The organism is Achromobacter aegrifaciens, from assembly GCF_902859965.1.
Taxonomy (GTDB): domain Bacteria; phylum Pseudomonadota; class Gammaproteobacteria; order Burkholderiales; family Burkholderiaceae_B; genus Achromobacter; species Achromobacter aegrifaciens.
In genome coordinates this window covers 1-56,786 of record NZ_CADIKO010000009.1, presented here as the reverse complement: position 1 = coordinate 56,786, position 56,786 = coordinate 1, and the positions used below count along the sequence as shown (strand labels likewise).

The window sequence follows — 56,786 nt, the reverse complement described above, 5'->3', positions numbered from 1 at the left end:
ATCGCCCAGATGCCGCCGATGCAAAAGCCCACCAGCACCCGCGCCGCCAGGAACCACGCCATGCTGGGCGCCCAGGCGCTGGCCGCGTTGGCGCAGGCCAGCAGCGCCAGCAAACCGCAAAGGATCACGCGGCGGTCCGCCCCCTTCGCGCCGATGACGACCAGCGGCGCGAACAGCGCCGCCAGGATGGCCGGCACGAACAGCATGAAGCCGCCCATGCCCACCGAAACGTCGAGCGCAGCGGTAATGGGCACGAACAGCCCCACCGGCAGCATTTCGGTGGTGACCACGCAGAAGGTCGCCAGGCCGACGGCGATCACGCCCAGCCACGCACGCCAGCCAGCGCGCTCAGGCATGGGTTCGGTATACGAAGCGCCAGCGATGGCGTGGTCTTCAGGGGAAATGCCGCGAGTCATGGTCAAAGGTTCCAAGCAAGGCCCAGGCCGGGCCGACTCCTGGGCAGTCTACTGTTTCCATTTCGCTGATAAAGTAGGAAAACCAATAAACACAAGGGACGAATCGTGCGCAATTCATCCTACCCAGCCGCCCGTCTGGACCACATCGGCGATCTGCTCGCGTTCGTGCGCGTGGCCGACACCCAGAGCTTTACCGCCGCGGCCGAAAAGCTGGGCCTGTCGCGTTCGGCCGTCGGCAAGTGCATCGCGCGCCTGGAACTGGGCCTGGGCGCGCGGCTGCTCCACCGCAGCACGCGCAGCGTCAGCCTCAGCGACGAAGGCCGCGTCTTCTACGAACATGCGCAGCGCATCCTGTCCGAAGTGGACAACGCCACCGACGCCATGGCCAGCCGCAAGCAGGCGCCGCGCGGCCGGCTGCGCATCGACCTGCCGGTATCGCTGGGACGGCTGCACATCATGCCGCTGCTGCGCGACTACCTGCGCGATTGGCCCGAAGTCGAGGCGGACATCAGCTTTTCCGACGACTACATCGACCTGGTGCGTGACGGCGTGGACGTCGCCATCCGCATCGGCGGCGAAACCGACAGCCGGCTGGTGCGCCGGGTGCTGGCGCCGCATCGCCTGATCACCTGCGCCGCGCCCGGCTACCTGGCCCGCCACGGCGCGCCAGCCAGCCCGGATGACCTTGCTGGCCACCGCACCCTGGCCTACACCCATGCCGGCGCACTGGTGCCCTGGCGCTTTGCCGTCAACGCACAGGAACGCAGTGTTCATGTCGCTGGACGGCTGAGGCTGGGCAACACGGAAGCGCTGCGCGACGCCGCGCTGGCGGGCGAAGGCATCGTCCAATTAGGCGCCTTCCTGGTGGGGGATGATCTGCGCGCCGGCCGGCTGGCGCCGGTACTGGAATCGGTAGCGCCGGCCGGCGCGCCGGTGTGCGCGGTCTATCCGCACCGGCGCCACCTGGCGCCCAAGGTGCGCGTCCTGATCGACGCCATCGCCGACAGATGGCGCGGCGGCGCGCCCTGGACCAGCGACGCCGCGCCGCCGCGGCCATAGGCGTGCGCCCGATCCACTATGATTGCCGGCATTGCCCCGCCGGGCGCAATACCGGACACCCAGGGACGCTGCCAGGCATGCCCTTGCCTGCGCCCCGCCATTTCCCCCGGAGTTTTACTTGAGCGACATCTACCAATTCAGCCGCGGCACGGCGCCGCTGCTGATCTCCATTCCCCATCTGGGCAGCATGATCCCCGACTCGCAGCGCGCGCAGATGACGCCGCTGGGCCTGCAGTCGGGCGACACCGACTGGCACCTGGACACGCTGTACAGGTTCGCCGAGGCGCTGGGCGCGTCCGTCATCGGCGCGCGCTATTCGCGCTACGTGGTGGACCTGAACCGCCCGCCCAACGATGAAAGCCTGTATCCCGGTCAGACCAAGACCGGCCTGTGCCCGACCCAGACCTTCCGCGGCGACGCCCTCTACCGCAACGAGGCCGTCCTGACCGACGCGGAACGCGAGCACCGGCTACAGACCTACTGGAAGCCCTACCACGCCAAGCTGTGCGAGGAGATCGACCGCATCAAGGCCGAGCACGGCACCGTACTGCTGTGGGAAGCGCACTCGATCGCCAGCGTGCTGCCGCGCCTGTTCGAAGGCAAGCTGCCCGACCTGAACATCGGCACCGCCGACGGCGCGGCCTGCGCGCCCGACATCCTGGCGCCCGTCGAAGAGCGGCTGCGCGAAAACACCGCCTACACCTGGGCGGTGAACGGCCGCTTCAAGGGCGGCTACATCACGCGCCACTACGGCAAGCCCGCCGACAACGTCCACGCCATCCAGCTGGAAATGTGCCAGTCCGCCTACATGGACGAAACGCATCCCTACGCCTATCGCCCCGACCTGGCGGGCAAGGTCATCCCGCTGGTCGAAAGCATGGTGCAGTCGGCGCTCAAACAGACCGAAGCGCGCCAGCGCTAACCGCAAGCCGGTCCCCACCCCGAACCGCCCCAGGCGCTTGCCGCCTCGGGGCGGTTTTTTTTGTCTCGGCGCTCGGGTATTCCCCAATTTTTCACATCACAATCCAAAACGTAGTATCTCAACCGCGCTACGTAAAACATTACGAGCCATAACGAAAAATACGCGGAGACAGAAAATGAAGACATGGAGTCACGCCGCCTGCGGCGCGCTGGCGCTGTGCGCCCTGTATGCGACAGGGGCGCGCGCCGCCGATCCCGACACGTTCAAGATCGGCGGCGTGGTCTCGCTGTCGGGGACCTACGGCATCTTTGGCGAAGACATGCGCAAGGGCGTCACCATCGCCATCGAGCAGCGCGGCGGCAAGGTGCTGGGCAAGCCCATCCAGGTCACCTGGGAAGACGATGAAACCAAGCCGCAGCCCGCGGTGCAGAAAACCACCCGCCTGATCTCCGATGGATCGCAGATGATCTTCGGCGCGGTCAGCTCGGCCAGCACGCTGGCCATCATGAACATCGCCAAGCAGCGCAAGATTCCCCATCTGGTCACCATGTCGGCCGACGACAAGATCACGGTGCCGGGCGGCTCGCGCTATACCTTCCGCACCTCCAACACGCTGGGCATGGAGCAGCGCATGGCGCTGGCCTACTCCAAGGAGCAGAAGCTCAAGCGCATCTACGGCGTGACGGCCGACTACCAGGCCACGCGCGACAGCTGGGACTGGTACCGGCGCGAAGCCGAGAAGGCCGGCATCGAGATCGTGGGCGCCGATTTCCCGCCGCTGGGCAATCGCGACTATTCCTCCATCGCCGACAAGATCGCGCGCTCCAACGCCGACGGCGTGGCGCTGTTCATGACGGGCTCGGACGCCGTCACCATGGTCAAGCAGGCCGGCCAGATCGAACTGGGCAAGACGCGCAAGATCTTCGGCCCGGTGATCGCCGACGAGACCATGGCGGCCGGCGTCGGCCCCACCGCGGTCGGCGTGCAGTCCGGCGTGAGATATCACTTCACCGTCGAGAACGACGCCAACAAGGCATTCGTCGAGGCTTTCCGCAAGAAATACAACGAGTTCCCCTCGGCCGCCGCTGGCGAAGCCTACGACGGCATGAGCTGGTGGCTGGACGTGGTCGACAAGACCGGCACCTGGGACAAGGAAAAGTGGGTCGAGGCGTTTGCCGCCAGCGAGCGCACCAACTCCGTGGAAGGCAAGAAAACCATGCGCGCCTGCGACCACCAGGCCATGCAGAACGGCCTGTGGGGCGTGGTGGACACGGGCAAGCCGCCGCAGCCCGCCTACGTCATGGACATCGTCAAGGTGTTCCCGCCGGAGCAGGTTTTCGAACCCTGCGCGGGCTGAAGCCGCCGAGTGACGCACCCGCCGGTCCTCGTGGACCGGTTTTCCCCCCGGCGCGCCCCTGCGCGCCGCCTGACGGATTTTTGCCATGTCCACCGTGATCATCGGCCTGAGCCTGGGAATGCTGCTGTTCCTGCTGGCGTCCGGCCTTACGCTTATCTTCGGCATGCTGGGCGTCATCAACTTCGCCCATGGCGCGCTGTACATGCTGGGCGCCTACCTGGCCTTCGACATCCAGCTGCGCACCGGTTCCTTCATCGCCGGGCTGGTCGTGGCAACGGTGGGCGTCGGCCTCGTCGGCGTGGCGATGGAACGGCTGGCCCTGCGACCGCTGTACAACCGCCCGCACTTCTATCAACTGATCCTGACCTTCGGCTTCATCCTCGTCATCAGCGAGGCCGTGAAGTTCGTCTGGGGCCTGGGCTACCAGGAAACGCCGATGCCGGCGCTGCTGGCGGGCACGGTCGAACTGGCCGGCAGCACCATCCCCGTCTACCGCCTGTTCGTCATCGTCTTCGGCCTGCTGGTGTCGGCCGCGCTGTTCTTCGTGCTGGAGAAAAGCACCTTCGGCATGCTGGTGCGCGCGGCCAGCAGCGACGGCGAAATGGTGCGCATCCTGGGCCTGCCGGCCGCCACCATCCGCAGCGCGGTGTTCGGCGTGGGCGCGGCGCTGGCCGGGCTGGCCGGCGCCATCTCCGCGCCGTTGTTCCCGATAGAGCTGGGCATGGCCACCAACACCATCATCGACTGCTTCATCGTGGTGATCCTGGGCGGGCTGGGCAATATCCGCGGCGTGGTCGCGGCGTCGCTGTTGATCGGCATGGTGCGTGCGGTGGGCTACACCTTCATGCCCAGCTGGGTCGACATCCTGACGTTCGCCATGCTGATCGCCACCCTGCTCACCCGTCCGCAAGGACTGTTCTCCCGCCAAGCGAGGCTGGCATGACGACTTCCCGCCAAGATGCCGCCATCGCGGCAGGCGTGGCCGCCGCGGTGATCGCGGTGCCCTTCTGCACGCAAAACGACTTTCTCCTGAACCTGACCATCCTGATCATGGTGTGGTCCATCTTCGCCGTGGGTTTCGACCTGGTGTTCGGCCTGCTGGGCATGGTGTCCTTCGGCCACGCGGCCTTCCTGGGCACCGGCGGCTACGCGCTGGCGCTGGCCACCCAGCGCTACGGCCTGCCATTCGAGGCCGGGCTGGCGCTGGCCGTCGTGGCGGGCGCGGCCTGCGCCTGGATCTTCAGCGTGTTCGCGCTGCGGGTCTCGGGGATCTTCTTCGCCCTGGTCACGCTGGCGCTGTCGCAGCTCATGTACATCCTGGCCGACAGCAAGTTGCGCGAATGGACTGGCGGCGCCGACGGCCTGCCCGGCATCGGCCGGCCGGAACTCGCGGGGATAGACTTCTTCGATACCGTGAACTTCTATTGGTATGTCGCCGCCGTGTTCGCCCTGGTGATGGCCTTGATGGCGATGCTGCGCGCTTCGCCCTTCGGCCGCGCGGTCGCGGGCGTGCGCCAGAACGAGATCCGCGCCGCCCAGCTGGGCTACAACGTGCAGCGCCTGAAGCAGATCACCTTCCTCGTGTCCGGCGCCGTCGGCGGCCTGGCGGGTGGACTGCTGGCCGCGGTGCTGATGTACATGAACCCGCAGATGCTGCACTGGACCACCTCCGGCGACGTCATCATCATGACCCTGCTGGGCGGCGCCGGCACCCTGTGGGGACCGGTGGCCGGCGTGCTGCTGTTCGAGGCGCTGAAGGAATGGCTCAGCGGCTGGACGCCCTATTGGTACGGCATCCTGGGCCTGGTCTTCATCCTGGCCACGCTGTACTTCCCGCAAGGAGTGCTGGGCGCGCTGCAGGCCCGCTGGAGCCGCAAGCGCCCCGCGGCGCCCGCCCCCGCCAGTCCACCCGCCCCCGCCGTGCCGCTGGCGCCGCGCGAAGGGAGCCCGTCATGAGCGATATCGCACTGCAATGCGCACAGGTCAGCGTCACCTTCGGCGCGCTGCGCGCCATCGAGGACTTCAGCTACGCCTTCGAAACCGGCCGCGTCTACGGCCTGATCGGCCCCAATGGCGCGGGCAAGACCACCCTGCTCAACGTGCTGTCCGGCAACCTGCCCGGACATGGCGGGCGCATCCTGTGCCACGGCGCGGACATCTCGCGCCTGCGGGCCCATGAGCGCGCCAGGCATGGCATCGGCCGCAGCTTCCAGATCACCAAGATCTTTCCTGAAATGACGGTGCTGGAGAACCTGCGCATCGCCGCGCAGATCAGCCACTCGCATCTGCTGCCGTTCTGGCTGGCGCCGCGCTACGACCGCCGCCTGGCGTCCACCATCGACGCCATGCTGGAACTGACCGACCTGACGGCATGGCGCGACACCGTGGCGGGTACCTTGTCTTACGGCTTGCAGCGCGCGCTGGAGCTGGGCCTGACGCTGCTGCCGGACCCGCGCATCCTGCTGCTGGACGAACCGCTGGCCGGCGTCGGCCACCATGAGATAGCCGCCGCCACCCGCCTGATCCGCCACGCCGCCGCCGGCCGCACGGTGCTGCTGATCGAACACAACATGGACGTGATCATGACGCTGTCCGAACACATCGTGGTGCTGTCCAACGGCCGCAAGGTGGCCGAGGGACCGCCGGCCGCCATCCGCGACGACGCCACCGTGCGCGCCGTCTATCTGGGCGAGGAGGTGGCGGCATGATCGAACTGCAACATGCCAGCGTGCACTACGGCCAGGCGCTGGCGCTCAAGAACATAGGCTTGCGCGCGGCCCAGGACGAGATCGTCGCCATCGTCGGGCGCAACGGCGCTGGCAAGTCCACCGTGCTCAAGACGCTGATCGGGCTCAGGCCGCTGTCCGCCGGCAACCGCCTGATCGCCGGCCAGGACGCCACGCGCCGCGCCGTCGAACAGATCAGCCGCGACGGGATCGCGCTGGTGCCCGACACGCGCCGCATCTTCCCCAACCTGACGGTGCGCGAAAACCTGCGCATGGGCGCACTGGCGCACCAGCCCGGCTACTGGACGCAGGACCGGGTGCTGCAGGTCTTTCCGCGGCTGGGCGAACGCATAGGCTTCCATGGCGACCAGCTATCCGGCGGCGAACAGCAGATGCTGTCGATCGCGCGCGCCCTGCTGGGCAATCCGCGCGTCCTGCTGCTGGACGAGCCGACCGAGGGGCTGGCGCCGCGCATCGTCAACGAACTGATCGAGGTCTTCGCCGAAGTCCACCGTCAGGGCACCGGCATCGTGCTGGTCGAGCAGAACCTGAAGGTGCCTGCCCGCCTGGCGCACCGCCAGTACGTGCTGGACCACGGCGAAATCGCCTGGAGCGGATCGGCCGCGGAAGTCCAGGCCGACCGCCACATCATCGAATCCATCCTCACCACGGGCATCCAAGCATGAGCAACGACACCACCTACATCGCGGGCGTGGGTATCACCCGCTTCGACAAGCAGCCGGCCAAAAGCGTCAAGGACCTGGTGCGCGACGCGGTCACGCAGGCGCTGGCCGACGCGGGTTGCGACGCCGCCGACCTGCAGGCGGCCTATTTCGCCACCGCTGGCCAGGGTTCCATCGAAGGCCAATACATGGTGGCCGGCCAGGTTGCGCTGAAGGCCATGGGCATCGCCGGCATCCCCGTCGTCAACGTGGAGAATGCCTGCGCCAGCTCCAGCACCGCGCTGAACGCCGCGCACTTGTACGTAGCCTCGGGCGCGGGCGACATCTGCCTGGCCGTGGGCGTGGACAAGCTGTTTTCCGAGGACAAGGCCAAGAGCTTCGCCGTGTTCGACGGCGCCTGGGACGTGCATGACGCGCCGGCGCAGATGGCGCGCCTGATGGCGCTGGCGCCCGACGTAACGCCCCCGCCCGGCTTCGAAGAGCCGGGCAAACGCAGCGTGTTCATGGACATCTACGCCAGCCTGGCGCGGCTGCACATGAAGACCTTCGGCACCACCCAGCGCCAGCTTGCCGCCGTGGCCGCCAAGAACCACATGCATTCCACCCGCAATCCGCTGGCCCAGTTCCAGTACCCCATGACGATAGACGAGGCCCTGGCCGCCCGGCCCGTGTCCTGGCCGCTGACCCTGCCCATGTGCGCCCCCATCAGCGACGGCGCGGCCGCCGCCATCGTCTGCAACGCCCAGGGCTTGAAGCGCCTGCAACGCGCCCGCGCCGTGCGCTTGTACGCCAGCGTGCTGCGAACCGCCACCGACCGCCCGGCCGACCGCTACGACCGGCACCTGTGCCATCTGGCCGCGCTCGAGGCCTACGAGCGCGCCGGCGTCGGCCCGCAGGACATGTCGCTGGCGGAAGTGCACGACGCCACCGCCTTCGCCGAGATCCAGCAGACCGAGGCGCTGGGCTTCTGCGCCTTCGGCGAAGGCGGACCGATGGCCGAGTCCGGCGCCACCAGCCTGGGCGGCCGCATCCCCATCAACGTGTCCGGCGGCCTGTTGTCGCGCGGCCACCCCATCGGCGCGACCGGGCTGGCGCAAGTCCACGAAATGGTGATCCAGCTGCGCGGCGAAGCCGGCGCTCGCCAGGTCGAAGGCGCGCGCTTCGCCATCGCCGAGAACGGCGGCGGCTTCAACGGCGTGGAAGAGGCGGTGACCTGCATCACCCTGCTTGGCCGCTGATCCGCGCCCCCCATCAACCCAGAGACCGCCATGCATCTCAGCTCTCTCTTTCACCGCAGCGCCACTATTTACGCCGATCAGCCCGCGCTGGCCGCCGGCACCCGCGATCCCCTCAGCTACGCCCAGCTTCAGGCCCGGGTGCAGGCGCTGGCCGGCTGGCTGCGCGGCCCGCTGGGCCTTTTGCCCGGCCAGCGCGTCATGCTGGCGCTGCGCAACCACCCCAGCTACATCGAATCGATGCTGGCCATCTGGCACGCCGGCCTCTGCGCCGTGCCGGTCAACGCCAAACTGCATCCCAACGAACTCGAATACATCCTGCGCGACAGCGATGCGCGCCTGTGCCTGTCGCAAGGCGAATTGCTGCAGGCGCTGGCGCCCGTCGCCCGCAGCTTGCCAGCGACGCGCGTGGTGGACGTGGAGTCGGCCGAATACGCGGCCGGCGCCCTGGGCCAGCCCTTGCCCCTGGAAACGCGTCCGCCCCAGGACCTGGCCTGGCTGTTCTATACCAGCGGCACTACCGGAAAGCCCAAGGGCGTCATGCTCAGCCATGCCAACCTGGTCGGCATGTGCCTGAACTTCTATGCCGACGTGCAGCCGGTACAGCCCGGCGACGCCATGGTCCACGTGGCGCCGCTGTCGCACGGCGGCGGCCTCTACAGCATTCCGTACTGGCTGCACGGCGCCTTGCAGATCGTGCCCGACAGCGGCGGCCTGGACGAAGAAGAACTGTCCGGGCTGCTGACGCACTACCGCAACGTCAGCCTGTTCGCCTCCCCCACCATCGTGCAGCGCATGGTGCGCCACGCCCGTCAGGCAGGCGGCCCGCCGCCCGGCCTGCGCACGCTGATCGTGGGCGGCGCGCCGTTCTACATCGAAGACATCAAGGACGCGGTGGCCTGCTACGGCGCGCGCGTGGCGCAGATCTACGGACAGGGTGAAAGCCCCATGTCGATATCGGCCTTGTCCGCCTTCCAGATCGCCGACGCCGTGGCCCGCAACGATGACGCGCTGCTGGGCTCGGTGGGGTACATCCAGTCGGCCATGGACGTCGAAATCCGCGAGGCCTCCGGCCGGCCGGCAGCCCCTGGCGAATTGGGCGAAGTCGTCGTCAGCGGGCCGACCGTAATGCAGGGCTACTGGAACAATCCGCGCGCCACCGCCGACACGCTGGCTGGCGGCTGGCTCCATACGGGCGATATCGGCATCCTGGACGAACGCGGCCTGCTGCACCTGAAGGACCGCTCCAAGGACGTCATCATCAGCGGCGGCACCAACATCTATCCGCGCGAAGTGGAAGAGGCGCTGATGCGCCACGATGCCGTGCAGGAGGTCTCGGTGGTCGGCAGCCCCGACCCCGAATGGGGCGAGTCGGTGCTGGCCTTCGTGGTGCTCAAGCCCGGCGCCCGGGCCTCCGAGCAGGATCTGGACCGACTCTGCCTGGAATCCATCGCGCGCTTCAAGCGCCCCAAGCGCTACGTCTTTCTGGAGGAGCTGCCCAAGAACAGCACCGGCAAAGTGTTAAAACGCGAACTCCAACAACGCGCGCTTCCGACTCCATGACCCAAGCTTTCCCCCTCTTTGGCCGCACCGCTGTCAGCCAGACCGAAAAGGCCTATTGCGCCCTGGAGGAAATGATCGTCACCGGCGAACTGCCGCCTGGCAGCCAGTGGTCGGAAACCACCCTGAGCGAACGCGTCGGCATCGGCCGCTCGCCGGTGCGCGACGCCCTGCAGAAGCTGGCGTTCCAACGCCTGGTGGAAATCGCCCCGCGCCAGGGCATCTTCATCTCCGAGATCGACTACCAGGGCCAGTTGAAGATCATTCAGGCGCGCCGCGAGATCGAACGGCTGATCGTGGCCCAGGCCGCGCAGTGGGCCGACGACGGCGAACGCGCCGAATTGACGCAACTGGCCCGTGAACTCGAAGACCTGAAGGCCGTCAACGACATGCGCATGTACATGCGCCTGCATTTCACCCTGACCAGCCAGATCGGCGCCGCCTCGCGCAACAGCTACGCGGCAGAGTTCCACGCCATGCTGCAGACGCTGGCACGGCGCTTCCTGTACTTCCACCAGAAGCGCCACCCGGACCTGGTGCAGATCTGCGAGCTGCACATCCAGCAGATCAACGCCATCGTGGAGGGATCGGTGGAGCGCGCCATCGCCACGGCGGAGGCGCGCAACGACTATGCCGAGAACCTGGCGCGCAACATCCTGATGGAGCTGATCGTCACCTCGGCGGTCACCATCAGCAAGCCGCCGCGAGGCCGCAGCGGCGCGGACTGACGCCCGGGCGCGGTCTCAGCGCCCCGCGTCCACCAGGTTCTGCCAGGCGCCGGTGCTGCGCCCCTCTTCCGCCAGGAACTCCACCAGCGTCGGCAAGGCGGCGTCCATCGGCCGGTTGGCCTGGATCCGCATCACGTAGCCCCAGGAGCCCGGCATGCGCAGGTGCGGCACCAGGGGCACCAGCCGGCCGCTGGCCAGTTCCTCGTCAATCAGCGGCGCGCGGCCCAGCGCGATGCCGACCCCGGCAGCCGCGGCTGCGGCGACCGTGCTCAGACCGCTCAGCACCATGGGTTCCTGCCAGTCGGATTCGGCCAGGCCCAGCCGCGGACTCCAGGTGCGCCAGTCGGTCTCCGGACTGTCGACGTGCTTTTCCTCCAGCCAGCGATGGCGAAGGAACACGCCAGGATCGCCGCGCTCGGCCGGATCGACCAGCGACGGACTGCACACGGGCACCACGGTTTCGGTCATCAACGGGATGTCGCCGGGCTCGGCGATATGCGGCCCCATGGCGCGCACGTGCAGGAACGCCAGGTCGATGTCCTGGCTTTTCCAGGCCGGGTCCTGGCTGGCGTGCAGGTACACCTGGATGTCGATGCCGGGATGCAGCTCGATGAAGCGTCCGATGCGCGGGGCCAGCCACATGGCGGCCAGCGACGGGTTGGCGGAAACGTTCAGGGTATTGCGCCGTTTGCCCCGGGCGGAGGCCCGCACGTTGCGGCAGGCGGTCTCCAGCAGGGTCAAGGCCTGTTGCACGGATGCCAACAGGTCCGCGCCCGCCGCGGTGGTTTCTGCGCGGCGCACCGTGCCTCCGCGGCGCAGCAGCGCCACCCCCAGGTCCGCCTCCAGCGCCCGCAGTTGATGGCTGACGGCGCTCTTGGTCACGTGAAGTTCGGCGGCGGCGCGGCTCAGGCTGCCCAGGCGGGCTACGGCCTCGAAGGCGCGCAGGGCCGCCAGCGGCGGCGTGTGGTTGGGAAGATCGGCCATGGGTCAAGTCTAGCTCAACCCTAGATTGAAAAACTATCGCTATCGCCGGGTCGCGGGATCGGGGACCATGCAAGCACTGAAAGGAGTTTGCTATGTATTTCGATTCGCGCCTTTGGCAGTTGACGGCGGGCTTGCGCGCCAGCATGGCGGGCGGCATTTTCCTGGGCCTGCTGGCCCTGGCCGCCGGCATCGCCCGTTACGTGTTCCTGGGCCAGTTGCTGGCCCGCGTATTCGATGGCGCACCGTCGCAGGACTGGCTCGCGCCGGCGCTGTGGGCCGCCGCCATGGTGCTGCTGCGCGCCTTCCTGGACCATTGGCGCACCGTGCAGGCCAACCGCTGCGCCGCCACCGTGCAGCATGCGCTGCGCGCGCGGCTTTATGACCGCATCGTGAGCCTGGGCCCGGCCTGGTTCGCCAACCAGCGCACGGGCGGCGTGATGCTGACGGTGGTCGACGGAGTCGAGCAGTTGCAAGCCTTCTTCGGCCAGTACCTGCCGCAAGTCGCGATCGCCGCCGCAGCGCCCTTCGCCATCTTCGCCGTGATCGCGTTCTGGGACGTGCCCACCGCGCTGGTGTTCCTGGCGGCGGCGCTGTTCGCGCTGTTCGGCCCCATGGCCGTGCACATGCTGGACCGCCGCGCCAGCCTGGCCCGCAGCAAGTCCCTGAACGATTTCGGCGAGGACTTCCTGGACGCCGTGCAGGGCCTGCCCACGCTGAAGTCCTATGGCCAGGGCAAGGCCTGGGGCCAGCGGCTGGCCGCCCGCGCCCGCAGCCTGTCCGACAACACCTTCTGGGTGCTTTCCGTCAGCCTCTTGACGCGCGGCATCAGCGACCTGGGCGTGGCCCTGGGCGCGGCGCTGGCGCTGACGCTGGGCGCCTGGCGCGTGGCCCACGGCGACATGAGCGTGGAAGCCCTGCTGATCGTGCTGATGGCCGGCACCGAGATCTTCCGCCCGCTGCGCGACCTGCGCTCGGTACTGCACCGGGGCATGCTGGGCCAGTCGGCCGCCGCCAGCATCCATGCGCTGACGGATGCGCAGCCGCTGACACCCGCCCCCGCCGCCGGCGGCAAGACCCCGGGCCGGCTCGCGCCCACCATCGAATTCGACAACGTGGCGTTTTCCTACACCCCCGAGCGCCGCGCCCACCAGGGCTTGAGCTTCCGGATCGCGGCGGGCGAACGCGTCGGCGTGGTCGGCCCCAGCGGCGCCGGCAAGTCGACCATCGTGCGCCTGCTGCTGCGCGAATGCCTGCCCCAATCCGGCAGCATCCGCATCGGCGGCCATGACGTGAACGAACTGGATACGCAGGCGCTGCTGTCGCACATCGCGCTGGTAAGCCAGGACATCACGCTGTTCCATGGCACCATCGACGACAACCTGCGGCTGGGCCGCCCCGACGCCACCCACGAACAGGTGCGCGCCGCCGCCCGCGCCGCCAATATCGACGACTTCATCATGGCGCTGCCTGAGGGCTACGCCACCCGCATCGGCGAGCGCGGCCTGCAGCTGTCCGGCGGCCAGCGCCAGCGCGTGGCGATCGCCCGCGCGCTGTTGCGCGACGCGCCCATCCTGATCCTGGATGAGGCGCTGTCGTCGGTGGATACGGAAAACGAAGCGCTGATCCAGCAGGCGCTGGACCGCCTGATGGCCGGCCGCACGACCTTGATCCTGGCCCACCGCCTGGCCAGCGTCATCGGCGCCGACCGCTGCCTGGTGCTGGACCAGGGCCGGGTCGCGGAGGAAGGACCGCACGCAGAACTGATGCGGCAAAACGGCCTGTACTACCGCCTGATGCACGAACAGGCGGCCGCGCACCGCAATCCGTCGGCGGGATCGCCTGCCTCCGCCGCTGCCGTCCCCGCGGAAACGACCGACCGCAACGCCTCCGGCGAAGAATCCGGCGCGCAAGGCCCGGCCCTGCGCTCGCTGGACGCGGACGCGGTACAGGTCGGCTGGCGCGCCACGCTCGGCACCCTGCTTTCGGTGGTGCGGCCATGGCGCGGCACGCTGACCGCCACCATCCTGCTGGGCGTGGCGCGGGTCGCGGCCTACATCGGCGTCGGCGTGTTCAGCGCGCTGATCGTGGCCGCCATCCGCGACGGCCGCGACTATTCGGCCCTGATCGCCGGCCTGCTGGTCGCCGCGCCGCTGGCCGCGCTGTTCCATTGGCTGGAGTCCTGGCTGGCCCACGCCATGGCGTACCAGCTGCTGGCCGACATGCGGGTCAAGCTCTACGACAAGCTGGAGCGCCTGGCCCCGGCCTACCTGTTGCAGCGCCGTTCCGGCGACCTGGTGGCGCTGGCCACCCAGGACGTGGAAATGGTCGAGTACTTCTACGCCCACACCATCGCCCCCGCCATCGTCTCGGTGCTGGTGCCGCTGTCGGTGCTGGGTTTCCTGGGCGTCTACAGCTGGCCGGTGGCGCTGGCGCTGCTGCCCTTCCTGGCCTATGCGCTGGTATCGCCGGTGCGCGGCCGCCGCAAGGTCGACGCGCTGGGCGACAAGGCGCGCGAGGCGCTGGGCGAGATGAGCGCCCACACCACCGACACCATCCAGGGCCTGGCCGACCTGACCGCCTTCCAGGCCACCGGCCGCCGCCGCGATGAATTCCTGCGGGTGGCGGACCATTACCGCACGCGCCGCCTGGACATCCTGGATGACCTGTCGCGCCAGACCGCGGGCTTTGAAATCGCGATGGGCCTGGGTGGCCTGGCGGTGGCCGTCGTGGGCGCGCTACAGGTATCAGCCGGCGCGCTGTCGGCCGGCATGCTGCCTCTGCTGGTGCTGATCGCCCTGGCGACCTTCCTGCCAGTCTCCGAGATCTCGCAGGTCAGCCGGCAATTGGCGGACACCATCGCCGCCACCCGCCGCCTGCACGTGGTCGCCAACGAACCCGAACCCGTGACCGACGGACCGCTGCCGGCGCCCGTCTCTGCCCACGGCCCGTCGCTGGCCTTCGACCACGTCAGCTTCGCCTATCCCGGCAAGAACACGGACACCTTGCGCGACCTGAGCTTCAGGGTGCCAGCGGGCGCCACCGTGGCCGTGGTGGGCGCATCCGGCGCGGGCAAGAGCACGGTGGCCAGCCTGCTGCTGCGCTTCTGGGATCCGCGCACGGGACAGGTCAAACTCGATGGCGTGGACCTGCGTGAACTGCAGTTGGACGGCCTGCGCGAACGCGTGGCGCTGGTGACGCAGGACACCTATCTGTTCAACGATACGCTGGAAGGCAACATCCGCCTGGCCCGCCCCGAAGCCAGCCCCGAGGACCTGGCGCGCGCGCTGGAGCAGGCCGCGCTGGCGGACTTCGTGCGCGCGCTGCCGGACGGTCTGGCGACGCGCGTGGGCGAACGCGGCATGCAGCTATCCGGCGGCCAGCGCCAGCGCATCTCGATTGCCCGCGCCTTCCTGAAGAACGCGCCCGTGCTGATCCTGGACGAAGCCACCTCGCACCTGGACACCTTGTCGGAAATGCAGGTGCGCGGCGCGCTGGACGTGCTGATGCGCCACCGGACCACGCTGGTCATCGCGCACCGCCTGTCGACGATACGCGATGCCGACCTGATCCTGGTGCTGGATCGCGGCACGCTGGCGGAGGCCGGCACGCACGACCAGTTGCTCAGACGGCAAGGGGTCTATGCGCGCCTGGCCAGCCACCAGGGCGGCTACGCCGTCAATAGCGCAACGTCTCTATCGACTTAGCGTTGGCGCGCACCTCCGCATCCGTGAACCAGACCCGCTTGTTGCCGAAGCTGGTGTACAGGTCGAACTGGTCGCGGGTGTGGGGCGACGGCGTGCCGTCCGGGGCGACGAAGCCGCTCTGCCCCGGCGCCACCACGTCCACCGCGCGCACGCCTTTGCCATCGAACACCGTCATGTTGTTCTCGGTGCCGCGGTTCTGCGTGGCCGGGAAGCTCAGCACTGCCTTGTCGTCCGCCTGCGGCACGCCCAGGAAGTTCTTGGGCGCGAACACCATGGGCGGCGCGGGTATGCGCCAGCTTGCCGGATCCTGGCCGTAGGCCTTCTGCAAAGCCGCCAGGGCATCGTCCAGCGCGGCCAGGCTCACGTCCTGTGGCCGCTGGCCGTTGAAGAAGTCGTACTTCTGCGGCACGCCCGAATCGCGGCCGGCCAGCGCATTGAACAGCGCCTTCACCCCCACCGTCAGGTTGACCGAACCCGTGGCGGGCGCCGCCTGCGTCGGATAGCCGGTGGCGCTGTACCACTTGAAGAAGTCCGCGGGCATCTCGTCGGCCAGCGTGCGCTTGAGCATGGCGCGCAGCCAGGCGTCCATCACGGCAGGTCCCGCGTTGTCGTAGTAGCCGGCCTGCTTGTCGCTGGTGGCCATGCCGTCCCAGGACGCCAGCCCCGCAACCAGCCCGGCCCGCGCATCGTCCGCCGGCAAGCCCTGCACCGCCTGCTGCAGATACGGCAGGAAGTGGCGGCGGTTGACGTCGGCATAGCTGGTGGTGCGGATCAGGTCCCACATCTGCTGCGCGCTGACCTTGCCGCCGTTGGCCGTCATGGCTTTCAGGCGGGTCTCGATCTCGGCGTAGCGGTCGGCCTGGCCCCACACGATGGCGAACAGGTCAGTGGACGGATAACCGCGCATGGGCTGGTTGTTCCAGTTGGCGATGAAGCCCTGGCGCGGGTTGTAGACCTGCGGATTGGTCGAGAACGGCAGCATGCCGTCCCAGTCCATCTCGCCCGTGCCCGGCACGGGCAGGCGCGGATCATGGCCCGGACGACGCTTGGGATAGAAGCCCGTGTGCGCGTAGCCGATGTTGCCCTTGTCGTCGGCGTAGTACCAGTTGATGGTCAGCGCGTGGCGCGCCGCCTGCTGCTTCCACTGGTCCCAGTTGCGCGACTGCGCCTTGTGGGTCCAGGCCATCAGCGATTGCAGCTCATAGCCTTCCCAGGCGCGCGCCTTGGCATAGGCCACGTGCTGCTTGTCGTCGAACTTGGTGACGATGCCGTGCACCGTGCGGTACACGTCCATCACCACCGGCTGCCCATCCTTGACCTCGATGAGCTCGGTGCGCTTTTCCATCGTCTTCCAGACGCCGTCGTGGAAGTAGCGGGTGCGGTCGTTCGGGTCGAGCTTTTCGGCGTAGATGTCCACGTCGTCGCCAAAGCCCGCGGTCGAGCCCCAGGTCACGTGCGCATTGTGGCCGAACAGGATGCTGGGATAGGCGAACGGCGTGTTGCCCACCACGTCGAAACCCGCGCCGTGCAGGCCGATGCCGTAGGTGTAGGCGGGATTCCACCAGCCGAACTGCGGCCCGTTCAGCAGGATGGAACGAGCGTCCTTGGCGTGGTCGCGGCCCACGATCCACATGTTGCTGGTGGTCGGAAAACCGGCGATGCCCGGCTGCCCCGATTCCGCGAACTGCGCCAGCAGGCGCGCCGACGCGGCCGCGGGCGTCTCATCCAGCACGCCGCGCGTCTGCGGATCGCGCGCCACGCGTTCCAGCATGGGCGGCGTGCCGTCGTAGCGCGGCAGCGCATAGGACAGCCTGGCGGACGGCTTGGCGCCATCGGGCCGGTACACGCCCTCTTCCTCGGGCACGGTGGTGGGCGCGCGGCTGTCGGTCATCCAGCGCAGCTGGTTGAAGATCTGCATGGCGCGCTCGTCGCCATGCTGGTCCTTCAGGGCAGTCAGCAGCGCCAGGTTGTCGATCTCGCTGTTGGCATCGGAAAAACGATTGGCCATGGTGCCCACGAACACCATCGCCACGTCATAGGCCGTCCAGTCCGCGGGCTGGAAACGCAGATCGTTGAATTCCTTGGGCATCAGGCTGCCGGGCTCGGCCCGCACCCGCGCGATCCAGGCGTTCATGCCGGCCGCATAGCCGTCCAGGATCTGCCGCTCGGATGCGGGCAGCGCGGCCAATTGGCGCTGGATGCGCTCGGGCGAGAAATTGCCGCGGATGGATTTGTCGAACGCCACCATGGGCTGGCCCAGCACCTCGGCCACGCGGCCCTGGGTACTGCGCCGCGCCATTTCCATCTGGAACAGGCGGTCCTGCGCCACCGCATAGCCGTAGCCATAGAAAATGCCGTACACGGTGTTGGCGTACACATGGGGCATGCCATAGCCGTCGCGCCGGATCGTGACCTGGCCGCTGGCCGCGCCGGCCGGACGCAACGCGGCCTCGGACTGCTTCTGAGCGTGCTGCTGGACTTCCTGGGCATGGGCTTGGGCGCCCATGGCCGCGCAGGCCGCCAGGATGGCGGCCGACAACAAGTGCTGCTTCATTCGAATCTGTCTCCGTATTTGACGAGCCGCGCCGCGGTGCGAGTCCCGGGCACGGTTTGCGGCGCCTCTGCGGGCGCCGTCTGCGGACCATGATACGAACAGCCTATCTATAATTCCAATGCATTTATTTCATAGTATTTATGCGGCTTGGACATGGATTTCCAGAAACTCAAACACCTGCTGGCGGTGGTCGAACACGGCACTTACTCGCGCGCCGCAGAGGCGGTCAACCTGTCGCAACCGGCGCTCAGCCGCAGCATCCAGGCGCTCGAAGCCGAACTGGGCCTGCCTCTGCTCGACCGCGGCACCCGTCGCGTGCGCCTCACGCCCTACGGCGCCTGCGTGGCCGAACGCGCGCGCCGCATGCGCTTCGAAGAAGCGGAGCTGCAGCGCGAACTGAAAACACTGCACAGCGGCGAATCGGGCACGCTGTCCATCGGCCTGAGCCCGGCGCCCGCATCGCTGCTGCTGTCGCCCTTCCTGGCCCACATGGCAGAGCGCCATCCCCAGGTACGCGTGGGCGTCGAACTGGGCGCCACCGCCGCCTTGCTGGAAATGCTGCGCGACGAACGCATCGACGCCATGGTCTGCGACGCCCGCATGCTGTATGACGCGGCCGACCTGGAAACCCGCGCCCTGCCCCCGCTGCGCGCGGGCCTGGTGTGTCGCAAGGGCCATCCCATCCTTGCCCACAAGCGGCCCGGCATAGAACAGGTCCGCCAGTACCCCGTGGCATCCACCACTCTCAGCCCGGAAGTCTCGCTGCGGCTCGCGGAAACCCTGGGGCCGGGCGGCGCGCCGGAACAAATGGTCACCCACCGCTGCGAGAATCTGGACGCGCTGGTGGAACTGGCGCTGCGCACGGACGCCTTGCTGCTGGGCGTGATCTGCGTCACGCGGCAGCAGCAGGAAGCCGGGCCGCTGGTCGAAGTGCCGATCCCGTCCGACCCGCAGCGCCAGGGGCACTATGCGCTGGCCCGGCTGGCGGGGCGCACTCCGTTGACGGCACAGGATGCGCTGTATGAGTTCACCCGGGAATGTTGGAACGGATTCTTGGCGCCTATCGGCGCGTCGCCAGCCTGAAAAGGACGAGGCTGAGCAGCGCAGCCGCAATGTTGTAAAGCATGGCCGCCGCCAGCGCGCCTCCGTAGATCGATGCGCCGTCGCTGGCGGGCAAGCTCCCCGCGGCCTCAAGCATCGTGAAGATGACGCCGCCCACTACCGCCACGCCCGCGGAAGTCCCGACGACTTGCAAGGTGCTGAGCATGCCGGAAGCCATGCCGGCCTGTTCCTCCTGCACCGCCCCCAGAATGGCGTTGAATGCCAGCGGGATCACCAGCCCTTGCCCCGCGCCATTCAGCACCAGTGACGCCACCAACAGCGCCAGATTCTGGGGCTGCGTGGCGGCGGTAACCGCGGACAGCGCCAAGCCCGCGGTAAAGACCAGCACACCGAACAGCAGCGCCCCGCGTCCATAGCGGGTGGCCAGTTTCGGACCGGCAAGCGACGCGCCAAAGAACGCCAGCGCCGAAGGCGTGAACACGGCGCCCGCCGCCAGCGGCGCGAACCCCAGCCCGAACTGCAACAGCAGCGTCAACGCGAAGAAGAACGAACTGATGGCTGAAAAAAAGAAAAACACCGCGCCTATGCCTGCCACGAATGGCCGGTTGGCAAACAAGCCCATATCCAGCACAGGCACGCCACCGCGCCGGGCCAGCGCTTTCTCATAGCGGACGAAATACGCCAGCACACCCAACGCCAGCACGGGCCCCGCAAGCGACCACCAGGGCCATCCATGCTCTCGTCCCTCCATGACAGGCACCAGGATCAGGGCCAGCCCGGCAGCGCCCGCAAGCGCGCCGCGCAGGTCCACCCGCGTCGGAACCGGCGCGCGCCATTCGGGAAGCGCCCGCCGCCCCGCCAGCAATGCAGCAATGCCGATCGGGACGTTGATGAGAAACACCAGCCGCCACCCCAAGTCCAGCGGATTCAGCGTGATGAGCATGCCGCCCAGCAACTGTGAAATGCTTGCGGCCACGCCCTGCACCGCGCCCATGATGCCGAACGCGCGCCTGCGCGCCTCGCCCTCGAACACCACTCTTATCGAAGCCAGCACTTGCGGCATCAGCACGCCCGCCCCCACGCCCTGCAGGGCGCGCGCCAGGATGAGCTGCCACGGCGTGACCGCCACCCCGCATAACGCCGAAGCCACGGTGAACAGCCCCATGCCGGCCAGGAACAAGCGCCGCCGCCCGAACAGGTCGCCCAAACGCGCGCCATTGATCAGGCACAAGCCATAAGCCAATGCGTAAGCCACCACGATCAGCTGCAAATCGGTATCCGATGCCGACAAGCCGCTCTGGATGCTGGGCAATGCGACATTGACGATGAAGAGATCCAGGATCGTCACGAAGTTGCCCGTCAACAGCACAGCGAGGGCGCGCCAGGGGCGGTTCTTTTCAGCTTGCAGCGCAAATTCAGCGTTCATTCTTCACATTTATATATGTACGATCGTATTTATAGTATCGTGAAAGAATGAAACCCGTGCAAGCAGAAAAACAAGGTCCGATGAAACCGTTGCCCCCCTCTCCCCCATCCGATGGCCGCCGCTTGCGCGGCGAGCGCGCGCGAGCCCGCGTGCTCGACGAAGCCGTAAAGCTCCTCTCCGTCGAAGGACTGGGCGGCCTGACCTTCGGCCAGGTGGCCGACTTGGCTGAAGTGGGAAAAAGCAATCTTCAGGTTCTGTTCGGCGACAAGGAAAACCTGCAACTGGCGGCCTTGGCCCATGCGATAGGCCTGTACCAGACCCAGGTTGTCGAGCCAGCCATGCGCAAGCGCACGCCGCTGACGCGGCTGCGCGCCCTGATGAACGGCTGGTTCGATTTCGTGGAAACCCGCCAGCTTCCGGGCGGCTGCGTCATCACCGCAGTAAGCAGCGAATATCGTGCGCGTCCCGGCCCCTTGCGCGACGCCATCCAGCAATACCGCGAAGCAGGACGCACGCGTCTTTACGGATTGATCCGCGAGGCCCGGGCGCAGGGGCAAATCGCAGCCGACGCCGACGAGGCGAAACTGGTCATGGAGCTGCTGGCCTACCAGGCATACGCCAACGTCGCCGCGTCGATGGACGACCATGCGGAGTTCGGCCGCGCCAAGGCGGCTGCCATGGAAGTGCTTGCAAAAGCGGCTCGCTGACAACGGCGAACCCGTTCCGGCCAGACCGCCTACGCTTTCTTGCGGCCCGGTTCTTGCGCCACCGCCTGCATGCTCAACCAATGCGCAACCGCCTGGACAGGCGCCGAGGGCGGCCGGTCGGCGGGCATGGCCAGATGGTAGGTATGCCCGGCGATCTCCGGGCCGAAGGGCTGCACCAGATGGCCCGCTTCCAATTCTTCGGCGATCAACGCCAGGCTGACCAGCGCCACGCCATGGCCGGCGACGGCGGCCTGTATGGCGTGGCCTTCATCGGAAAAGCGCAACTGGCCCGCCTGCCGCGGCAAGGAACGCTGCGCGACCGCGAACCAGCGCTCCCAGGTCGGATTGTCCGGATGGGACCACTTCCAGTTGAAACGGATCAAGGGCACGCCGGCCAGATCGTCCGGCGATGCCACGCCCAGCCGCGGATTCGCCACGGGCGCGAAGCGGTCCGTGAACAGCGGCTGCGCGACGAGGCCCGGATACGGCCCGCGGCCATAGCGGATCGCGATGTCGACCGCGGCCGATCGCAGATCGACCACGTCGTCGCTGGCTTGCAACTGCAGATCGATGCCCGGATGCTTGCTGCGGAAATCCGCCATGCGCGGCACCAGCCATTTCACCGTGAACGCGTTGGTCGCGGAGATGGTCACCTGCATCCGCGTGCGCTGCTGCGTCAAACGCGCCAGCGCCGCCTCGAAGGCATCGAAACCATCCCGCAGCACAGGATAGAGCTGTGCGCCCGCCTCAGTCAGCGACACCCTGCGCACGTGGCGATCGAACAGCGCCAGCCCGGTCTGCGCTTCCAACGCGCGGATCTGATGGCTGACGGCGGTCGGCGTGACGGCCAGTTCCTCGGCGGCGGCCTTGAAACTGCCCAGGCGCGCGGCGGCCTCGAATACGCGCAGTCCAGAGAGCGGAAGAGATCGGCGTTGCATGGTCATGGATGAGATTTTCTCATCTTATAGCTGATAAATGAACCTTTGTCAGCGTCCCGGCAGATTTCTACATTTACGGCATGGACCAGCGATTCTCGCGCTGATTCACAGATCAACCATAAATGAAGGAAATCGCATCATGCTACAGCGCGTCATCACCCAGCCCGACAACTACGAACCCTTCCTGCTGTCGCAAGGCATCCAGTTCGGCAATCTGCTGTTCATCTCCGGCCAGGCTGGCGCCGGCGATGACGGCAAGATCGTCGAGGGCGGCTTTCTGGCCCAGGGCGAACAAGCCTTCCTGAACTTGCGCCGCGCGCTCGAAGCCGGCGGCTCCAGCCTGAAGGACGTCATCAAGGTGACCATCTTCGTCACCGACATGGGGCACTTCCAGGACGTGGTCACGCTGCGCCGCCGCCACTTCTCGGCTCCCTACCCCGCCGACACGATCGCCGAGATCAAGGCGCTCTACGACCCGGCCGCCATGATCGAGATCGAGGCCATCGCGGCCGTCCGTCCGCAGGAGGGCCGTTGACATGGGCGCGCTCGACTATCGTACGAACGACGCGGCGCAGGCCGGACTGTTCACGCCGCTGCAGCTGGAAAGGGGCTTGACCCTGGCCAATCGTCTCGCCGTCGCCCCCATGACCCGCGTCAGCGCCACGGAAGATGGCCGCGCCACGCCGCAGATGGCCGATTACTACGCAGCCTTCGCGGCCGGCGGCTTCGGCCTGGTGATCACCGAGGGCATCTATACCGACCGGGCGCATGCGCAGGGCTACCTGTTCCAGCCCGGCCTGACCGACGACGCCCAGCGTGACGCCTGGCGCGCCGTGGTCGACCGTGTACATGCGCACGGCGGCCGCATCGTCGCGCAGCTCATGCATGCGGGTGCGCTGTCGCAGGGCAACCCATACCGCGGCACGACGAAGGGTCCCTCGGCCGTACAGCCCAAGGGACAGCAGATGGCGTTCTATCGGGGCGATGGGCCGTACCGGACGCCTGAAGCCATGTCGGACGAGGACATCGCGGAGGCCATCGACGGCTTTGCCCAGGCCGCGCGCCGGGCGCAGGAGGCCGGCTTCGACGGCGTCGAGATACACGGCGCCAACGGCTACCTGCTGGACCAGTTCCTCACCACCCACACCAATCTGCGCACAGACCGCTATGGCGGCAACCTGGACAACCGGCTGCGCTTGACGCTGGAAGTCATCCAGGCCGTACGCCAGGCTACGGGGCAGCGCTATGTCGTGGGCGTGCGCAGCTCCCAGGGCAAGGTCAATGACTTCACCCACAAGTGGGAAGGCGGCGAGGCGGATGCGGCGCAGATCTATCGCACGCTGGGCGCCCAGCCCATCGACTACCTGCACACGACCGAGTTCGAGGCCTGGCGTCCGGCTTTTGGAGATCAGGGCCCAAGCCTCGCGGCATTGGCGCGGCGGCACGTCGCGGTCCCGGTGCTGGCCAACGGATCGCTGCATGACCCGATGGCGGCCAACGGGATGATGGCGCGGCAGGAAGCGGACTTCGTTTCGCTCGGGCGTGGCGCGCTGACACATTCCGATTGGCCCGCAAGATTGCGCGCGGGCGCGGCGATGGAGAGTTTTGATCGGGGGTTGCTGGCGCCGATTGCGGATCTGGCCAATGCGGCGCGGCATCGCGAGGCACGCCCGGAATGATGATCCTATACAATTAGCAATCATTCCCATTAGCGTTTGAACGGAAGCCCCCTTGCCTAGCGCCGACTTTGCCTCCTCCGACGATTTCGTCAGCCTGTATCGAGAGCATCACGGCTGGCTCGTGCAGATGCTGCGCCGCCGGCTCAGCGGCAATACCGAAAACGCCGCGGACCTGGCGCACGACACCTTCGAACGCGTCATGCGCAGCGAGTCGCGCGCGGCGTTCGCCGAGCCGCGCGGTTTCCTCACCACCGTCGCCAAGCGCCTCCTTATCGACCAGTCGCGCCGCCGCGCGGTGGAACAGGCCTATCTGGAAACGCTGGCCTCGCGCAGCGAGGCCGTCGAGCCCAGTCCCGAAACGCATGCGCTGGTGATGGAGGCGCTGAACGCCGTATGCCGCATGCTGGAGCAGTTGCCGCCGCGGGCGCGCCGGGTCTTCGTGCTGGCGCAGGTGGAAGGCCTGCCCTACCGCGACATCGCCCAGCAGCTCGACATTTCGGTGGCGGCCGTGCAGCGCGACATCGTCAAGGCCTGGGAGCATTGCTACGCGGTGCTGTACGCATGAGCGCCGCCCAAGCCGAACGGCTGCATCCCGACATCATCAAGCAGGCGGCGCTCTGGATGATGCGGACCGGGGACGCGCCCGATGCGGCCACGCAAGCCGCCTGTGCGGCTTGGCGTCAGGCAGACGCGCGCCACGAACTGGCTTGGCAGCGCCTGCAGGGCATCGGGCGCGAGGTCCACACCATCAACACCGGCAAGGTGTCCGAAGGCGCCGCCAGCCAGACCATCCTGCGTTACTGCGAGCAGCGTTCGCGCCGCAGCGTCATGAAATGGGCCGCGGGCGGCATCTGCCTGGGCACGCTGGCATGGGCGGGCGCGCGCGAAGGCTGGTGGGAAGGCAGCACCGTCTATCGCACCGCCACCGGCGAGCAGCGGACCATGACCCTGCCTGACGGCACCCTCCTGACGCTGAACACCGACACTGCCGTGGCGTTGCGCTACGACGCGCAGCAACGCCGCGTCACGCTGCGCAGCGGAGAAATCCTGATCGCAACGGGCGCGGATGGCGCCGGACGCCCCTTCAGCGTGCAGACCCGGCACGGCCTGCTCACGCCGCTGGGCACGCGCTTTACCGTCCGCCAGCTGGACGACAGCGATGGCTCGACGCGGCTTGCCGTCTTTGAAGGGGCTGTGCGCGTGGATCCCGCCGGGCGGGTCGTGCATGCCGGCGAACAGGCGGAATTCGACGGACGCACGCTGGCCCCCGCAACCCGTGTCGACGGCACGGAGCCTGCCTGGGCCGCCGGCATGCTGGTCGCGAACCGCATGCGGCTGGACCAGTTCCTCGCGGAACTGGGGCGCTACCGCGTCGGCGTCCTGCGTTGCGACCCCAGGGTAGCGGACCTCGAAGTCACCGGGGCGTTCCGCATCGACGACACCGACCGGGCGCTGGAAGTCCTGGCCGGCGTGCTGGACCTGAGGCTGCGATACCGCACGCGCTACTGGGTCAGCGTCGATCGCGCCTGACGTGCAGAGCCTCAGCCTGGGCGGTCTTCCAGGAAATTTGTAACGACGGCGAAGATTTTCGGATGTGGTTCGTTAGACATAGAGACAGACCCGAGGCGCCCGCGGTCTGGCCTTACCCATCGACGAACCAGGAAGCCCTCATGGCAGCACGCCATACATCCTCTACTCTTGCCGCGCCCCAGACCCCCGGGGCAGTCCCGGCGCGCTTGCGCCTTGCCGTCCATCTGGCCTTGGCCGCAATGGCCCCGCTCGCCGCGCCCGCCGTGTCCTGGGCCCAGCCCGCGACCGCGCAAGGGGTCGCCTTCGCCATCGCCCCCACGACGCTGGACGAAGCGCTGGGCCAGTTCGGCGTCGCCGCCAACGTCACCGTGGCCGCGTCGCCGACGCTGACCCGCGGGGTGATGACGCAAGGGCTTACCGGCCGCTACACCGCGGAACAGGGCCTCACGCGCCTGCTCGCAGGCACGGGCCTGCAAGCCGTGGCCAACGCCAACGGAGAGGGTTATCACCTGCGCCGCATTCCGCAGGGCGAAGCGACCACGCTTGCGCCAGTCACGGTGACAGGCATGGCCGATCCGGCCGTCACCGAAGGCACGGGCAGCTATACCAGCGGGTTCGTGACCATAGGCAAGGGCGAGCAGACCCTGAAGGAGATTCCGCAGTCGGTCACGGTGGTGACGCGCCAGCGCATGGACGACCAGAACGCCAACACGCTGGACGACGTGCTGGCCAATAGCACCGGCATGACGCTCTACAAGAGCCCGATGGGCGGCAACTATGTGTTCTCGCGCGGCTTCCGCGTCGACAGCTACCAGTTCGACGGCGTCAACCGCGCGTTCTATTACCCCCAGGCCAACAGCTTCACCAGCAGCACCGTGATCCTGGACCGGGTCGAAATCATCCGCGGCGCCACCGGCCTGCTGCAGGGCGCCGGCTCGCCCAGCGCCGCGGTCAACCTGGTGCGCAAGCGGCCGCTGGCCGAAAACCAGGTGCAGTTGTTAGCCAGCGGCGGCTCCTGGAACAACTACCGCGCCGACATCGATGCGACCGGCCCCTTGAACGCGTCGGGCTCCCTGCGCGGACGCGCCGTGGCCAGCTACAACGACCGGGACTACTTCTACGACAACGCCGACAGCCGCACCGGTGTGCTGTATGGCGTACTCAGCTACGACCTGGGCCCCGCCACCACCTTGACCGGCGGCGTCAGCTACGAAGAACTGCGATCCACGCCGTTCTTCCACGGCCTGCCCCACTACACCAACGGCGACGACATCGGGCTGAAGCGTTCGACCTCGCTCTCGCAAGACTGGAACCGCTGGAACGGCAAGCAGACCACCGTGTTCGCCGAGCTTGCGCACCGCTTCAACCAGGACTGGTCGCTGAAACTCACCGGGACTTCCACCCAGGAGTCCAACGATTCCAAATACGCCTTCACCGAAGGCGCGGTCAATCCGGCCACCGGACTGGGGCCGACGATGTACGCCGGCATCTTCGATTTCTCCACGCACAACAAGGCGCTCAACCTGGATGTGGACGGCGCGTTTGAGGCGCTGGGCCGCAAGCATTCGATCAGCGTGGGCGCCAGCATCAACGAACTGACCAGCAAGAACGATTTCGCGACCGCGCGCCTGAACCGCGCCGTAAACGTCTGGGATCCGGATCACCACGTGCCCGAGCCCACCGACGACTGGTTGCGCGAGAATGCCTACCGCGGCGCCGCGACCGTCATCACGATGAAGCAGACCGGCGTCTACGGCGTCGGCCGCTTCAAGCTGGCCGATCCGTTGACGCTGGTGGCGGGCGCCCGCGTCAGCTGGTACGAGAACACCGGCAAGTACCGCGACGACGGCAAGCAGTACACCGACCCCTACAAGGAAAACGGCGTCGTCACACCGTACGGCGGCCTGATCTACGCCTTCAATCCCCAGTGGTCCGGCTATGTCAGCTTTGCGGAAATCTTCGAGCCGCAGAACGCCGTGGACGCGTCGGGCCAGATACTCGACCCCATCATGGGCAAGAACTACGAAGCAGGCATCAAGGGCGAGCTGCTCGACGGCCGGGTCAACGCCTCGCTCGCGCTCTTCCGCGTCGACCAGAAAAACCGCGCCCAGCAAGACCTGGTCAGCGCCTGCACCGTGGGCGACATCTGCTATCTGTCCAGCGGCAAGGTACGCAGCCAGGGCGTGGACGCCGAAATCAGCGGCGAGGTGGCCCCGGGCTGGCAGCTGTTTGCCGGCTACACCTTCAACACCCTGAAGTTCCTGGACGACACCGAGGTATCGAGCACCAACTTTGGACGCACGGTGACGCCCAAGCACATCCTGCGCCTGTGGTCCGACTACCGCCTGCCCGGCGAATGGTCGGCGTGGACCTTGGGCGGCGGCGTGAACTACCAGACCGGCAGCTACACGGAAACCCGCTCGGTGCGGGTCTCGCAGGCGCCGTACGCCGTCTGGAATGCACGCATCGGCTACAAGATCAACAAGAACTGGTCGGCGGCATTGAACGTGAACAATCTGTTCGACAAAACCTACTACCAGACGATAGGCGCGCCGGGCTGGGGCAGCTTCTACGGCGAGCCCCGCAACGCGACGCTGACGGTGCGCGGGACCTTCTGATAGAGCGAAACGATTAAGTAAAATGGTTTTATCTCAATAAACCATGAATTTTCATCATGCTTGATCGTGTCCATCTATCCATCGTGCAGGAGGTCGAAAAGCAGGGTTCGCTGACTGCCGCCGCAGGCGTCCTGCACGTGACGCAGTCGGCCCTGAGCCACAGCATGAAGAAGCTGGAGCAGCAACTGGGCACCGACATCTGGCTGCGCGAAGGCCGCAGCCTGAGGCTCACGCAAGCCGGCCAATACCTGTTGGCGGTGGCCAACCGGGTATTGCCGCAACTGACCCTGGCCGAAGAACGACTGCGCCAGTTCGCCCAGGGAGAACGCGGGTCGCTGCGCATCGGCATGGAATGCCATCCCTGCTATCAATGGCTGCTGAAGATCGTCTCGCCGTATCTGGCAGCCTGGCCGGATGTGGACGTGGACGTGAAGCAGAAATTCCAGTTCGGCGGCATCGGGGCGCTGTTCGGCTACGAAATCGACCTGCTGGTCACGCCTGACCCGCTGAACAAACCCGGGCTCGTGTTCGAGCCCGTGTTCGACTACGAACAAGTGCTGGTCGTCGCCGGCAACCACCCTCTTGCCCGGGAGGAGTACGTCACTCCCAAACAGCTTGCCAACGAAGTACTGGTGGCTTATCCGGTGCCGGTAGACCGGCTCGACATCTACAACATGTTCCTGACGCCGGCCGGCATCATACCCAAGCGCCACAAGGCCATCGAGACCACCGACATCATGCTGCAAATGGTCGCCAGCGGCCGTGGGGTGGCGGCGTTGCCGCGGTGGCTGGTGCTGGAGTACGCGGACACGATGCATGTGGTGCCAGTCCGCTTGGGCAAGAAAGGCATTGCCAAACACATCTATCTGGGTGCACGCGAGGCAGATATCGGCATCGACTATCTGCGCGCATTCATTGAACAAGCGAAAAAGCCTGCCACGGCTTGATTCGCGGCTGCGGCTGCTCGTCAGGCGGTCTGATCTTCCGGCAGATCGGCCGCGCGCTCATCCATGAATCAGACTAATTGATCCATTAGATCAATTCACTTTTATTCATGGATTGCCCGACATAAACTACGCCCCCTGTACCGCCAAAGTCAAGACTGCTGAATAAAGAAAGAAAACAGGCAGCGCTGGAAAAGCAGGAAATAGACGCGGGTTTTATCTCAGGATTCAGGGCAGCAGAGCACCATGAGTAAAGAGTTTGCATTTGCCATCAAGAGCATTTGTTTCGATGAGGACTATCGTCCTTCAGACAATACGCGGATCACAACCAACTTCGCCAATCTGGCCCGGGGCACGAGTCGCCAGGAGAACCTGCGCAACACCCTCCGGATGATCGACAACCGCTTCAATGCCCTGGCGCATTGGGACAATCCCAAGGGCGACCGCTACGCCGTCAACCTTGAGATCATTTCCGTCGAGATGAGCATCCCCGGCGCAAGCAGCGGCAATGCCCTCCCCTTGATCGAAATACTGAAGACGAGCATCGTCGACAAGAAGACCAACGAACGCATCGAAGGCATCGTCGGGAATAACTTTTCCTCGTACGTGCGGGATTATGACTTCAGCGTGCTGCTGCTGGAACACACCAAGAACCAGCCGGTATTCAGCGCTCCAGAGAATTTCGGAGACCTGCACGGGAAGCTGTTCAAGTGCTTTGTAAATTCAAGCACTTACAAGCAGCACTTCAGCAAGCCGCCCGTGATATGCCTGAGCGTATCGAGCAGCAAGACCTATCATCGGACTGAAAATCAGCACCCCGTACTGGGCGTTGAATATCAGCAGGATGAATATTCCCTGACTGACGAATACTTCAAGAAGATGGGCATGAAGGTCCGCTACTTCATGCCGCCGAACAGCGCCGCGCCTTTGGCTTTTTATTTTTCCGGCGATTTGCTGAGCGACTACACCAATCTGGAGCTGATCAGCACCATCAGCACGATGGATACCTTCCAGAAGATATACCGGCCAGAGATCTACAACGCGAACTCCGCGGCAGGAAAATCCTATCAGCCCAGTTTGAAGCATCAGGATTATTCCTTGACCCGGATTGTCTACGATCGAGAGGAACGTAGCCAATTGGCTATCGAGCAGGGAAGGTTTGTCGAGGAACACTTCATCAAACCGCACCAGGCGATTCTTGAGCAGTGGTCCGCCAACTACCCTCTTTGACCAATCAAAAATATCAAGGCATCTATTGTGAAAAAATTGCTCCCTACTTCCACTGCCGGCAGCTTGCCTAAACCCTCCTGGCTTGCTGAACCCGAGAAACTCTGGTCGCCCTGGAAATTGCAGGACGAGGGCTTGGCCGAAGGCAAGCAGGATGCGCTGCGTCTGTCGCTGCAGGAACAGCAGCACGCCGGCATCGATATCGTCAGCGATGGCGAACAAACGCGTCAGCATTTCGTGACGACGTTCATCGAGCACCTGGAAGGCGTGGACTTCGAGAACCGCAAGACCGTCAGGATCCGCGACCGCTACGATGCGAGCGTGCCGACGGTTGTGGGCGCCGTGGCGCGCCGCAAGCCGGTGTTCGTCGAAGATGCCAAGTTCTTGCGCCAGCAGACCAAGCAACCGATCAAATGGGCCTTGCCGGGTCCCATGACGATGATCGATACGCTTTACGACGGCCACTATCAAAGCCGCGAAAAGCTGGCGTGGGAGTTCGCCAAGATTCTCAATCAGGAAGCCAGGGAGCTGGAGGCTGCGGGTGTCGACATCATCCAGTTTGACGAGCCCGCATTCAACGTGTTCTTTGACGAGGTGAATGATTGGGGCGTGGCCACGCTGGAAAAGGCCATTGAAGGGCTCAAGTGCGAAACCGCCGTCCATATCTGCTATGGCTATGGCATCAAGGCCAATACGGATTGGAAGAAGACGCTGGGATCGGAGTGGCGGCAATACGAAGAGGCTTTTCCCAAGCTGCAAAAATCCAGTATCGACATCGTCTCGCTGGAATGCCAGAACTCGCGCGTCCCTATGGATCTGATCGAACTCATCCGGGGCAAGAAAGTGATGGTGGGCGCCATTGATGTGGCAACCAACACCATTGAAACTCCCGAGGAAGTCGCCGACACCCTGCGCAAGGCGCTTCAGTTTGTCGATGCCGACAAGCTCTATCCTTGCACCAACTGCGGCATGGCTCCCTTGTCCCGCGCAGTCGCACGAGGCAAGCTGAGCGCCTTGAGCGCCGGCGCGGAAATCGTCCGCCGGGAACTCTCGAACTGATTCCCAGGCGGAAATGGTCGTCGCGCGGCTCGCGACGACCAAATCGAGCTGCACCCAGTATTCAACCCCCACTATGTCACTTTCCAGTACTGCGATCGAGCCCAGGCGCTTTCGCGAAGCTCTCGGGCACTACGCGTCCGGCATCACGGTAATCACATCGCAGATCGAAGGCGAGCCGATAGGCTTCACCTGCCAGTCATTCCACAGCGTTTCGATGAATCCGCCGTTGGTGTCGTTCAATGTGATGTGCAGTTCGGCCAGTTATCCCAAAATTCGCCAGGCGGGTCGATTCGTAGTCAATATCCTGTCCGACGAGCAAGTCAGGATTTCCAACCAATTCGCGCAGCGCGGCACGGACAAGTGGCACGACGTGGACTGGCAGGAATCGCCGCTAGGTAACCCGATCATTGCCGGCAGCCTGCATTGGCTTGATTGCGAGATTTATGCCGAACACGCCGCAGGCGATCACCTGATCGTGATTGGCGAGGTGAAAGCGTTGGATCTGCAAATCGCTGCTTCCACGCAGCCATTGCTGTATTTCAAAGGGCAGTATCGGAATATCGCCGCGCATGGCGCGATATAAGGTCTCGCCTCCTCCGCCCGGACACCGGCTTACAGCATCTGCCCATGAACGGGGTCTGAAGCCACCGCATTAGGCGACTGCAGCCGAGGCAGCCCGGAGCCATCCGAAGCGCAGCCCCCTTTGGGGCGAGCATCGGAATGGCGCAGGGCAGCCTCGGCGGCTAAAGAACGCCGACGTCCGCAAGCCCGAGACCCTGCCGCTTCGGTGTTGTGAGGCGGGGTTCTTGAGTCGCCGGCGTCCGGGCTGCGGGATTCCGATGCTCGCCCCGGTGGGGCTGCGCTTCGGATCCCTCCGTCCGGCCCCCGCCTCACGGCATCAGCCCATGATCGGGTCCGAAACCAACGCATTAGGCGACTGCCAGCCGAGGACCCCGGAGCCATCCGAAGCACAGCCCCACCGGGGCGAGCATCGGAATGGCGCAGGGCAGCCTCGGCGACTAAAGAACGCCGACGTCCGCAAGCGCGAAGCCCTGCCGCTTCGGTGTTGTGAGGCGGGGTTCTTGAGTCGCCGGCGTCCGCGACCTCGAAGCCCTACCCCCCGCACTGAAGGTACGCCGACGGCGCGACGGCAATCGCGATCTTTCCTTGGATACCATTGTTGGGACTTTCCAGCCGCGCATGAGCCTGTGCAATGTCGGCAAGCGCATAGACCGCGCCCACATGCGGCCGCAACTGGCCGCGCGCGACCAACGCGCTCAATTCATCCAGCTTGCCGCGGTTCTGCCGCGTGAACACGAAGTGGTAGCTCGCGTTCTTGCCCCAAGCCTGGATCAGGTTTTGCGGCTGGGCGATGTCCACGATCGAGACGACCCGCCCCAATTGCGCAAGCGCATCGGGGCTGCGCGCAAGCGTGTCGCCGCCGATGGTATCGAACACGACGTCGACGCCGCGCCCGCCCGTTTCCCGCATGACGGCCTCGACGTAGTCTTCCTTCTCGTAGTCGATGACCACGTCGGCGCCCATGCTGCGCGCGAACTCGGCGTTGGCGGCGCGCACGGTCGTGTACACCTGCGCTCCGATGGCTTTGGCCAGCTGGATAGCCACATGGCCGACGCCGCCCGCGCCGCCGTGCACCAGGACGCTCTCCCCGACTCTCAGCCCCGCGCGCACGACCAGCGCTTCCCAAGCCGTGCCACCCACCAAGCTCAGGCTGGCCGCCTCAAGATGGCTGAGCGCGGACGGCTTCTTCCCGACGATGCCCTGCGCGGCGACGTGGTACTCGGCATAGCTGCCCGGCCCGTCGAAGATTTGCGGGGTGTACCAGACTTCGTCGCCAGGAACGAAAGCCGTCACGCCCGGCCCCACGGCTTCGACCACGCCCGAGACGTCGTGCCCGGTAATGGCCGGCAGCGGCACCAGATCGGCATAATCGCCGCGCCGGACCTGGTAATCCAGGGGATTGATCGAGGTCGCATGTACCCGGACCAGGACTTGTCCCGCCTGCGGCACCGGCTTGGGCAATTCGCGGAGTTCGAACGATTCCGGGCCGCCGAATGATTTGAGTGTCATCGCTTTCATGGTTTTCCTTGTTTCGAAAAATAGGGATATCGGGAAATACCGATATTTACCTGCAAAAAAATTACAGCTCTTTCCCGATGAGCCCGGCAAGAGCACGTATGGTTGCTTCGTTCCGCTTGTAGTAGGTCCACTGCCCAATGCGCCTGGCTTCCACCAGGCCCGCGCGCTGCAGCGTCGCCAGATAGTCGGACACCGTGGACTGCGACAGCCCCACGCCTTCCTGGATGCTGCTGACGCAGACCCCCACCGTATGAACGTCGCCCTCGTCCTGGGGCGGGAAGTTCTTGGCGGGGTCCTTCAGTCCTTTGAGGATCTCAAGGCGCGTACGGTTGGAGAGGGCTTTGAATATTTCGAGCAGATCCATGGCGCCATGATATCGGGATTTCCCGATATGTCAATAAATTGGACTCGCACGAACGCCTGCTCGTCTGCTCACTTGTCCACCGACCGCATGTCGCAAGTCGTCTCCGACGACGAGCAGACGCCGCGAAACCACGCCCGTCCCCGCGTGCGGTCCTTGGACGCCAGCGGCTCGAACGTGTCGCTGTTGCGCATCTGGTAGTCCAGCAACAGCCACTCGCCTTCGCAGGCGGCGATGCCGCGCAGCGTAGCTCTTTCGGTCAGCCAGTCGCTGCCCAGATCCAGCAACCGTTCACTGCCGGTGTCGGGGCGGGCGTAGCCGCGCGCAGACTGGATGCCGACCTGCGCATCCGCGGCCTCGATCCAACCCTCGCCCCGATATACGGGTCGCGGCTTGCTCTGTTCGTCGCCGGTCTTGTCGTCGCTGGCATTTTTGATCTTGAGCCAGCCGTCGCGCGCCTCGGTCACGTCGAAGGTCACGCTGTAGTAGTCGATCTCGGGATCAGGGCCGTCGCCACGAGTCGTCGGCAGGCTGCCCACCACCGCTGCCTGGGCGGATGCCGCCGCGCGCACCTGGATGGCAGGCTTATCGTTCGTCGTCCATCCGGAGAAGCTGCATGCGGTCGGGCCCGGCGGGGTCCAGGCGGCAGGCTTGGAAGGCGTCTGGGCGTTGATGGCCGGCGACACGGCCAGCGCGGCAAGCGCCAGGAAAATCCGTCGCATGGTCATGGGCTTGGTCATATGTCAGTTGCTGTTGATCCAGTCCTGCGCATCCCGCACGAACCAGGGCAGGTTCAGGCGCTCTCCTTCGCCGGATTGTATGGTCAAGCGTTGGTCCGAGGAGCCGGGGGTATCGCTCTTGCCCTGTCCCGTGGAAGGCGCGCGGCTGCGATAGTCCAGCTCGGTTTGCTGGGGAGGTTTATCCGCGCAGGCGGCGATCAAGGTGCATGCGGCCGCGGCAAGGACGGTCCGCAGCGCCGGACGGAATATCTTCATGGTATTCAGGTTCCCGCTGAAGGGCACAGGCCAACGTGCCGGAAAATCAGGGCCTCCAGCCCATACCTTACTCGCAATGCAAAACCAGCGTTGGCGCCTCAGATCGGCATATTGAAATAGACGACCCGTTCCGTCTCCCTGAACCCCAGACGCGTATGCGCGGCCTGGCTCACGACATTGTCCAGCGCGGTATCCGAGGCCAGCTCTTTGCAGCCCCTGTCCCGCGCCCATGCCCGGACGGCGTCGATCAAGGCCCTGGCCGCGCCCTGTCGCCTGGCCTCGGGCATGACATACAGGCCCTCCAGGAACGCCACGGGACTGGAGTCGGTGCCATTGACGTAGTCCGTCCTGATCGCAGCTTCGGCAAGGCCGATCGCCTGCCCGTTGTCGGCGCGCGCCAGGAACTGGACGTATCGGTCCGGCGCGCAAACCTGATCCTCCATGTCTTCCTGATGCTCAGACGCTGACGCGTCAGGCCAGAGCGCCATGCGCAGTTGCAGCCAGGCGGCATCCCGGGAGGAGGTAATCGGGGCGGTTTTCATGGGCAGGGTTTGTGTTCCGGATGACGCGTGGAAATTTATCACCCTGCCCTTCTTGCTGTCGAAGCGTATCCGGCCTCGGCCTGCCCCGCCCTACTCCTGCACCGGCACCGGCACCGTATAGTTCAGCGCCAGCCGGCCGCCATCCGCGTACACCGTCTGCCCGGTGACGTAGCTGGCGTCATCGCTGGCCAGGAACACCGCCACCTTGGCGACTTCGTCCGTCGATCCCAGGCGCTGCATCGGTATGCGCGACAGCACGGTCCTGCGGGCGTCGGGATTGCTGGTGATCGTGGCCAGGATTTCGGTGTCGATGCTGCCGGGGCCGATGGCGTTGACGCGGATGCCGTGCGGCGCCAGGGACAGCGCCATCGACTTGGTCATCTGGCGCACCGCGCCCTTGCTGGCGCCGTAGGCCAGCTGGTCGGGCATCGCCAGTTCCGCCGTCATCGAGGACAGCGTCACGATGGCGCCGTTGCCGCGTCCGCCAGCCACCATGGCGCGCGCGGCGGCCTGCGCGACCAGAAAGGTGCCGCGCACATTGACGTTCATGACCGCATCCAGGTCTTCGAGCTTCAGGTCCAGGAAGTCCGCCGCGCGGATCACGCCGGCGTTGCAGACGCAGATGTCCAGGCCGCCCCAGCGCCGCACGCACTCGTCGGCCAGCTTCTGGGCATCAGCCGGATCGGTCACGTCCGCCACCAGCGCGGCGGCGCGATCGCCCAGCGCGCGGGCCGCGGCCATCAGTTCGGCCTCCTTGCGGTCGGCCAGCAGCACGTATGCACCCTCGGCCGCGAAGCGCCGCGCGATCGCCAGTCCGATGCCACCGGCCGCGCCGGTGACCAGCGCCACCTTGTCCTGCAATCTCATCTCAGACTCCTACGTAGGCGGCCACCAGGTCGGGCCGCTGGGACAATTCCGCCGAGCTGCCGCGCCACACCGTCACGCCCTTGTCGAGGATGACGTTGCGGTCCGACAGGCGCAGCAAGGCCGTGGTGTTCTTGTCCACCACGATCATCGACAAACCTTCGGCTTTCAATTGCGCCAGCACGCGCCAGATTTCAGCGCGCACCACCGGCGCCAGCCCTTCGGTCGCTTCGTCCAGCACCAAGAGGCTGGGGTTGGTCATCAGCGCCCGGCCCAGCGCCAGCATCTGCTGCTCGCCGCCGGATAGCTGCGTGCCCAGGTTGGCGCGGCGTTCGTGCAGGCGCGGAAACAGCTCATACACGCGTTCCAGCGTCCAGCCGCGGCCGCCGCCGCGGTGTATAGCCGTGGCGATCAGGTTTTCTTCCACCGTCAGCGTCGGGAAGATCTGGCGCCCTTCGGGTACCAGCGACAGGCCCAACCGGCCGATGCGGTACGGCGCCAGTCCGCGCAGGGAACGCTCGCCATACCGGATGCTGCCCTGGCTGGCCGGCAGCAGGCCGAACAGGCATTTGATGACGGTGCTGCGGCCCATGCCGTTGCGGCCGATCAGGCCGACGACCTCGCCCTGGCCCACGTCCAGGTCTACGCCGAACAAGGCCTGGCAATGCCCATAGGCCGCCGTCAATCCGCTGATGCTCAACATGGCGGCTCCTTATGCGTCGGCGTCGTCGCCCAGATAGGCGCGGCGCACGTCGGGATGGTTGCGTATCTGTTCCGCGCTGCCGGTGGCGATGACCTTGCCGTAGACCAGCACGCTGATGCGGTCGGCCAGCGCAAACACGGCGTTCATGTCGTGTTCGACCAGCACGATGGTGTAGCGGCCCTTCAGGCTTTGCAGCAAGGCGATCACGCCCGCGCTTTCCGCTGCGCTCATGCCGGCCATGGGCTCGTCCAGCAGCAGTACCGACGGCTCGCCCGCCAATGCCATGGCGATCTCCAGCTGGCGGCGCTGGCCATAGGCCAGGCTGTCCACCTGGGCCTCGGCCACGTCTTCCAGCTTGCAGGCCCGCAGCGCCGCGGTCGCGGCGCTAACCACGTCGGCGCAATCGCGCAAGGCGGTCCAGGCCGACAGGCGCCGGCGGCGCTTGCGCAAGGCTGCCAGGCAGGCGTTGTCCAGCACCGTATAGCTGTCGAACACCGAGGTCACCTGATAGGAGCGCAGCATGCCCAGCGCCACGCGTTCCTGCACCGAGGCGCGGGAAACGTCGGCGGCGCCCAGGCGCACGGCGCCGCCATCGGGCCGCAGTTCGCCAGACAGCAGGTTGATCAAAGTCGTCTTGCCCGCGCCGTTGGGGCCGATCAGCGCGTGCAGTTCGCCAGGCGCCACGTCCAGCGACACGCCGTCGGTCGCCTTCAGGCCGCCGAAGCGGCGCACCAGGTCCTGCGTGGACAATCCAACGGGCGCGGCTGCGGTTTGCATGCTCATGCCGAAGCCTCCTTGGCGATCGCGTCCGGCGGGCGGCGGTCCTGTTGTTCACCCGCGGCCGGGGGCTGGACCGTCGGCGCGGCAGGCGGCGGACGCCGCAGCCAGGCCAGGGAGTTGGCATAGCCGCCCTTGGCCACCATGGCGATGACCACCACCGCCGGCCCCATCAGCAGCATCCAATGCTGCGTCATGCTCTTGAAGGCCTCTTCCATCAGCAGATAGGCAACGGCGCCGAAAATCGGCCCCAGCACATTGCCCAGCCCGCCTATCACCACCATGACGATAAGTTCGCCCGACACCGGCCACGACATATAGCTGGGCGAAGCGAAGGCGGTCAGATTGGCCAGCAGCAGCCCGGCCACGCCGGTCAGCACACCGGAGGCCACGTAGGCCGTCAGGCGCACGCCGAACACCGAATAGCCCAGCGCGTCCACGCGGCGCGGGTTGGCGTGCGTGGCGCGCAGGATCATGCCGAAGGGCGAGCGGCGCAGGCGCAGCATCGCCAGGCTGGACACCAGCAGCACCGCCCAGGCCGCCCAGTACACGGGCTGGCTGCCGCCCAGGTCGAACAGGCCGAAGGAACTGGCTTCGTAGATGTTCAGGCCGTCGTCGCCGCCGTACTCGCGCAGGCTGACCGCCAGGAAATAGAACATCTGCGCAAACGCCAGCGTGATCATGATGAAGCCTATGCCCGAGGTCCGCAGGCAGACCGTGCCGACGATCAGCGCCACCAGCGCGCACACCGCGATGCACACGGCCAGCTGCAGCCAGCCGTTGCCAAACCCGTAATAGCTGAGAATGCCCACGGCATAGCAGCCCAGGCCCAGGAACATGGCGTGGCCGAAGCTCACCAGTCCGGCAAAGCCCAGCACCAGGTTCAGCGCCAGCGCGGCCAGCGCATAGATCAGGATGCGCGCGCCCAGCGTCACGTAGAACGGTTCACCCAGCCATTGCGCCACGAAAGGCACGCCGGCCAGGACCAGGTACAGCAAAGGCAGCGCCCAGCGCCGGTATGTGTGTTCTTGCATGATGATCCAACCCCAGTACAAGCGCGCGTCAACGCCGCGCCGAGAAGACCAGGCCTTGCGGCCGGAACGCCAGCACCACGGCCATCAGCACGTAGATCAGCATGGAGGCGAGTGCCGGCCCGACCGCATTGGCGACGGAAGCGTCGAACACGGCGCGCAGCATGTCGGGCAGGAAGGCCCGGCCCAGCGTGTCTATCATCGCGATCAGCAGCGCCGCGACCAGCGTGCCGCGCACCGAGCCGATGCCGCCCACGACGATCACCACCAGCGCCAGGATCAGCACCGGCTCACCCATGCCGGACTGCACCGACAGGATCGGCCCCGCAAGCGCCCCCGCCACGCCTGCCAGCACCGCGCCCAGCAGGAACAGCAGCGTCTTCTGCAGGTCCACGTTGGCGCCCAGCACGCTGGCCATGGGCGCATTGCTGGCGCCGGCGCGGATCAGCATGCCGAAGCGCGTGCGCTGGATCAGGAACCAGGCGCCGACCGCCACCAGCGCGCCCACGCCGATGATCATCAGGCGATACACCGGATAGTCGTTGCCGAACAGGCTGACCGCTCCTTCCAGCCCCTGCGGCACGGCGGCGTAGTACGGCCGGCTGCCCCAGATGACCGAAGCCAGTTCATTGAAGAACATCATCAGCCCGAAGGTGGCCAGCACCTGATAGAGGTGATCATGCTTGTACAGCGGCCGCGCAATCAGGCGTTCCAGCGCCACCCCCACCAGGCCGCTGCCCGTCACCGCCGCCAGGATGGCGAAGGCGAACGAGCCGCTGGCGTTGTAGGCGGTGGCGCCCAGGAAGGCGCCGATCATATACAGCGACCCGTGCGCCAGGTTGATGAAGTTCATGATGCCGAAGATCAGGGTCAGCCCCGAGGACAGCAGGAACAGCAAGGCGCCGAGCTGCAGGCCATTAAGCATCTGCGACAACAGCAAGGATCCGTTCATGGGGCGTCTCCCGGGACGTTACTTCAGCGGGCAGTCGGCCACGTAGGCGTCCTGATGGTCGGTGAACACCTTGGCCAGCTGCTTCAAGCCCACGCCGTCGCCTTCCTTCACGACCTGGTAGGCATACAGGTCCTGCACCGGCATGTTGTTGCTGTTGAAGCGGAACTTGCCGCGCACCGTGGGGAAGTTGGCGCCGGCCGCCTTCACCGCCGCGGCCAGGGCCTTGCTGTCGCCGACCTTGCCGCCCTGCTGCTTGATGGCGGTATCCAGCAGGAACGCCGCGTCATAGCCGCCCACCGCATATTCCGACGGCAAGCGGCCGTACTTGGCCTTGAAGGCCTCGACGAACTTGCGGTTCTGCGGGTTGTCCAGCGTGGTGGCCCAAGGCGTGCCGTAGATCGCGCCCACCGCCTGCTCTTTCAGCGCGGTCAGCGTGTTGGAATCGATCAGGCTTTCCGAGAAGAACGGCAGCTTTTCCATCAGGCCGGCCTGGCGCAGCTGGCGCACGAAGTTCACGCCCACCCCGCCGGTATAGAACACGAACAGCGCGTCGGGCGAGGCCGACTGCATGCGCGAGATCTCGGCCGAGTAATCCAGCTGCCCCAGCTGGGTGTAGATCTCGTCGGCGGGCGCGGCGCCATAGAAGCGCTTGAAGCCCGCCAGCTTGTCCTTGCCGGCCTGGTAGTTGGACGACATCAGGTAGGCGCGCTTGTAGCCCTGGTCCTTGACGTACTTGCCCATGGCTTCGGACATGCTGTCGTTCTGCCAGCCGAGCACGAACAGATTGGGCAGGCACATGCGGCCGGCGATGGGCGCGGGTCCGGCGTTGGTGGACAGCGCCACCACGCCCGATTCCTTGATGCGCCGCAGTTCGGCCATGAGCACGTTGGAGAAGCCCAGGCCGACGATCACGTCGACCTTGTCCTTCTCGATGAACTTCTGCACGATCTGCGCGCCCACGTCGGGCTTGAGCTGGTCGTCGTCGCGGATCACCACCGCCTTCTGGCCGCCCAGGCTGCCGCCCAGCTGCTCGATGCCCAACATCAGGCCGTCGTACTGATCCTGGCCCAATGCCGCCTGGGGGCCGGACAGCACCCCGGTAAAGCCGATGCGGATGTCCGCCATTGCGGCGTTGGCCACGGTCAGGGCCGCGACCGCGGCCAGCGCGGACAGGCCGCGTGCGTATGCTTGCATGCTAAGTCTCCTTGGGGGATGGACGGCGGCGCCGTTCTGCGCGGCGCCTGCCGGTACTAAGGCCTGCTTACAGGTCAGAGCTTCACGCAGACATTGCGCAGCTCCGTGTAGAACTCGAGCGAATGCACGCCGCCCTCGCGGCCGATGCCGGACTGCTTGGCTCCGCCGAAGGCCGTGCGCAGGTCACGCAGGAACCAGGAATTGATCCAGCAGATGCCCACTTCCAGGGCCTGTCCCATGCGATGGGCGGTGCCCACGTTGCTGGTCCAGACCGAGGCCGCCAAGCCGTAGGGCGTGGCGTTGGCCAGGGCGACGGCTTCTTCTTCCGTGTCGAAGGGCGCGATGTGGCAGCAGGGGCCGAAAATCTCCTGCTGGATCACGGCCGAGCTTTCCGGCAGGCCGGTCCAGACCGTGGGCTGGATCCAGGCGCCGCCGGCCAGGTCGTCCGGCATGTCCGGCACGCCGCCGCCGGCCACCACCGTGGCGCCTTCTTCACGGGCGCGGGCGTAGTAGCCCAGCACCTTATCGCGATGGCGCTGCGAGATCAGAGGACCCAGGTTGACGCCAGGATCCTTCGGACGGCCCAGCTTGAAGCCGCGGGCGCGCTCGCCCAGCGCCGCCACGAAGCGGTCGAAGATCGGCCGCTGCACGTAGACGCGCTCGGTGCCCAGGCAGACCTGCCCGGTGTTGTCGAAGGCGGCCCGGGCAATGCCGGCCACCGCCTTGTCGAAGTCCGCATCGGCGAACACGATGCCGGCATTCTTGCCGCCCAGTTCGAAGGACACGGGACGCACGCCCACCGCCGCGGCCTGCATGATGGCTTCGCCGGTGCGGGTTTCGCCGGTAAAGGTGATGCCGTCGACCAACGGATGGCGCGTGAGCTTTTCGCCCGCCGAACCGGGGCCGCGGCCATGCACCACGTTATAGACGCCGGGCGGCACGCCGACCTCGTTCATGACTTCGCCCAGCAACGTGGCCGTGGCCGGGGTGTCTTCGGAAGGTTTGACCACCACGGTGTTGCCGCAGGCCAGCGCCGGCCCCACCTTCCAGGTCATCAGCAGCAGCGGCAGGTTCCACGGGCAGATCACGCCGATTACGCCGCGCGGCACTCGCACGCCGTAGTTCAGGGCATGGCCGCCATCCGGCGTTTCCAGGTCGAAGGTCTCGTTGGGGATGTTGCGCACCAGGTCGGCGAAGATCTTGAAGTTCGCCGCGCCGCGCGGAATGTCCAGATGGCTGGCCAGATCGTAGGGCTTGCCGGTGTCGGCGATCTCGGCGTCGACGAATTCGTCGAAGCGCCGGATGATGCCGTCGGCCACCGCGTGCAGCAGCTCCACGCGCTGCTGCGTCTTGAGTTTGCCCCAGGGGCCGCGCAACGCCGCCTTGGCGGCCCGCACGGCGGCATCGACCTCGGCGTCGCCGGCCTCGTGGATGCGCCCGATCAGCCGGTTGTCGACCGGATCGCGGTTGTCGAACGTCTTGTCCGTGGCGACCCATTCGCCGTTGATGAAATTGCGGAAATCGGTCATTGCGTCCTCGGTTGTGACAGGTCTGCCAGCGCCGCTTCAGGGTCGCCGGCGGTCAGGTATTCCCACATGCGCTCGTAGATCCGGCCCGTGCCCACGGCGCGGGTCGCCGCCTCTTCGGGCGAGAACGTGGGCGCGCCGTCGGCCAGGCCGGCCGAGCGCAGTTGCCATTCGATGCGCGCGGCATCCTCCAGATACCAGGTCAGCACCACGGCATGCATCAGCGATTCGGCTGCCACCACCGCGCCGTTGCCGCGCATGGCCACGGCGCGGGCCGCGCCCAGGGTCTGGGCCACGCCGCGCGCCTGGGCGTCGCTGCGCACCAGTTGCGGGTCATCCCAGAGCGGCACGGACGGAGAGAAATACGAACCCATCCCATGGCGCGGCTGCGGCGTCACGCGGGCCGAGGACAGCGTCATGACCGTGGGCGGCATGGAGCGCACCACTCCGCCCACTTCGGGGCGCATGCGGTAGATGTGCTGGTGGATGCGGACCTCGCCCAGCACGCCCTCGGGCAGTTCGCCGTGCACCGGCACCACCGTGCCCGCCTCGCCCGGTTCGATCAGGCCCATGGGCCGCGCGGCGCATACCAGGAAGTGATCGGCGTCGAGGCGGCTGCTGCAATGGCCGTAAGCGTGGACCAGGCCGGCGCGGGCCAGGCCGCGCGCCGCCGTCCGCACCAGCGCTTCCTGGCCGGCGTCGGCTTTCATCGGCGCGGCGCTCACGTCTTGAACTCCGGGATGTCGGGCTTGGCGCCCCACATGCAGAACGAGGACGGCACTGCGGGGAAGCTGCGCGGCCGGTAGGTCTTCTCGTCTTCGGCGGTGATCAGGCGCACGCCGGTGGAGTACTCGTAGATCATGCCGTCGGGGCCGTCGAAGTACAGGAACATCGCCCCCGAGGTCGGATGGCGCCCCGGGCCGAAGCGGATCGGCACCTGCCATTCCTTCAGCTGGTACCAGGCACGCATGATGTCGTCGATGCTTTCGACCTGGTGGTTGATGTGCTGCACGCCCGGATAGCTGGACGGGAACAGCGCGATCTTGTGGTGCACTTCGTCGATGCGCAGCAAGGGCGCTTCGCCGATGCGGTCGCTGACCCGGGCTGAAAGCAGCCCGGTCCAGAAGGCCTCGTCGCGTCGCGCGTCCAGCGTGCGCAGGCCGATATGCGAAAAGCCCGTCACGCCGGCATCGCGGCTGGGGAAATAGCGGCGGCCGCTGTGGTGCGGCGCGTGCACCAGCTCGATGCGGTTGCCGGACGGGTCGATGAAACTGAGGAAATCGCGTACGTAGCGCTGCTCGGCGTCCTCGCGCTTGCCCGCGGCGACCTGATAGCCGCTGCGCTCCAGCACCGCGCCGGCATGCTCCAGTTCCTCGGACGTGTCCACTTCGAACGCCGTGGTGTGGTCGCGCGGATCGCCTTCGAAATAGCACAGGGTGTGGTCGCGCGAGTCGGATTTGAAATAGACCGCGCCGTGCTCCTTGCGCGCCACTTCCAGCCCCAGCACCGCGGTCGCGTAGCGGACCGCGGATTCCAGGTCGCGGGTACCCAGCCGGACGTACCGGATGTCGTGTAGCCGTATCACTGCTTGTCTCCAGGTTGCGCCTGCCGCCGGCTGATTACCGGTCGTAGTCTCGACGCTTTTTTTCTACGATAAGCAGCATAAATCTCGGCGTCAATAATTTTTATCGAGATTTTTTAAAGCCAGTGATAAAGTAGCTCCCATGTCAGACGGCGCCACCCTCCCCCCGCTTGCCCATTCCGCCTCGGCCAACACCCTGGTCGGCGCGGCCTATGTCAACCTGCGCCGCGACATCATCCAGGGCGTGCATCCGCCGGGCTCGCGCCTGCGGGTCGAACACCTGAAGGACGATTACGGCGTGGGCGCGGGCACGTTGCGCGAAGCGCTGGCGCTGCTGGTGTCCGACGCGCTGGTCATCGCGCAAGGACAGCGCGGCTTTCACGTCACGCCGATTTCGCTGGAAGACTTCCGCGACATCACCGAGAACCGCGTGCTGCTGGAGACCCAGGCCCTGCGCCAGTCCATCGCCCTGGGCGATGACGACTGGGAAAGCGCGGTGCTGGCCGCCTTCCACCGTCTGAGCAAGGCCGAACAGCGCCTGGCAGCCGACCCCGACACCCGTTTTGAAGAGTGGGAACAGCGCAACCGCGAGTTCCACCGCGAACTGATCCGCGCCTGTCCGTCGCGCTGGCTGCATCATTTCCTGGGCATCCTGTACCAGCAGGCCGAACGCTATCGACGCCTGACCGTCACGCGCAAGCCCATCGCGCGCGACCTGGACGACGAACACAAAGGCATCCTGGACGCCACGCTGGCGCGCGATGCGGACCGCGCCTGTGAATTGCTGGCCGCCCACATCCGCCTGACCTACGAGGCCGTGGCGCGCCTGCCTTCCACGCTGTTCACCCCGGATTGAACGCCGCGTCAGTTGAAAAAAACCCACACCGGCACGCGCCTACCCGTTGATTCGCCTACACCACTTCTATAGAATCTTCAATTCGGGCCTCTGCCCATTCCCTTTCCCCACATCTCACACCATTGGGAGGCGCAAGATGATGAATCCGCATACCGCCATCCCGCGCGTGTCCCCGCGACGTCATTAAGTCGTCGCCCGCGCGGACCCATCGCTGGATGCCTATCTAGCGACCGGTCCTCCGTGCCCGCCCCAAAAACCTGAACGCAATCGCCCGCGCCTCGCCGCGCAGGCCGCTCCTTCCTCTTTCCACACAAGGACTCCCGGCGTCCTGGTGACGCCGGGCCATTGCAATGGCCAGAAAAAAAATCGATCTACGAGGACAGACCTTCAAGGATGTCCTTGGCTTTACCTTCCGCCATTGGCGCGCGCAGCCCTGGCGCACCTCCGGCATCATCGTGCTGGCCCTGCTGTCGGCGGTGACCGACGTGCTGACGCCGCTGTACGCCGGCAAACTGGTTGACGCCGTGGCCTCGGGCGCGGCTGGCGACGAGATCGTCTGGAGCGCGGCGCTGACCGCGTTCTGGCTGCTGCTCGCGCTGGGCATCGGCGGCACGCTGCTGCGTCAGGCCGTGTTCCAGAACATCATCACCTTCACGCTGAAGATGATGAACGGCATCGTCTCCAACGCGTTCTACCGCGTGCAGCGTTTCTCCACGGACTGGCACGCCAACAGCTTTGCCGGCTCCACGGTGCGCAAGATCACGCGCGGCATGTGGGCGGTCGACATCCTGAACGACACGCTGCTGATCGCGCTGCTGCCGTCGGTCGTGATGCTGGTGGGCGCCACCGCGCTGCTGGGTGTGCACTGGCCCATCATGGGCCTGGTGGTGGGCCTGGGCTCGGTGCTGTACATCGCCGTGACCGCGGCGCTGTCGCTGGGCTATGTGGCGCCGGCCGCGCGCCTGGGCAACGCCTGGGACACGCGCATGGGCGGCGCCCTGGCCGACGCCGTCAGCTGCAACGCGGTGGTCAAGGCCTTCGGCGCCGAAGACCGCGAAGAAGTCAGGCTGGACCGCGTGGTCGACAAATGGCGTCGCCGCACCCGCCGCACCTGGATCCGCGGCACGATCAACGGCGGCATCCAGGGCGCCATGCTGGTCGCCATGCAGGCGGGCATCCTGGGCGCGTCGCTGCTGCTGTGGTCGCGCGGCCAGGCCAGCGTGGGCGACATCACCTTCGCCCTGACGATGTTCTTCATGCTGCAGGGCTACCTGCGCGACGTAGGCATGCACATCCGCAACCTGCAACGCTCGGTCAACGACATGGAAGAACTGGTCGCGCTGGAAAAGCAACCGCTGGGCGTGGACGACCGGCCCGGCGCGGGCGAGCTGCGCGTGACGGCCGGCGAGATCCGCTTCGAGGACGTGACGTTCCGCTATGGCGCGCACGACAAGGCGTTGTACGACCATTTCTCGGTACGCATCGCCCCGGGCGAACGGGTCGGCCTGGTCGGCCATTCGGGTTCGGGCAAGACCACGTTCATCAAACTGATCCAGCGTTTGTATGACGTGAACGACGGCCGCATCACGATCGACGGGCAGGACATCGCCCAGGCGCGGCAGGCGTCCCTGCGCAGCCAGATCGCCATCGTGCAGCAGGAGCCGGTGCTGTTCCACCGCACGCTGGCGGAGAACATCGCCTATGCCCGCCCCGGCGCCACGCAGGCCGAGATCGAGCAGGCGGCGCGGCTGGCCAGCGCCCATGACTTCATCATGGCGCTGCCCAAGGGCTACGACACGCTGGTCGGCGAACGCGGCGTCAAGCTGTCGGGCGGCGAACGCCAGCGCGTGGCCCTGGCCCGCGCCTTCCTGGCCGATGCGCCCATCCTGATCCTGGACGAAGCCACGTCCAGCCTGGACAGCGAAAGCGAGGTGCTGATCCAGCAGGCCATGGACCGTCTGATGGTGGGTCGTACCACGCTGGTGGTGGCGCACCGCCTGTCGACGGTGCGCGCGCTGGACCGCCTGCTGGTGATGGACCGCGGCCGCGTCATCGAGGAAGGCAGCCATGACGCACTGATCCGCCTGAAGGGCGGTCTGTACCGGCGCCTGTTCGAACGCCAGGCGCTGGAGCTGACCAAGGGCCTGACGCAGTCCGAACTGCTGGAGGACGGCGCGGTTCCGCCGCTGCCGAAGGATGAGGAAGCCGACGAGTCCTCGTACGCCTACGCCAAATAGGCCGGACAGCCGGTCCCGTAGCGCAAGCTGCGGGACCGGCCGCTTCAGGCCGGACGCTGGGCCACGGTCAGGCGCAGGCCGAAGCCGATCAATGCCAGCCCGAACACCCGGCTCTGGATCTTCTGCGCACGGGGGCTGGCCGACATCCAGCGCCCCACCGCCCCGCCCGCCAACGCGCACGGCACGTCCAGCGCCAGGCCCAGGCTGACCAGGATCACGCCCAGCACGGCGAACTGCTGGCCTATCGGCCCCTGGGCGGGCGACACGAATTGCGGCAGCAGCACCGAGCAGAACAGCAAGGCCTTGGGATTGAGCACATTGGTCAGCACGCCGCTCAATAGCGCCGGCCCCAGCCCCGCGCGGCTCGCGGGCGCCTGCCCGGTGGCATCGTAGGACACGGGTCCTGCGCGCAATAGCCGCACGCCCAACCAGACCAGATAGCATCCCCCCACCGTGCGCGCCGCGTCGAACGCCCAGGGATGCGTCTTGAACAGCGCCGCCAGTCCCAGCGCGGCCAGGGTCACGTGCGCGGCCCGCGCGATGGCCAGCCCCACGGCCACCGCCAGCGCCTGCCCTCTGCCGCGCAGCACGCCGGTTTCCAGCAGCAGGATCATGTCGGGTCCCGGCACCACGTAGACGATCAGCAAAGCCCCTAGAAACATCGCCATATCCGCCATTTTCCCGCTCCTTTTCGTCCTGGCTCAGGCGATCATTCTAGGAAAACCAGGCTGGCATGTGCATCCTATTCATGCCATTCGATTTATGATGATTGGCATATTCCGCCAATCCAATAATCCTTATCCTGATTTCATGCCAAAACGCGAATTGGACGCCTACGACCGCCGGATCCTCGAGGCCCTGCAGCAGAACGGCCGGCTGACCAATGTCGAACTCGCCGAGCAGATTGGCCTGTCCCCTTCGCCCTGCCTGCGGCGGGTGCGGCTGCTGGAAGAAGCCGGCGTCATCCAGGGGTACGAAGCCCGCCTGGCGCCGGACGAAGTCGGCCTGGGCCTGACCGTCTTCGTCGGCATCAAGGTGGAGCGGCACCACGAGCGCGACTCCGCCCTGTTCCGCGAGGAGGTCAGCACCTTGCCGGAAGTCATCGCCGCGCATCTGGTGTCGGGCGAGTCCGACTTTCTGCTGCAGGTAGTGGTGCCCGACCTGCGCGCCTACGAACGCTTCCTGCTGGGCACGCTATTGAAGCTGCCCGGCGTGAAGGACATACGCAGCAACTTCGCGATCCAGACCGTCAAGCCGCAAAGCCCGCTGCCGCTGGATCATCTGGCGAAGTGAGCGCGCCGCGCGCTCGAACTCAGGCCATCGCGGCCGCGGCCCGGTCCACCGCCTGCGAGCGGCGTTCGAAGCGCGCTTGCGACATCTCCAGATAGCGCTGCACCACGGCCGGCTCCGAGGTCTTGGGCGTGCCACCGGGAAACGGTGGTTGGGGGTCATATTCGATCTGCAGCTGTATCAGCTTGGCCACGTCCTCGCCGCACAGGTCCGCCACCACCTTCAGCCCCATGTCGATGCCCGAGGTCACGCCGCCCGCGGTGTACAGGTTGCCGTCCACGCACATGCGCTCGTCGCTGGGGATGGCGCCGAAGCGCGACAGCAGTTCGCGCGCGCGCCAATGGCTGGAAGCGCGCCTGCCGCGCAACAGGCCAGCCGCGCCCAGCAACAGCGAACCGGTGCAGATGCCGAATACGTAGCGTGCCCCCAGCCCCTGCGCGCGCGTGAACGCTACCCAGTCGGCGTCGACAATGGCATCATCCGTGCCCGGCCCGCCTGGCACCACCAGCAGGTCGCAGGGCGGCGCCGATGCGATGGTCTGCGTGGGCACGAAACACAGCCCGCGATCGCTACGCACCGGATCGCGCGTTTTTGCGACAAAATCCACGGTGAAGCCCGGCGCGCCTGCCAGCACTTCATACGGCCCGGTCATATCCAGCTGGGTCAGCCCTTCGAACAAGAGAAAATTCACATGCATGACGATGCTCCGTTAGAAACGACGACTCCCAGCATAGGCGGACGCGCCCGGACGCGTGCGCCAAATACGGCGCCGGATGCGCCATTGCGCGTGCAGTTCGTCCTGTATGACGGCTTCCAGCCGCTGGATCTGGCCGGACCGTGGCAAGCCTTCAGTTCGGCCAACGAGGAAGCCGGCCGCAAGCTCTATCGCCTGGGCACCATCGCCGCGACGCCGCTGGTCTCCACCTGGGAACAGGGCCTGCGCATGCAGGTGGACGGCACTTTTGCCGACGATGGCGATGAGCGCCTGGACATGATGTTCGTGCCCGGCGGCCCCGGCGCCGATTTCGCGGGCGCCCATGGCGAGACGCGCGCCTGGCTGCGCCGCCGCGACGCGACCGCCGGGCGCACCTGCAGCGTATGCACCGGCGCCTTCGTGCTGGCCGCCGCCGGCCTGCTGGACGGCCGCGCCGTCACCACCCACTGGCGATCGGCCGACCGGCTGCGCCAGCTTCATCCCGCCCTGCGCGTCGAAGACGACCGCATCTACGTCGAAAGCGGCAAATACTGGACCTCTGCCGGCGTCACCGCCGGCATCGACCTGGCGCTGGCGCTGATCGAACGCGACTTCGGCGCGGACCTGTCGCAACGGGTTGCGCGGCGGCTGGTGGTCTTCATGCGCCGCAACGGCGACCAGCGCCAGTACAGCCAGGCGCTGCGTTTGCAGGACCGCGTGGCCGCACCATTCCGGGACCTGGTGGAAAAAATTGAGGCGCAGCTATCGGCGCGCTGGTCGGTCGACGACATGGCCGACGCCTGCCAGATGTCGCGCCGCACCTTCCAGCGTAAATTCGCCGCGCATTTCGGCGTCGCGCCCATGGAAGTGCTCAAGCGCCTGCGCCTGGAGCGGGCGCAGGCGCTGGCGGCGTCCGGCAAGGTGTCCAGGAAGGAAATGGCGCGCGAGTTCGCCATACACGCGCCGCCGCAAGGGACGGCGCCGCAAGCCTGAGCAACCGCGCAACGCAACAAGCGGCTAGCCGGCAAGCCCCACCGACACTCCCCCGCACACATACAGCATCTGTCCCGTCATGAAGCCCGCCCGCGGGTCCATGAACATGGACACGGCATGGGCGACCTCTTCGGGTCGGCCCACGCGCCCCGCCGGGATCGCCGCCTCCAAAGCCAGCGTCTGCGGCGCGCCCGGCGGGTTGGACTGGTTGAACAGTTCAGTCGCGATGGGTCCGGGCGCCACGGTATTCACCGTGATGCCGCTGCCCGCCAGCTCCAACGCCCAGGTGCGCGTCATCCCGGCCAGCGCCGCCTTGGAAGCGCCGTAAACCGTGCGCCCGTCCTTGCCCAGGGCGGCGCGGCTGCCAATGTTCACCACCCGCCCGTAGCCCGCCGCCCGCATGCCGGGCAGCAGGGCCTGCATCAGCAGCACCGGCGCCGTGACGTTCAGCGCCATGATCCGCGCCATCTGTTCCTGGGTCACGTCCCCGATGCGCGCGACCTGGATCATGCCGGCGTTGTTGACCAGATGCAGGACCTGGCGCTCGGCCGCCAACGCCTGCGCCGCGGCAATGGTGGCCAGCGCGTCGCCCAGGTCGACCGAACGGAACGTTTCGCCGGGCAGGAGCGCTGCGGGCGCGCCGCGGCTGAAGTTGACGACCTCGAAGCCATCTTCGATCAGGCGCGCGACGATGGCGCGGCCTATGCCCCGGCTGCCGCCGGTGACCAGTGCGGTGGGCGTTTTCATTGCGCGGTGATTCCCTTGTCCTTGATGAGTCCGCCCCACTTCTTGCGTTCCCCGGCTTCGAAGGCCGCCAGGTCCGCGCCGAAGAGCGTGCCGGGCCTGGCGCCCATGCCGGCAAAGTTGGCCGCGACGGCCGGGTTCTTCAGCCCGCTGCGCGCGGCTTCGATCAACTGCTTGACCACGGGTTCCGGGGTATTGCGCGGGGCGTAGAGCGCAAACCAGGCGGTGACGTCAAAGCCCGGCAGTCCCGATTCCGCCACGGTGGGCAGGTTGGGCACCGAGGCGTCGCGCGCGGCCGACGTGACCGCCACGCCCCGCACCAGATTGCCATCCTTGATCTGCGCCAGCGCGCCCGGCAGGTTGTCGAACAGCAGGTCGACCTGCCCGCCCGCCACCGCCGGCAGCGAGGCGGACGTGCCCTTGAAAGGCACGTGCAGCATGGTCACGCCGGCCATGGCCTCGAAATAGGCCCCGGTAAGATGCACCGAGGACCCTATGCCCGGCGACGCATAGGTCAGCTTCTTGTCCTTGGACTGCTGGGCCGCCTTGATCACGTCGGCCACCGTCTTGTAGGGCGACTTGGCGCTGACGGCGATGACGTTGGGCGTGGTGGACACCAGCGCAATGGGCACCAGGTCGCGTTCGGGGTCGAACGCCATGTTGTTGTAGAGGAACTGGTTGATGGTCTGGGTGCCGATGGTGCCCAGGCCCAGCGTGTAGCCGTCGGGCTTGGCGCGCGCCACGTAGGCCATGCCGATATTGCCGCCCGCGCCGGGCTTGTTCTCGACCAGCACAGTCTGCTTCAGGCCCGGCTCCAGCGCGTGAGCGATGGCGCGGCCAAAGATGTCGGCGCCGCCGCCCGGCGGATACGGCACGACGACGGTCACGGGATGATCGGGATAGCCGGCGGCCTGGGCCGCGGGCAAGGTCAGGAAGGCCAGCGCGGCCAGGGCCGGCGCAGTGATCGCCAACCTGCGCTGCAGGAATTGCGTCATGGGCTTGTCTCCTATCGAACCCGCTGATTGCGGATTTCTTTTTAAAGTACGTAAATACGTACTATATTCATAAGAACATAGAAAACCTCCAGGAGACAAGCAGATGAAACGCTGGACCCAACGCCCCGAAGGCTCCACCTGGGGCGACTTCGGCCCGGATGACGAGATCGGCCGCCTGAACCTGCTGACCGAGGAAAAAGTGCTGCAGGCGGTGCGCGAAGTGCGCACGGGCAAGGTGTTCTGCCTGTCCCTGCCGCTGGACCTGCCTGGCGGCAACGTGCTGAACCCGCGCCGCCACGCGCCGATGCTCAAGCCCACCTTCCGCGAAGGCACGCCCTACCTGAACTTCCAGATGTCGCAGGTGCAGCCCGAAGCCGTGGACGTGCTGTCCGACGACCAGGTCACGCTGTCCATGCAGTACTCCACCCAGTGGGACGGCCTGTGCCACGTGGGCGCGCTGTTCGACATCCAGGGCGATGGCCAGGCGCGTCGCGTCTACTACAACGGCTACGCCGCCGGCGTGGACGTGTTCGGCGGCGCGGATCCCGACAAATCGGACGACGCCTGCTGCCCGCCCGGCGGCTCGTACGCGCGCAAGCTGGGTATCAACCGCTACGCCGAAAAAGGCATGCAGGGCCGCGGCGTGCTGGTGGACCTGGCGCGCGCCTACGGCCCCGGCCGCACGGTCGTCGACCTGGCGGCCCTGCAGGCCGCCATGCGGGCACAGAACGTGACGGTCGAACACGGCGACATGTTGGTGCTGCGCACGGGCTTTGCCGAGGCGATCGTTGCCATGGACGGCCAGCCCGATCCGCACAAGCTGGAGCAGACCGGCGCCGTGCTGGACGGCTCCGACCCGGCGCTGCTGGACTGGATCACGCAATCCGGCATCGCCGCGATCTGCGCCGACAACTACGCGGTCGAAGCCTATCCGGCGCGCACCTCCGGCCCCGGCCACTCCATCCTGCCGCTGCACCACCATTGCCTCTTCAAGCTGGGCCTGCCGCTGGCCGAACTCTGGTACCTGAAGGACCTGGCCGACTGGCTGCATGCGCAAGGCCGCAGCCGCTTCCTGCTGACTGCCCCGCCCTTGCGCATGCCTGGCGCGGTGGGTTCTCCCGTGACGCCCATCGCCACGGTGTAAGCCATGAACATGCCGTACTCGACGTTCTCCGAACACCTGGACGCCTTGGTCGCGCGCCGGCCCGATGCGCCGCTGCTGATCGACCAGGACCAGCCCATCGGCGCCGCGCAACTGCGGACGCAAAGCCGCGCGCTGGCCGCCGGCCTTGCCCGCATCGGCGTGCGCCCGGGACAGCGCGTGGCGGTCTGGCTGCCCAATTGCGCCGCCTGGGTGGAATCGTTCCTGGCCTGCGCGCACCTGGGCGCGCTGGTGCTGGCGGTCAATACGCGCTTCCGGGCGCTGGAGCTGGCCGACATCCTGGGACGCGGCAAGGCGGACTGGCTGGTGTTCTGGCCGGGGTTCAAGGGCATAGACTTCCAGGGCATCCTGGGCGAAGTGGCGCCGGAACACCTGGAGCGCCTGCAAGGCGTGATCGCGCTGACGAATGCCGACGAGGCGCTGCCCCCCAGCTTCCGTGGCAAGCCGGCGCACCGCTACCAGGACCTGCAGTCCTGCACCGACACAGCGCCGCCGGCCCAGCCCAATGCGGGCGTGCTGTGCTTCACCACGTCCGGCACCACCTCCAAGCCCAAGTTCGTGCTGCACGACCAGCGCACCTTGTTGAACCACGGCGCGGCCGTGGCGCGGGCCTATGGCTATGACGAGGGAAGCTGTGTACTCGCCAGCGCGCCGTTCTGCGGCGCCTTTGGCTTCGCGACGCTGGTCGGCGGCCTGGCGCAAGGCGCGCCCGTGGTCTGCGCGCCGGTGTTCGACACCGCCCAATCCGCCGCAGCGGTGCGCCGCCACGCGGTGACGCACACCTACGCCAACAACGAGGCCTTGGTCGGCATGATGCGGGCGGGAGCCCAAGGCGACTTCGCCTCGGTACGGCTGTTTGGCTTCGCCAGCTTCACGCCGGCGCTGGACAACATGCTGGACCTGGCCCGCGAGGCCGGCGTGCCGCTGACCGGCCTGTATGGTTCCAGCGAGCTGGTGGCCCTGGTCGCCGGCCAGCCGCGCGATCCCGCCGAGGGCGACGTGTCCGCGCGCCACCAGCCCGGCGGCAGGCTGATCTACCCCGAGGCGCGCGTGCGCGCCCGCGATCCCGCCACGGGCGAAATCCTGCCGCATGGCCAATCCGGCGAACTCGAAATCCTCTCGCCCAGCCTGATGCAGGGTTATCTGGACAATCCCGAGGCCACCCGCGGCGCCTGCACGGATGACGGCTACTTCAAAACCGGCGATCTCGGCTACACGCTGAATCCGCGCCAGTTCGTGTTCCAGACCCGCATGGGCGATTCGCTGCGCCTGTCCGGCTTTCTGGTCAATCCGGTGGAAATCGAACAGGTAGTCGAAACCCTGCCGGGCGTGCGCGCCTGCCAGGTGGTCGGCGCCACGCAAAAGGGCAAGACCGTGCCCTATGCCTTCGTGCTGCTGCAGCCGGGCGCAGCCGCCGACCCCGCGGGCTGGACCGCCGCGTGCAAAGCCGCGATGGCGGGCTTCAAGACGCCGGCGGGCTTTACCGTGCTGGATGCATTCCCCTCGGTGGAAAGCGCCAACTCGGTCAAGATCCAGAAGCACCGGCTGCGCGAAATGGCCGATGCCATACTCGCGGCCCCGACCACGACGCCTTCCGCCTGAACATGCCCGACCCCAAGCTCTTCTCGCGCAGTCCCCAGCCGCTGTATCTGCAGGCGGCGGCGCTGTTTCGCAGCAATATCCAGAACCGCACCTGGCGGCCCGGCCAGCAGATCCCGCCGCTGGAAGCGCTGATGGAAACCTATGGAATCTCGCGGGCGACCATCCGCCAGGCGTTCGGCCTGCTGGAAGACGATGGCCTGATCCGCCGCTCGCGCGGATCGGGCACCTTCGTCAATGCCGAACTGCCCGAAACGCCCACCCTGCTGATCCCCAAGACCTGGGCCGAAACCGTGGAACTCAGCAATCAGCTGGGCACGGTTTCACTGGTGGAGTCCAACGCCGATTCGCCCCTGCCCGACACGCTGGGCATGCCTTGCGGCGCCGACCGCAGCGGCAGCTTCCAATACTTGCGGCGGGTGCACACGACCGATGGCGCCCCCTTCTGCTATAGCGAGGTCTTCCTGGATAGCGCGCTGTTCCGCAAGCATCGCGCCCGCATCCGCAAAAGCACCGTGGCGCCGGTGCTGGACCAGTACTACGGCACACGCATCAGCGAAGCGCGCCAGGTGCTGAACGTGATCCAGGCCGGCCAGGAATCCGCCGAGTCCCTGCAGATTCCCGTGTCCTCGCCCGTGGCGGAAATACGCCGCTACGCCTGCATCGATGGCCGCGTGGTGTACTTCGCGCGGCTGGAGTTCCCGTTCAGCAAGGTGCGGATGGAATTCGACCTGCTGTCCCATCGCTAGACCACATTCAAGACAAGGAGGCATCCCACCTCGACCCGCCAGCGTCAAGCCAGAACAGAGCGCCGCAGCAGATCCCCAAGCGCCAGCAGTATCCGAACAAGATCCGGCATAAAGGAGACCCACCATGAAATGCCGTAGAACCCCCCGGATTTCCCTGAAGTTGCGCAGCACGCTAGCCCTGTTATCCGCCTTTGCCGCCGCGCCCTGCGCCATGGCGCAGGCGATCTCCGACGACGTGGTCCGCCTGGGCCTGATCCTCGACATGAGCGGCGTGTACGCCGACGTCACGGGCAAAGGCAGCGCGACCGCCGCCGAAATGGCCATCGCCGACTTCGGCGGCAAGGTGCTGGGCAAGAAGATCGACCTGATGGTGGTGGACCACCAGAACAAGGCCGACATCGCCGCCGCCAAGGCACGCGAGTGGTACGACACCCAGAAGGTCGACGCCATCATGGACGTGGCCGGCTCCGCCCCCGCGCTGGCCGTGCTGGAAGTGGCGCGCGAGAAAAAGAAGATCGTGGTGTTCAGCGGACCTGGCACCGAGCGCATCACCAACGACCTGTGCTCGCCCTATTCCGTGCACTACACCTACGACACCTGGTCGCTGGCCAACACCACGGCGCGCGCCACGGTCGAGCAAGGCGGCAAGAGCTGGTACTTCCTGACGGCCGACTACGCTTTCGGCCACACCTTGCAAGCGTCCGCCACCGAAGTCGTCAAGGCCAACGGCGGCACCGTGCTGGGCGCATCGCGCCACCCGCTGGGCTCCAGCGACTTCGCCTCGTACCTGCTGCAGGCCCAGGCCAGCCGCGCGCAGATCGTGGGCCTGGCCAACGCCGGCGGCGACACGGTCAACGCCATCAAGGCCGCCAGCGAATTCGGGCTGACCAAGGGCGGCCAGAAAATGGCCGGGCTGCTGCTCTACATCAATGACATCCACGCCATCGGCCTGGACGCCGCCGCCGGATTGACGCTGACCGAGGCCTTCTACTGGGACATGAACGACCAGACCCGGGCCTGGTCCCAGCGCTACTACGACAAGCTCAAGAAAATGCCCAACATGAGCCAGGCCGGCACCTACTCGTCGGTGATGCACTACCTGAAGGCGGTGCAGGCAGCCGGCACCGACGAGCCCACGGCGGTGATGAAGCAGATGAAGTCCATGCCCATCAACGACTTCTTCGCCACCAACGGCCGCATCCGCGAGGACGGCCGCATGGTGCATGACATGTACCTGTTCGAAGTGAAGAAGCCGTCCGAGTCCAAGCGGCCCTGGGACTACTACAAGCTGGTGGCCACCCTGCCCGGCGACCAGGCCTTCATGCCGCTGTCGCGCTCGTCCTGCCCGCTGGTGAAGAAGTAGCGGTGACGCGGGCGCCCGGTGGGCGCCCGCCATGTCATGCCCGCAGCTTGCGGTCCAGTTCCAGCACCGACTGGTACAGCACGCGGGTGCCATCCAGCAGCTGCGCGGGTTCGATCCACTCTTCTGGACAGTGGCTGCGGCCGTTCAGGCAGGGGATGAAGATCATGCCGATGGGGCCGGTGGGCGCCATGTAGACCGCGTCGTGGCCCGCGCCGCTGGGCAGGCGCATGGAGGCGTAGCCGAGCTGGTCGGCGGCGGCCTGCACCGCGTCCATCACCAGCGGCGTGCAGTCCGTGGGCCGCGCGCGGCTCAGCTGCGTGAAGCTTGCGGACAGGCGCAACGCGGTCAGGTCGGTGGCC

General features: G+C 66.7%; 53 protein-coding genes and 1 pseudogene (1 of these 54 running past the window's edge). 30 read left to right on the top strand and 24 right to left on the bottom strand.

The features are described 5' to 3' along the window. Positions 1 to 416, bottom strand: the 5' end (the start) of a protein-coding gene (locus HV793_RS30820; RefSeq protein ID WP_175214462.1) for an MFS transporter. 850 nt of this gene lie to the left of the window's left edge; only the first 416 of its 1,266 coding nucleotides appear in the window; its start codon is at positions 414 to 416; the stop codon falls past the left edge of the window. A gap of 105 nt (positions 417 to 521) precedes the next feature. Here HV793_RS30820 and HV793_RS30815 point away from each other — a divergent pair, with 105 nt between their 5' ends. From HV793_RS30815 to HV793_RS30770, 10 genes are all read left to right on the top strand, one after another. Next, positions 522 to 1,475: a LysR family transcriptional regulator gene (locus HV793_RS30815; protein ID WP_175214461.1), complete on the top strand. Its 954-nt coding sequence runs from the start codon at positions 522 to 524 to the stop codon at positions 1,473 to 1,475. 118 nt (positions 1,476 to 1,593) lie between these two features. Next, positions 1,594 to 2,397 (top strand): N-formylglutamate deformylase, encoded by an 804-nt coding sequence (gene hutG / locus HV793_RS30810; protein WP_175182258.1) that lies wholly within the window; start codon positions 1,594 to 1,596, stop codon positions 2,395 to 2,397. A gap of 175 nt (positions 2,398 to 2,572) precedes the next feature. Beyond that, positions 2,573 to 3,754, top strand: coding sequence for an ABC transporter substrate-binding protein (locus HV793_RS30805; RefSeq protein ID WP_175162583.1), 1,182 nt, complete (start codon positions 2,573 to 2,575; stop codon positions 3,752 to 3,754). Positions 3,755 to 3,839: 85 nt separating this feature from the next. Then, positions 3,840 to 4,697, top strand: coding sequence for a branched-chain amino acid ABC transporter permease (locus HV793_RS30800; RefSeq protein ID WP_054456535.1), 858 nt, complete (start codon positions 3,840 to 3,842; stop codon positions 4,695 to 4,697). After that, positions 4,694 to 5,710 carry a branched-chain amino acid ABC transporter permease gene (locus HV793_RS30795; protein ID WP_054456534.1) on the top strand — a complete coding sequence of 339 codons (1,017 nt, stop codon included), beginning with the start codon at positions 4,694 to 4,696 and terminating at the stop codon, positions 5,708 to 5,710. The genes HV793_RS30800 and HV793_RS30795 overlap by 4 nt, the downstream gene beginning before the upstream one ends. Then, positions 5,707 to 6,462 carry an ABC transporter ATP-binding protein gene (locus HV793_RS30790; RefSeq protein WP_175162579.1) on the top strand — a complete coding sequence of 252 codons (756 nt, stop codon included), beginning with the start codon at positions 5,707 to 5,709 and terminating at the stop codon, positions 6,460 to 6,462. Before HV793_RS30795 ends, HV793_RS30790 begins: the two co-directional genes overlap by 4 nt. Beyond that, on the top strand, positions 6,459 to 7,166 hold the full coding sequence (locus HV793_RS30785; RefSeq protein ID WP_175214460.1) for an ABC transporter ATP-binding protein: 708 nt from the start codon (positions 6,459 to 6,461) through the stop codon (positions 7,164 to 7,166). Before HV793_RS30790 ends, HV793_RS30785 begins: the two co-directional genes overlap by 4 nt. Then, a complete protein-coding gene (locus HV793_RS30780) occupies positions 7,163 to 8,401 on the top strand; it encodes a thiolase family protein (RefSeq protein WP_054456531.1) in 1,239 nt (412 codons plus the stop codon). The genes HV793_RS30785 and HV793_RS30780 overlap by 4 nt, the downstream gene beginning before the upstream one ends. A 30-nt stretch (positions 8,402 to 8,431) precedes the next feature. Continuing rightward, positions 8,432 to 9,961, top strand: coding sequence for an AMP-binding protein (locus HV793_RS30775; RefSeq protein ID WP_175214459.1), 1,530 nt, complete (start codon positions 8,432 to 8,434; stop codon positions 9,959 to 9,961). Further along, a complete protein-coding gene (locus HV793_RS30770) occupies positions 9,958 to 10,686 on the top strand; it encodes a GntR family transcriptional regulator (protein WP_119449390.1) in 729 nt (242 codons plus the stop codon). Before HV793_RS30775 ends, HV793_RS30770 begins: the two co-directional genes overlap by 4 nt. Positions 10,687 to 10,701: 15 nt before the next feature. Here HV793_RS30770 and HV793_RS30765 read toward each other — a convergent pair whose 3' ends face one another. After that, positions 10,702 to 11,670 carry a LysR substrate-binding domain-containing protein gene (locus HV793_RS30765; RefSeq protein ID WP_175214458.1) on the bottom strand — a complete coding sequence of 323 codons (969 nt, stop codon included), beginning with the start codon at positions 11,668 to 11,670 and terminating at the stop codon, positions 10,702 to 10,704. 92 nt (positions 11,671 to 11,762) lie between these two features. Here HV793_RS30765 and cydC point away from each other — a divergent pair, with 92 nt between their 5' ends. After that, positions 11,763 to 15,374 carry a thiol reductant ABC exporter subunit CydC gene (gene cydC / locus HV793_RS30760; protein WP_175214457.1) on the top strand — a complete coding sequence of 1,204 codons (3,612 nt, stop codon included), beginning with the start codon at positions 11,763 to 11,765 and terminating at the stop codon, positions 15,372 to 15,374. Here cydC and HV793_RS30755 read toward each other — a convergent pair. Further along, positions 15,346 to 17,928: a penicillin G acylase gene (locus tag HV793_RS30755; RefSeq protein WP_175214456.1), complete on the bottom strand. Its 2,583-nt coding sequence runs from the start codon at positions 17,926 to 17,928 to the stop codon at positions 15,346 to 15,348. The two genes, cydC and HV793_RS30755, sit on opposite strands and share 29 nt — an antisense overlap. Before the next feature lie 153 nt (positions 17,929 to 18,081). Between HV793_RS30755 and HV793_RS30750 the strand changes: the two genes are divergently transcribed. Beyond that, positions 18,082 to 19,011: a LysR family transcriptional regulator gene (locus tag HV793_RS30750; protein ID WP_175214455.1), complete on the top strand. Its 930-nt coding sequence runs from the start codon at positions 18,082 to 18,084 to the stop codon at positions 19,009 to 19,011. On the opposite strand, the gene HV793_RS30745 is transcribed toward HV793_RS30750, so the two are convergent. Next, positions 18,989 to 20,416 carry an MFS transporter gene (locus tag HV793_RS30745; RefSeq protein ID WP_175214454.1) on the bottom strand — a complete coding sequence of 476 codons (1,428 nt, stop codon included), beginning with the start codon at positions 20,414 to 20,416 and terminating at the stop codon, positions 18,989 to 18,991. The two genes, HV793_RS30750 and HV793_RS30745, sit on opposite strands and share 23 nt — an antisense overlap. A gap of 15 nt (positions 20,417 to 20,431) precedes the next feature. On the opposite strand from HV793_RS30745, the pseudogene HV793_RS30740 reads away from it, so the two are divergent. Continuing rightward, positions 20,432 to 21,123: pseudogene (locus tag HV793_RS30740) on the top strand (TetR/AcrR family transcriptional regulator). A gap of 29 nt (positions 21,124 to 21,152) precedes the next feature. On the opposite strand, the gene HV793_RS30735 reads toward HV793_RS30740, so the two are convergent. Continuing rightward, positions 21,153 to 22,061, bottom strand: coding sequence for a LysR substrate-binding domain-containing protein (locus tag HV793_RS30735; RefSeq protein WP_175182278.1), 909 nt, complete (start codon positions 22,059 to 22,061; stop codon positions 21,153 to 21,155). Positions 22,062 to 22,200: 139 nt separating this feature from the next. On the opposite strand from HV793_RS30735, the gene HV793_RS30730 reads away from it, so the two are divergent. The 9 genes from HV793_RS30730 to HV793_RS30690 all read left to right on the top strand — a co-directional run bounded on the left by HV793_RS30730 (position 22,201) and on the right by HV793_RS30690 (position 31,701). Then, a complete protein-coding gene (locus HV793_RS30730) occupies positions 22,201 to 22,596 on the top strand; it encodes a RidA family protein (RefSeq protein ID WP_054456521.1) in 396 nt (131 codons plus the stop codon). Between the two features lies 1 nt (position 22,597). Then, on the top strand, positions 22,598 to 23,740 hold the full coding sequence (locus tag HV793_RS30725; RefSeq protein ID WP_175214453.1) for an NADH:flavin oxidoreductase: 1,143 nt from the start codon (positions 22,598 to 22,600) through the stop codon (positions 23,738 to 23,740). A 52-nt stretch (positions 23,741 to 23,792) separates the two neighbouring features. After that, on the top strand, positions 23,793 to 24,305 hold the full coding sequence (locus tag HV793_RS30720; protein WP_054456519.1) for a sigma-70 family RNA polymerase sigma factor: 513 nt from the start codon (positions 23,793 to 23,795) through the stop codon (positions 24,303 to 24,305). Further along, positions 24,302 to 25,270, top strand: a complete 969-nt coding sequence (locus HV793_RS30715) for a FecR domain-containing protein (protein ID WP_175214452.1) — start codon at positions 24,302 to 24,304, stop codon at positions 25,268 to 25,270. The genes HV793_RS30720 and HV793_RS30715 overlap by 4 nt, the downstream gene beginning before the upstream one ends. 239 nt (positions 25,271 to 25,509) lie before the next feature. Next, positions 25,510 to 27,888 (top strand): TonB-dependent siderophore receptor, encoded by a 2,379-nt coding sequence (locus HV793_RS30710; protein WP_244958714.1) that lies wholly within the window; start codon positions 25,510 to 25,512, stop codon positions 27,886 to 27,888. Between the two features lie 56 nt (positions 27,889 to 27,944). Then, complete coding sequence (locus HV793_RS30705) at positions 27,945 to 28,835, top strand: LysR family transcriptional regulator (RefSeq protein ID WP_054456516.1); 891 nt, start codon at positions 27,945 to 27,947, stop codon at positions 28,833 to 28,835. A 243-nt stretch (positions 28,836 to 29,078) separates the two neighbouring features. After that, positions 29,079 to 30,062: a DUF1852 domain-containing protein gene (locus HV793_RS30700; protein ID WP_054456515.1), complete on the top strand. Its 984-nt coding sequence runs from the start codon at positions 29,079 to 29,081 to the stop codon at positions 30,060 to 30,062. A gap of 27 nt (positions 30,063 to 30,089) precedes the next feature. Next, on the top strand, positions 30,090 to 31,118 hold the full coding sequence (locus tag HV793_RS30695; protein WP_118933039.1) for a methionine synthase: 1,029 nt from the start codon (positions 30,090 to 30,092) through the stop codon (positions 31,116 to 31,118). A gap of 73 nt (positions 31,119 to 31,191) precedes the next feature. Continuing rightward, positions 31,192 to 31,701 (top strand): flavin reductase family protein, encoded by a 510-nt coding sequence (locus tag HV793_RS30690; protein ID WP_054456513.1) that lies wholly within the window; start codon positions 31,192 to 31,194, stop codon positions 31,699 to 31,701. Between the two features lie 530 nt (positions 31,702 to 32,231). Here HV793_RS30690 and HV793_RS30685 read toward each other — a convergent pair. From HV793_RS30685 to HV793_RS30620, 14 genes are all read right to left on the bottom strand, one after another. Next, positions 32,232 to 33,218, bottom strand: coding sequence for a zinc-dependent alcohol dehydrogenase family protein (locus HV793_RS30685; RefSeq protein WP_175214450.1), 987 nt, complete (start codon positions 33,216 to 33,218; stop codon positions 32,232 to 32,234). A 61-nt stretch (positions 33,219 to 33,279) separates the two neighbouring features. Further along, positions 33,280 to 33,582 carry an ArsR/SmtB family transcription factor gene (locus tag HV793_RS30680; RefSeq protein WP_054456511.1) on the bottom strand — a complete coding sequence of 101 codons (303 nt, stop codon included), beginning with the start codon at positions 33,580 to 33,582 and terminating at the stop codon, positions 33,280 to 33,282. Between the two features lie 68 nt (positions 33,583 to 33,650). Next, the gene (locus HV793_RS30675; RefSeq protein ID WP_233564476.1) at positions 33,651 to 34,319 is read right to left on the bottom strand and encodes a hypothetical protein; all 669 of its coding nucleotides are present in this window, start codon (positions 34,317 to 34,319) and stop codon (positions 33,651 to 33,653) included. Between the two features lie 3 nt (positions 34,320 to 34,322). After that, on the bottom strand, positions 34,323 to 34,574 hold the full coding sequence (locus HV793_RS30670; protein WP_082401205.1) for a hypothetical protein: 252 nt from the start codon (positions 34,572 to 34,574) through the stop codon (positions 34,323 to 34,325). A gap of 98 nt (positions 34,575 to 34,672) precedes the next feature. Then, entirely contained in the window at positions 34,673 to 35,116 is a 444-nt protein-coding gene (aac(6'), locus tag HV793_RS30665) for an aminoglycoside 6'-N-acetyltransferase (RefSeq protein ID WP_119449068.1), read from the bottom strand. A 90-nt stretch (positions 35,117 to 35,206) separates the two neighbouring features. Next, positions 35,207 to 35,983, bottom strand: coding sequence for an SDR family NAD(P)-dependent oxidoreductase (locus HV793_RS30660; protein ID WP_175214449.1), 777 nt, complete (start codon positions 35,981 to 35,983; stop codon positions 35,207 to 35,209). Position 35,984: 1 nt separating this feature from the next. Next, on the bottom strand, positions 35,985 to 36,683 hold the full coding sequence (locus tag HV793_RS30655; protein WP_118932987.1) for an ABC transporter ATP-binding protein: 699 nt from the start codon (positions 36,681 to 36,683) through the stop codon (positions 35,985 to 35,987). A gap of 9 nt (positions 36,684 to 36,692) precedes the next feature. Further along, on the bottom strand, positions 36,693 to 37,466 hold the full coding sequence (locus HV793_RS30650) for an ABC transporter ATP-binding protein (protein WP_054456507.1): 774 nt from the start codon (positions 37,464 to 37,466) through the stop codon (positions 36,693 to 36,695). After that, on the bottom strand, positions 37,463 to 38,494 hold the full coding sequence (locus HV793_RS30645) for a branched-chain amino acid ABC transporter permease (protein ID WP_175214448.1): 1,032 nt from the start codon (positions 38,492 to 38,494) through the stop codon (positions 37,463 to 37,465). The genes HV793_RS30650 and HV793_RS30645 overlap by 4 nt, the downstream gene beginning before the upstream one ends. A gap of 28 nt (positions 38,495 to 38,522) precedes the next feature. Beyond that, positions 38,523 to 39,443, bottom strand: a complete 921-nt coding sequence (locus tag HV793_RS30640) for a branched-chain amino acid ABC transporter permease (protein WP_042793142.1) — start codon at positions 39,441 to 39,443, stop codon at positions 38,523 to 38,525. 18 nt (positions 39,444 to 39,461) lie between these two features. Then, positions 39,462 to 40,637, bottom strand: coding sequence for an ABC transporter substrate-binding protein (locus tag HV793_RS30635; RefSeq protein ID WP_054456506.1), 1,176 nt, complete (start codon positions 40,635 to 40,637; stop codon positions 39,462 to 39,464). 74 nt (positions 40,638 to 40,711) lie between these two features. Beyond that, on the bottom strand, positions 40,712 to 42,166 hold the full coding sequence (locus HV793_RS30630) for a 2-hydroxymuconic semialdehyde dehydrogenase (RefSeq protein WP_175162561.1): 1,455 nt from the start codon (positions 42,164 to 42,166) through the stop codon (positions 40,712 to 40,714). Continuing rightward, entirely contained in the window at positions 42,163 to 42,888 is a 726-nt protein-coding gene (locus tag HV793_RS30625; protein ID WP_233564475.1) for a class II aldolase/adducin family protein, read from the bottom strand. The genes HV793_RS30630 and HV793_RS30625 overlap by 4 nt, the downstream gene beginning before the upstream one ends. Further along, the gene (locus HV793_RS30620; RefSeq protein ID WP_054456504.1) at positions 42,885 to 43,748 is read right to left on the bottom strand and encodes a VOC family protein; all 864 of its coding nucleotides are present in this window, start codon (positions 43,746 to 43,748) and stop codon (positions 42,885 to 42,887) included. Before HV793_RS30620 ends, HV793_RS30625 begins: the two co-directional genes overlap by 4 nt. A 139-nt stretch (positions 43,749 to 43,887) precedes the next feature. On the opposite strand from HV793_RS30620, the gene HV793_RS30615 reads away from it, so the two are divergent. Then, positions 43,888 to 44,601 (top strand): GntR family transcriptional regulator, encoded by a 714-nt coding sequence (locus HV793_RS30615; protein WP_175214447.1) that lies wholly within the window; start codon positions 43,888 to 43,890, stop codon positions 44,599 to 44,601. 350 nt (positions 44,602 to 44,951) lie between these two features. Beyond that, the gene (locus HV793_RS30610) at positions 44,952 to 46,838 is read left to right on the top strand and encodes an ABC transporter ATP-binding protein (protein WP_175182367.1); all 1,887 of its coding nucleotides are present in this window, start codon (positions 44,952 to 44,954) and stop codon (positions 46,836 to 46,838) included. Between the two features lie 44 nt (positions 46,839 to 46,882). On the opposite strand, the gene HV793_RS30605 is transcribed toward HV793_RS30610, so the two are convergent. Further along, on the bottom strand, positions 46,883 to 47,506 hold the full coding sequence (locus tag HV793_RS30605; RefSeq protein ID WP_244958713.1) for a LysE family translocator: 624 nt from the start codon (positions 47,504 to 47,506) through the stop codon (positions 46,883 to 46,885). A 142-nt stretch (positions 47,507 to 47,648) separates the two neighbouring features. Here HV793_RS30605 and HV793_RS30600 point away from each other — a divergent pair, with 142 nt between their 5' ends. Continuing rightward, entirely contained in the window at positions 47,649 to 48,131 is a 483-nt protein-coding gene (locus tag HV793_RS30600) for an Lrp/AsnC family transcriptional regulator (RefSeq protein WP_054454795.1), read from the top strand. Between the two features lie 19 nt (positions 48,132 to 48,150). Here the strand turns inward: HV793_RS30600 and HV793_RS30595 are convergent, their stop codons facing one another. Next, the gene (locus HV793_RS30595; RefSeq protein ID WP_054453759.1) at positions 48,151 to 48,825 is read right to left on the bottom strand and encodes a DJ-1/PfpI family protein; all 675 of its coding nucleotides are present in this window, start codon (positions 48,823 to 48,825) and stop codon (positions 48,151 to 48,153) included. A 90-nt stretch (positions 48,826 to 48,915) separates the two neighbouring features. Here HV793_RS30595 and HV793_RS30590 point away from each other — a divergent pair, with 90 nt between their 5' ends. Continuing rightward, positions 48,916 to 49,815, top strand: coding sequence for a GlxA family transcriptional regulator (locus HV793_RS30590; RefSeq protein WP_175164491.1), 900 nt, complete (start codon positions 48,916 to 48,918; stop codon positions 49,813 to 49,815). A gap of 24 nt (positions 49,816 to 49,839) precedes the next feature. Here the strand turns inward: HV793_RS30590 and HV793_RS30585 are convergent, their stop codons facing one another. After that, positions 49,840 to 50,562 (bottom strand): SDR family oxidoreductase, encoded by a 723-nt coding sequence (locus HV793_RS30585; protein WP_125473708.1) that lies wholly within the window; start codon positions 50,560 to 50,562, stop codon positions 49,840 to 49,842. Next, the gene (locus tag HV793_RS30580) at positions 50,559 to 51,554 is read right to left on the bottom strand and encodes a Bug family tripartite tricarboxylate transporter substrate binding protein (RefSeq protein WP_175214445.1); all 996 of its coding nucleotides are present in this window, start codon (positions 51,552 to 51,554) and stop codon (positions 50,559 to 50,561) included. Before HV793_RS30580 ends, HV793_RS30585 begins: the two co-directional genes overlap by 4 nt. Before the next feature lie 103 nt (positions 51,555 to 51,657). On the opposite strand from HV793_RS30580, the gene HV793_RS30575 reads away from it, so the two are divergent. The 4 genes from HV793_RS30575 (at position 51,658) to HV793_RS30560 (ending at position 56,427) form a co-directional block, all read left to right on the top strand. Then, positions 51,658 to 52,698 carry a cyclase family protein gene (locus HV793_RS30575; RefSeq protein ID WP_175164494.1) on the top strand — a complete coding sequence of 347 codons (1,041 nt, stop codon included), beginning with the start codon at positions 51,658 to 51,660 and terminating at the stop codon, positions 52,696 to 52,698. A 3-nt stretch (positions 52,699 to 52,701) separates the two neighbouring features. Beyond that, on the top strand, positions 52,702 to 54,318 hold the full coding sequence (locus HV793_RS30570) for an AMP-binding protein (RefSeq protein ID WP_425321819.1): 1,617 nt from the start codon (positions 52,702 to 52,704) through the stop codon (positions 54,316 to 54,318). Positions 54,319 to 54,320: 2 nt separating this feature from the next. Then, positions 54,321 to 55,064, top strand: a complete 744-nt coding sequence (locus HV793_RS30565) for a GntR family transcriptional regulator (protein WP_175164496.1) — start codon at positions 54,321 to 54,323, stop codon at positions 55,062 to 55,064. Positions 55,065 to 55,188: 124 nt separating this feature from the next. Further along, positions 55,189 to 56,427, top strand: a complete 1,239-nt coding sequence (locus tag HV793_RS30560; RefSeq protein ID WP_054453748.1) for an ABC transporter substrate-binding protein — start codon at positions 55,189 to 55,191, stop codon at positions 56,425 to 56,427. A 34-nt stretch (positions 56,428 to 56,461) separates the two neighbouring features. On the opposite strand, the gene HV793_RS30555 is transcribed toward HV793_RS30560, so the two are convergent. Then, a partial coding sequence (locus HV793_RS30555) for a M20/M25/M40 family metallo-hydrolase (RefSeq protein ID WP_175214444.1) occupies positions 56,462 to 56,786 on the bottom strand: 325 nt, incomplete at its 5' end.

Bases quoted from the DNA above. Each gene is read 5' to 3' on its own strand.
- HV793_RS30615 (WP_175214447.1), top strand. From the start codon at position 43,888: ATGTCAGACGGCGCCACCCTCCCCCCGCTTGCCCATTCCGCCTCGGCC.
- HV793_RS30675 (WP_233564476.1), bottom strand. From the start codon at position 34,319: ATGACCAAGCCCATGACCATGCGACGGATTTTCCTGGCGCTTGCCGCG.
- HV793_RS30790 (WP_175162579.1), top strand. From the start codon at position 5,707: ATGAGCGATATCGCACTGCAATGCGCACAGGTCAGCGTCACCTTCGGC.
- HV793_RS30775 (WP_175214459.1), top strand. From the start codon at position 8,432: ATGCATCTCAGCTCTCTCTTTCACCGCAGCGCCACTATTTACGCCGAT.
- HV793_RS30560 (WP_054453748.1), top strand. From the start codon at position 55,189: ATGAAATGCCGTAGAACCCCCCGGATTTCCCTGAAGTTGCGCAGCACG.
- HV793_RS30585 (WP_125473708.1), bottom strand. From the start codon at position 50,562: ATGAAAACGCCCACCGCACTGGTCACCGGCGGCAGCCGGGGCATAGGC.
- HV793_RS30685 (WP_175214450.1), bottom strand. From the start codon at position 33,218: ATGAAAGCGATGACACTCAAATCATTCGGCGGCCCGGAATCGTTCGAA.
- HV793_RS30605 (WP_244958713.1), bottom strand. From the start codon at position 47,506: ATGGCGATGTTTCTAGGGGCTTTGCTGATCGTCTACGTGGTGCCGGGA.
- HV793_RS30735 (WP_175182278.1), bottom strand. From the start codon at position 22,061: ATGCAACGCCGATCTCTTCCGCTCTCTGGACTGCGCGTATTCGAGGCC.
- HV793_RS30725 (WP_175214453.1), top strand. From the start codon at position 22,598: ATGGGCGCGCTCGACTATCGTACGAACGACGCGGCGCAGGCCGGACTG.
- HV793_RS30640 (WP_042793142.1), bottom strand. From the start codon at position 39,443: ATGAACGGATCCTTGCTGTTGTCGCAGATGCTTAATGGCCTGCAGCTC.
- HV793_RS30645 (WP_175214448.1), bottom strand. From the start codon at position 38,494: ATGCAAGAACACACATACCGGCGCTGGGCGCTGCCTTTGCTGTACCTG.
- HV793_RS30800 (WP_054456535.1), top strand. From the start codon at position 3,840: ATGTCCACCGTGATCATCGGCCTGAGCCTGGGAATGCTGCTGTTCCTG.
- HV793_RS30795 (WP_054456534.1), top strand. From the start codon at position 4,694: ATGACGACTTCCCGCCAAGATGCCGCCATCGCGGCAGGCGTGGCCGCC.
- cydC (WP_175214457.1), top strand. From the start codon at position 11,763: ATGTATTTCGATTCGCGCCTTTGGCAGTTGACGGCGGGCTTGCGCGCC.
- HV793_RS30805 (WP_175162583.1), top strand. From the start codon at position 2,573: ATGAAGACATGGAGTCACGCCGCCTGCGGCGCGCTGGCGCTGTGCGCC.
- HV793_RS30565 (WP_175164496.1), top strand. From the start codon at position 54,321: ATGCCCGACCCCAAGCTCTTCTCGCGCAGTCCCCAGCCGCTGTATCTG.
- HV793_RS30710 (WP_244958714.1), top strand. From the start codon at position 25,510: ATGGCCCCGCTCGCCGCGCCCGCCGTGTCCTGGGCCCAGCCCGCGACC.
- HV793_RS30705 (WP_054456516.1), top strand. From the start codon at position 27,945: ATGCTTGATCGTGTCCATCTATCCATCGTGCAGGAGGTCGAAAAGCAG.
- HV793_RS30680 (WP_054456511.1), bottom strand. From the start codon at position 33,582: ATGGATCTGCTCGAAATATTCAAAGCCCTCTCCAACCGTACGCGCCTT.
- HV793_RS30635 (WP_054456506.1), bottom strand. From the start codon at position 40,637: ATGCAAGCATACGCACGCGGCCTGTCCGCGCTGGCCGCGGTCGCGGCC.
- HV793_RS30660 (WP_175214449.1), bottom strand. From the start codon at position 35,983: ATGAGATTGCAGGACAAGGTGGCGCTGGTCACCGGCGCGGCCGGTGGC.
- HV793_RS30780 (WP_054456531.1), top strand. From the start codon at position 7,163: ATGAGCAACGACACCACCTACATCGCGGGCGTGGGTATCACCCGCTTC.
- HV793_RS30745 (WP_175214454.1), bottom strand. From the start codon at position 20,416: ATGAACGCTGAATTTGCGCTGCAAGCTGAAAAGAACCGCCCCTGGCGC.
- HV793_RS30750 (WP_175214455.1), top strand. From the start codon at position 18,082: ATGGATTTCCAGAAACTCAAACACCTGCTGGCGGTGGTCGAACACGGC.
- HV793_RS30595 (WP_054453759.1), bottom strand. From the start codon at position 48,825: ATGCATGTGAATTTTCTCTTGTTCGAAGGGCTGACCCAGCTGGATATG.
- HV793_RS30785 (WP_175214460.1), top strand. From the start codon at position 6,459: ATGATCGAACTGCAACATGCCAGCGTGCACTACGGCCAGGCGCTGGCG.
- HV793_RS30600 (WP_054454795.1), top strand. From the start codon at position 47,649: ATGCCAAAACGCGAATTGGACGCCTACGACCGCCGGATCCTCGAGGCC.
- HV793_RS30630 (WP_175162561.1), bottom strand. From the start codon at position 42,166: ATGACCGATTTCCGCAATTTCATCAACGGCGAATGGGTCGCCACGGAC.
- HV793_RS30655 (WP_118932987.1), bottom strand. From the start codon at position 36,683: ATGTTGAGCATCAGCGGATTGACGGCGGCCTATGGGCATTGCCAGGCC.
- HV793_RS30755 (WP_175214456.1), bottom strand. From the start codon at position 17,928: ATGAAGCAGCACTTGTTGTCGGCCGCCATCCTGGCGGCCTGCGCGGCC.
- HV793_RS30715 (WP_175214452.1), top strand. From the start codon at position 24,302: ATGAGCGCCGCCCAAGCCGAACGGCTGCATCCCGACATCATCAAGCAG.
- HV793_RS30765 (WP_175214458.1), bottom strand. From the start codon at position 11,670: ATGGCCGATCTTCCCAACCACACGCCGCCGCTGGCGGCCCTGCGCGCC.
- HV793_RS30670 (WP_082401205.1), bottom strand. From the start codon at position 34,574: ATGAAGATATTCCGTCCGGCGCTGCGGACCGTCCTTGCCGCGGCCGCA.
- HV793_RS30575 (WP_175164494.1), top strand. From the start codon at position 51,658: ATGAAACGCTGGACCCAACGCCCCGAAGGCTCCACCTGGGGCGACTTC.
- HV793_RS30770 (WP_119449390.1), top strand. From the start codon at position 9,958: ATGACCCAAGCTTTCCCCCTCTTTGGCCGCACCGCTGTCAGCCAGACC.
- HV793_RS30700 (WP_054456515.1), top strand. From the start codon at position 29,079: ATGAGTAAAGAGTTTGCATTTGCCATCAAGAGCATTTGTTTCGATGAG.
- HV793_RS30580 (WP_175214445.1), bottom strand. From the start codon at position 51,554: ATGACGCAATTCCTGCAGCGCAGGTTGGCGATCACTGCGCCGGCCCTG.
- HV793_RS30690 (WP_054456513.1), top strand. From the start codon at position 31,192: ATGTCACTTTCCAGTACTGCGATCGAGCCCAGGCGCTTTCGCGAAGCT.
- HV793_RS30610 (WP_175182367.1), top strand. From the start codon at position 44,952: ATGGCCAGAAAAAAAATCGATCTACGAGGACAGACCTTCAAGGATGTC.
- HV793_RS30730 (WP_054456521.1), top strand. From the start codon at position 22,201: ATGCTACAGCGCGTCATCACCCAGCCCGACAACTACGAACCCTTCCTG.
- HV793_RS30570 (WP_425321819.1), top strand. From the start codon at position 52,702: ATGAACATGCCGTACTCGACGTTCTCCGAACACCTGGACGCCTTGGTC.
- HV793_RS30650 (WP_054456507.1), bottom strand. From the start codon at position 37,466: ATGAGCATGCAAACCGCAGCCGCGCCCGTTGGATTGTCCACGCAGGAC.